The sequence below is a fragment of the [Mycobacterium] manitobense genome, from assembly GCF_025821665.1.
Classification (GTDB): domain Bacteria; phylum Actinomycetota; class Actinomycetes; order Mycobacteriales; family Mycobacteriaceae; genus Mycobacterium; species Mycobacterium arseniciresistens.
Window position 1 is genome coordinate 1 of sequence record NZ_JACKSJ010000145.1, and the last position, 57671, is coordinate 57671.

General features: G+C 70.1%; 52 protein-coding genes and 1 pseudogene (1 of these 53 running past the window's edge). 33 read left to right on the forward strand and 20 right to left on the reverse strand.

Annotation, left to right across the window (positions count from 1 at the left end; all coding sequences use genetic code 11):
• Window positions 1-662: RibD family protein (locus H7I41_RS17100; protein WP_264013796.1), on the forward strand; the 662-nt coding region annotated here is incomplete at its 5' end.
• On the opposite strand, the gene H7I41_RS17105 is transcribed toward H7I41_RS17100, so the two are convergent.
• A complete protein-coding gene (locus tag H7I41_RS17105; protein ID WP_264013797.1) occupies window positions 659-1087 on the reverse strand; it encodes an ester cyclase in 429 nt (142 codons plus the stop codon). The two genes, H7I41_RS17100 and H7I41_RS17105, sit on opposite strands and share 4 nt — an antisense overlap.
• 188 nt (window positions 1088-1275) lie before the next feature.
• Here H7I41_RS17105 and H7I41_RS17110 point away from each other — a divergent pair, with 188 nt between their 5' ends.
• Window positions 1276-1428: a hypothetical protein gene (locus H7I41_RS17110; RefSeq protein ID WP_264013798.1), complete on the forward strand. Its 153-nt coding sequence runs from the start codon at window positions 1276-1278 to the stop codon at window positions 1426-1428.
• A 2-nt stretch (window positions 1429-1430) separates the two neighbouring features.
• Here the strand turns inward: H7I41_RS17110 and H7I41_RS17115 are convergent, their stop codons facing one another.
• Window positions 1431-3107 carry an MFS transporter gene (locus tag H7I41_RS17115; protein ID WP_276009011.1) on the reverse strand — a complete coding sequence of 559 codons (1677 nt, stop codon included), beginning with the start codon at window positions 3105-3107 and terminating at the stop codon, window positions 1431-1433.
• Window positions 3107-3820: an LppX_LprAFG lipoprotein gene (locus tag H7I41_RS17120; RefSeq protein WP_264013799.1), complete on the reverse strand. Its 714-nt coding sequence runs from the start codon at window positions 3818-3820 to the stop codon at window positions 3107-3109. The genes H7I41_RS17115 and H7I41_RS17120 overlap by 1 nt, the downstream gene beginning before the upstream one ends.
• 87 nt (window positions 3821-3907) lie before the next feature.
• Here H7I41_RS17120 and H7I41_RS17125 point away from each other — a divergent pair, with 87 nt between their 5' ends.
• The 4 genes from H7I41_RS17125 to H7I41_RS17140 all read left to right on the forward strand — a co-directional run bounded on the left by H7I41_RS17125 (window position 3908) and on the right by H7I41_RS17140 (window position 6879).
• Window positions 3908-4507: a riboflavin synthase gene (locus tag H7I41_RS17125; RefSeq protein WP_264013800.1), complete on the forward strand. Its 600-nt coding sequence runs from the start codon at window positions 3908-3910 to the stop codon at window positions 4505-4507.
• A 100-nt stretch (window positions 4508-4607) separates the two neighbouring features.
• Complete coding sequence (locus H7I41_RS17130) at window positions 4608-5939, forward strand: bifunctional 3,4-dihydroxy-2-butanone-4-phosphate synthase/GTP cyclohydrolase II (protein WP_264013801.1); 1332 nt, start codon at window positions 4608-4610, stop codon at window positions 5937-5939.
• On the forward strand, window positions 5936-6415 hold the full coding sequence (gene ribH, locus H7I41_RS17135; protein WP_264013802.1) for a 6,7-dimethyl-8-ribityllumazine synthase: 480 nt from the start codon (window positions 5936-5938) through the stop codon (window positions 6413-6415). The genes H7I41_RS17130 and ribH overlap by 4 nt, the downstream gene beginning before the upstream one ends.
• Window positions 6412-6879, forward strand: coding sequence for a PH domain-containing protein (locus H7I41_RS17140; RefSeq protein ID WP_264013803.1), 468 nt, complete (start codon window positions 6412-6414; stop codon window positions 6877-6879). The genes ribH and H7I41_RS17140 overlap by 4 nt, the downstream gene beginning before the upstream one ends.
• Here the strand turns inward: H7I41_RS17140 and H7I41_RS17145 are convergent.
• Both H7I41_RS17145 and ggt read right to left on the reverse strand, forming a co-directional pair.
• Window positions 6866-7336 carry a GNAT family N-acetyltransferase gene (locus tag H7I41_RS17145; protein ID WP_264013804.1) on the reverse strand — a complete coding sequence of 157 codons (471 nt, stop codon included), beginning with the start codon at window positions 7334-7336 and terminating at the stop codon, window positions 6866-6868. The two genes, H7I41_RS17140 and H7I41_RS17145, sit on opposite strands and share 14 nt — an antisense overlap.
• Window positions 7337-7397: 61 nt before the next feature.
• Window positions 7398-9362 carry a gamma-glutamyltransferase gene (ggt, locus tag H7I41_RS17150; protein WP_372503761.1) on the reverse strand — a complete coding sequence of 655 codons (1965 nt, stop codon included), beginning with the start codon at window positions 9360-9362 and terminating at the stop codon, window positions 7398-7400.
• Between the two features lie 50 nt (window positions 9363-9412).
• Here ggt and uvrC point away from each other — a divergent pair, with 50 nt between their 5' ends.
• The 10 genes from uvrC (at window position 9413) to ppc (ending at window position 21524) form a co-directional block, all read left to right on the forward strand.
• On the forward strand, window positions 9413-11446 hold the full coding sequence (gene uvrC / locus H7I41_RS17155; protein WP_264013805.1) for an excinuclease ABC subunit UvrC: 2034 nt from the start codon (window positions 9413-9415) through the stop codon (window positions 11444-11446).
• A gap of 11 nt (window positions 11447-11457) precedes the next feature.
• On the forward strand, window positions 11458-12372 hold the full coding sequence (gene rapZ, locus H7I41_RS17160) for an RNase adapter RapZ (protein WP_264013806.1): 915 nt from the start codon (window positions 11458-11460) through the stop codon (window positions 12370-12372).
• Window positions 12369-13394, forward strand: coding sequence for a uridine diphosphate-N-acetylglucosamine-binding protein YvcK (gene yvcK / locus H7I41_RS17165; RefSeq protein ID WP_264013807.1), 1026 nt, complete (start codon window positions 12369-12371; stop codon window positions 13392-13394). The genes rapZ and yvcK overlap by 4 nt, the downstream gene beginning before the upstream one ends.
• Window positions 13391-14368 carry a DNA-binding protein WhiA gene (gene whiA, locus H7I41_RS17170; RefSeq protein WP_264013881.1) on the forward strand — a complete coding sequence of 326 codons (978 nt, stop codon included), beginning with the start codon at window positions 13391-13393 and terminating at the stop codon, window positions 14366-14368. The genes yvcK and whiA overlap by 4 nt, the downstream gene beginning before the upstream one ends.
• Before the next feature lie 152 nt (window positions 14369-14520).
• The gene (locus H7I41_RS17175; protein ID WP_264013808.1) at window positions 14521-15246 is read left to right on the forward strand and encodes an ABC transporter substrate-binding protein; all 726 of its coding nucleotides are present in this window, start codon (window positions 14521-14523) and stop codon (window positions 15244-15246) included.
• 79 nt (window positions 15247-15325) lie between these two features.
• Window positions 15326-16345 carry a type I glyceraldehyde-3-phosphate dehydrogenase gene (gene gap, locus H7I41_RS17180; protein ID WP_264013809.1) on the forward strand — a complete coding sequence of 340 codons (1020 nt, stop codon included), beginning with the start codon at window positions 15326-15328 and terminating at the stop codon, window positions 16343-16345.
• 5 nt (window positions 16346-16350) lie between these two features.
• Complete coding sequence (locus H7I41_RS17185; protein ID WP_264013810.1) at window positions 16351-17571, forward strand: phosphoglycerate kinase; 1221 nt, start codon at window positions 16351-16353, stop codon at window positions 17569-17571.
• Complete coding sequence (gene tpiA, locus H7I41_RS17190) at window positions 17568-18353, forward strand: triose-phosphate isomerase (protein WP_264013811.1); 786 nt, start codon at window positions 17568-17570, stop codon at window positions 18351-18353. Before H7I41_RS17185 ends, tpiA begins: the two co-directional genes overlap by 4 nt.
• 45 nt (window positions 18354-18398) lie before the next feature.
• Entirely contained in the window at window positions 18399-18632 is a 234-nt protein-coding gene (gene secG / locus H7I41_RS17195) for a preprotein translocase subunit SecG (protein ID WP_264013812.1), read from the forward strand.
• A 75-nt stretch (window positions 18633-18707) separates the two neighbouring features.
• Window positions 18708-21524, forward strand: a complete 2817-nt coding sequence (gene ppc, locus H7I41_RS17200) for a phosphoenolpyruvate carboxylase (protein WP_264013813.1) — start codon at window positions 18708-18710, stop codon at window positions 21522-21524.
• Between the two features lie 7 nt (window positions 21525-21531).
• Here ppc and H7I41_RS17205 read toward each other — a convergent pair whose 3' ends face one another.
• From H7I41_RS17205 to tkt, 6 genes are all read right to left on the reverse strand, one after another.
• The gene (locus H7I41_RS17205) at window positions 21532-21906 is read right to left on the reverse strand and encodes an ATPase (protein WP_264013815.1); all 375 of its coding nucleotides are present in this window, start codon (window positions 21904-21906) and stop codon (window positions 21532-21534) included.
• A 176-nt stretch (window positions 21907-22082) separates the two neighbouring features.
• Window positions 22083-22814 carry a 6-phosphogluconolactonase gene (pgl, locus tag H7I41_RS17210; RefSeq protein WP_264013816.1) on the reverse strand — a complete coding sequence of 244 codons (732 nt, stop codon included), beginning with the start codon at window positions 22812-22814 and terminating at the stop codon, window positions 22083-22085.
• Window positions 22811-23722 (reverse strand): glucose-6-phosphate dehydrogenase assembly protein OpcA, encoded by a 912-nt coding sequence (gene opcA, locus H7I41_RS17215; RefSeq protein WP_264013817.1) that lies wholly within the window; start codon window positions 23720-23722, stop codon window positions 22811-22813. Before opcA ends, pgl begins: the two co-directional genes overlap by 4 nt.
• Window positions 23723-23877: 155 nt before the next feature.
• On the reverse strand, window positions 23878-25425 hold the full coding sequence (gene zwf / locus H7I41_RS17220; RefSeq protein WP_264013818.1) for a glucose-6-phosphate dehydrogenase: 1548 nt from the start codon (window positions 25423-25425) through the stop codon (window positions 23878-23880).
• 7 nt (window positions 25426-25432) lie between these two features.
• Window positions 25433-26551 (reverse strand): transaldolase, encoded by a 1119-nt coding sequence (tal, locus tag H7I41_RS17225; protein WP_264013819.1) that lies wholly within the window; start codon window positions 26549-26551, stop codon window positions 25433-25435.
• A gap of 22 nt (window positions 26552-26573) precedes the next feature.
• Window positions 26574-28664, reverse strand: a complete 2091-nt coding sequence (tkt, locus tag H7I41_RS17230) for a transketolase (protein ID WP_264013820.1) — start codon at window positions 28662-28664, stop codon at window positions 26574-26576.
• Window positions 28665-28868: 204 nt separating this feature from the next.
• On the opposite strand from tkt, the gene H7I41_RS17235 reads away from it, so the two are divergent.
• Window positions 28869-29813 carry a heme o synthase gene (locus tag H7I41_RS17235; RefSeq protein ID WP_264013821.1) on the forward strand — a complete coding sequence of 315 codons (945 nt, stop codon included), beginning with the start codon at window positions 28869-28871 and terminating at the stop codon, window positions 29811-29813.
• Between the two features lie 2 nt (window positions 29814-29815).
• Here H7I41_RS17235 and H7I41_RS17240 read toward each other — a convergent pair whose 3' ends face one another.
• From H7I41_RS17240 to H7I41_RS17255, 4 genes are read right to left on the reverse strand one after another with little or no spacing between them, the layout of a single operon-like run.
• Entirely contained in the window at window positions 29816-30160 is a 345-nt protein-coding gene (locus tag H7I41_RS17240) for a hypothetical protein (protein WP_264013890.1), read from the reverse strand.
• Window positions 30161-30168: 8 nt separating this feature from the next.
• Window positions 30169-31092 (reverse strand): hypothetical protein, encoded by a 924-nt coding sequence (locus tag H7I41_RS17245; RefSeq protein WP_264013822.1) that lies wholly within the window; start codon window positions 31090-31092, stop codon window positions 30169-30171.
• A gap of 52 nt (window positions 31093-31144) precedes the next feature.
• On the reverse strand, window positions 31145-31576 hold the full coding sequence (gene arfB / locus H7I41_RS17250; RefSeq protein WP_264013823.1) for an alternative ribosome rescue aminoacyl-tRNA hydrolase ArfB: 432 nt from the start codon (window positions 31574-31576) through the stop codon (window positions 31145-31147).
• A gap of 1 nt (window position 31577) precedes the next feature.
• Complete coding sequence (locus H7I41_RS17255) at window positions 31578-32552, reverse strand: quinone oxidoreductase family protein (protein WP_264013824.1); 975 nt, start codon at window positions 32550-32552, stop codon at window positions 31578-31580.
• A gap of 64 nt (window positions 32553-32616) precedes the next feature.
• On the opposite strand from H7I41_RS17255, the pseudogene H7I41_RS30485 reads away from it, so the two are divergent.
• Window positions 32617-32859, forward strand: a pseudogene (locus H7I41_RS30485) (DcsG N-terminal domain-containing protein); the annotation flags it as partial.
• A gap of 570 nt (window positions 32860-33429) precedes the next feature.
• Here H7I41_RS30485 and H7I41_RS17260 read toward each other — a convergent pair.
• Both H7I41_RS17260 and H7I41_RS17265 read right to left on the reverse strand, forming a co-directional pair.
• Window positions 33430-34413 (reverse strand): COX15/CtaA family protein, encoded by a 984-nt coding sequence (locus H7I41_RS17260; RefSeq protein WP_264013882.1) that lies wholly within the window; start codon window positions 34411-34413, stop codon window positions 33430-33432.
• Window positions 34414-34496: 83 nt separating this feature from the next.
• Window positions 34497-35078, reverse strand: coding sequence for a TetR/AcrR family transcriptional regulator (locus tag H7I41_RS17265; protein WP_264013825.1), 582 nt, complete (start codon window positions 35076-35078; stop codon window positions 34497-34499).
• 85 nt (window positions 35079-35163) lie between these two features.
• Between H7I41_RS17265 and H7I41_RS17270 the strand changes: the two genes are divergently transcribed.
• Complete coding sequence (locus tag H7I41_RS17270) at window positions 35164-35814, forward strand: hypothetical protein (protein WP_264013826.1); 651 nt, start codon at window positions 35164-35166, stop codon at window positions 35812-35814.
• Here H7I41_RS17270 and H7I41_RS17275 read toward each other — a convergent pair.
• The 3 genes from H7I41_RS17275 to mptB are packed head-to-tail and all read right to left on the reverse strand — an operon-like array spanning window position 35782 to window position 39244.
• The gene (locus tag H7I41_RS17275) at window positions 35782-36555 is read right to left on the reverse strand and encodes an ABC transporter permease (RefSeq protein ID WP_264013827.1); all 774 of its coding nucleotides are present in this window, start codon (window positions 36553-36555) and stop codon (window positions 35782-35784) included. The two genes, H7I41_RS17270 and H7I41_RS17275, sit on opposite strands and share 33 nt — an antisense overlap.
• A gap of 17 nt (window positions 36556-36572) precedes the next feature.
• Entirely contained in the window at window positions 36573-37505 is a 933-nt protein-coding gene (locus H7I41_RS17280) for an ABC transporter ATP-binding protein (RefSeq protein ID WP_264013828.1), read from the reverse strand.
• On the reverse strand, window positions 37502-39244 hold the full coding sequence (gene mptB / locus H7I41_RS17285) for a polyprenol phosphomannose-dependent alpha 1,6 mannosyltransferase MptB (RefSeq protein ID WP_264013829.1): 1743 nt from the start codon (window positions 39242-39244) through the stop codon (window positions 37502-37504). The genes H7I41_RS17280 and mptB overlap by 4 nt, the downstream gene beginning before the upstream one ends.
• Window positions 39245-39268: 24 nt before the next feature.
• On the opposite strand from mptB, the gene H7I41_RS17290 reads away from it, so the two are divergent.
• The 14 genes from H7I41_RS17290 to H7I41_RS17355 form a co-directional block, all read left to right on the forward strand.
• Window positions 39269-40087, forward strand: coding sequence for a helix-turn-helix transcriptional regulator (locus tag H7I41_RS17290; RefSeq protein ID WP_372503762.1), 819 nt, complete (start codon window positions 39269-39271; stop codon window positions 40085-40087).
• Window positions 40084-41532 (forward strand): Fe-S cluster assembly protein SufB, encoded by a 1449-nt coding sequence (sufB, locus tag H7I41_RS17295; RefSeq protein ID WP_264013831.1) that lies wholly within the window; start codon window positions 40084-40086, stop codon window positions 41530-41532. Before H7I41_RS17290 ends, sufB begins: the two co-directional genes overlap by 4 nt.
• A 31-nt stretch (window positions 41533-41563) precedes the next feature.
• Window positions 41564-42769, forward strand: a complete 1206-nt coding sequence (sufD, locus tag H7I41_RS17300) for a Fe-S cluster assembly protein SufD (protein ID WP_308214630.1) — start codon at window positions 41564-41566, stop codon at window positions 42767-42769.
• Between the two features lies 1 nt (window position 42770).
• Complete coding sequence (gene sufC, locus H7I41_RS17305) at window positions 42771-43544, forward strand: Fe-S cluster assembly ATPase SufC (protein WP_264013832.1); 774 nt, start codon at window positions 42771-42773, stop codon at window positions 43542-43544.
• Window positions 43545-43552: 8 nt separating this feature from the next.
• A complete protein-coding gene (locus tag H7I41_RS17310) occupies window positions 43553-44821 on the forward strand; it encodes a cysteine desulfurase (protein WP_264013833.1) in 1269 nt (422 codons plus the stop codon).
• Window positions 44822-44828: 7 nt separating this feature from the next.
• The gene (gene sufU / locus H7I41_RS17315) at window positions 44829-45287 is read left to right on the forward strand and encodes a Fe-S cluster assembly sulfur transfer protein SufU (RefSeq protein WP_302916445.1); all 459 of its coding nucleotides are present in this window, start codon (window positions 44829-44831) and stop codon (window positions 45285-45287) included.
• On the forward strand, window positions 45284-45619 hold the full coding sequence (locus tag H7I41_RS17320) for a metal-sulfur cluster assembly factor (RefSeq protein WP_264013834.1): 336 nt from the start codon (window positions 45284-45286) through the stop codon (window positions 45617-45619). The genes sufU and H7I41_RS17320 overlap by 4 nt, the downstream gene beginning before the upstream one ends.
• Before the next feature lie 48 nt (window positions 45620-45667).
• Window positions 45668-46198: a hypothetical protein gene (locus H7I41_RS17325; protein WP_264013835.1), complete on the forward strand. Its 531-nt coding sequence runs from the start codon at window positions 45668-45670 to the stop codon at window positions 46196-46198.
• Window positions 46199-46236: 38 nt separating this feature from the next.
• Window positions 46237-46866: a hypothetical protein gene (locus tag H7I41_RS17330; protein WP_264013836.1), complete on the forward strand. Its 630-nt coding sequence runs from the start codon at window positions 46237-46239 to the stop codon at window positions 46864-46866.
• A 71-nt stretch (window positions 46867-46937) separates the two neighbouring features.
• Complete coding sequence (gene trxA, locus H7I41_RS17335) at window positions 46938-47303, forward strand: thioredoxin (protein ID WP_264013837.1); 366 nt, start codon at window positions 46938-46940, stop codon at window positions 47301-47303.
• A gap of 42 nt (window positions 47304-47345) precedes the next feature.
• Window positions 47346-48170, forward strand: coding sequence for an enoyl-CoA hydratase (locus H7I41_RS17340; protein ID WP_264013838.1), 825 nt, complete (start codon window positions 47346-47348; stop codon window positions 48168-48170).
• 417 nt (window positions 48171-48587) lie between these two features.
• Complete coding sequence (gene pks2 / locus H7I41_RS17345; RefSeq protein ID WP_276009027.1) at window positions 48588-54863, forward strand: sulfolipid-1 biosynthesis phthioceranic/hydroxyphthioceranic acid synthase; 6276 nt, start codon at window positions 48588-48590, stop codon at window positions 54861-54863.
• Between the two features lie 13 nt (window positions 54864-54876).
• A complete protein-coding gene (locus H7I41_RS17350) occupies window positions 54877-56358 on the forward strand; it encodes a condensation domain-containing protein (protein ID WP_264013839.1) in 1482 nt (493 codons plus the stop codon).
• Between the two features lie 2 nt (window positions 56359-56360).
• Window positions 56361-57671, forward strand: the 5' portion of a protein-coding gene (locus tag H7I41_RS17355) for a hypothetical protein (protein WP_264013840.1). The gene runs 90 nt beyond the window's last position; only the first 1311 of its 1401 coding nucleotides appear in the window; its start codon is at window positions 56361-56363; its stop codon lies off the right edge, out of view.

Below are 57671 nucleotides of genomic sequence, written 5' to 3' on the forward strand. Positions count from 1 at the left end.
GGCTAGCCGCGGCGGGCGTCGACGTCGCGACCGGGGTGCTCGCCGACGTCGTCTCCGGTGGACCGCTGCGGGAGTGGCTGCACAAGCAGCGCACCGGCCGCCCGCACGTGACGTGGAAGTTCGCCGCCAGCGTCGACGGCCGCAGCGCCGCGGCCGACGGCACCAGCCAGTGGATCACCGGCGAGGCCGCCCGCGCCGACGTGCACCGCAGGCGGGCCCGGGCGGATGCCATCGTGGTGGGCACCGGCACCGTGTTCGCCGACGATCCCACGCTGACCGCCCGCAGGCCCGACGGCAGTCTCGCCGACCGGCAACCGCTGCGCGTCGTCGTGGGGCAGCGCGAGATCTCCTCGGAGGCGAGGGTGCTCAACGACGACTCGAGGACCATGGTGATCCGCACCCACGACCCGCACGAGGTGATACGGGCGCTGACCGACCGCACCGACGTGCTCGTCGAAGGCGGACCGACGCTGGCAGGCGCGTTCGTGCGGGCAGGCGTGGTCGACCGGATCCTGGCGTACATGGCGCCGATCCTGCTCGGCGGGCCGATCACCGCGGTCGACGACGTCGGTGTGCCGACCATCGCCGCAGCCCGACGCTGGCGGTTCGACGGCATGGACGCCATCGGATCGGACCTGCTGGTGAGCCTGATCCCGGCCTAGTCGACCGCCAAGCGGGCGGGCGGAGTCAGCGCACCGACCTGATACAGCACGTCGAGTTCGTCGCGGATGCCCCAGTGCTCGCACAACCGACCGCCCCGCGATCGGAAGAAGTGCGCCGTCTTCATGGCGAACGGCCTGCCGGTGGCCATCACGCCCTCCGGCGACACCGCGTTGACACCGTGCGCGGTGGCCCGGATCGCGACGGTGTCGCCGGATTCCACGACGTCGTGGACCTCGTAGCGGACGCCGAGCACCTCCGTGACGAATGTGAGGATCGCGATGTACCCGTCGGGGCCCGGCGGCAGCGGCACCGGAGAGCCGTGGTCGATGAAGTCGTCGGTGACCAGGTCGTGGAGGCGGTCCAGCTGCCGGGTGTTGAGGGCGTCCATCACATCAGCGGCCAGGGCCGCGGTCGAGTTCGTCACGTCTTGTCGACGGGTGGGCGCTCGAAAAGGTTCACCAGCAGGCGGCCCGCTTCCACACCGACTGTGGGCTATCTCGCCCTCGACGCGCAGCCACGGCAAACAAATGAGGTGCCACTCTCGGTACACTCGTACCAGAGCGCTGTCACCGACGACCCACGCGCTGGTGACCCCGAGCAAAGGACTTGAGCGTGACTGCACTGCAGGACTGGCTCAGTATTCCCACCGTGACCCCGCAATCTGTGAAGACCTTCGTCTTCGCGCCCCTCCGCAGCGTCCTTCCTGGCAAAAAGGAGGACCGCAGCGAGCCGACGCTGTTGCGCCCCGGCCTCGAGCGCTGCTGACGTCAGTCGGCCCGGTGTCGGCCCAGCTGCCGCTCCGCGCCGGCGGCGGCCCGGTCGCTGAGCACGGGCTCGTCGGCGGGTGGCGCTGACACCGGCTGATCGGCGGGTGGCGCGGACTCCGGTTCGGCCAGTTCGTCGGCGTGTTCGTGGCGGCCCGCGATCAGCAGACCCAGCAGCGCGCCGACGATGCAGACCACGGCCGTCGCGAGGAAGATGTCCTGGAACTGCATCACGTACGCCTCGAGCGTCGCCTGGGTGTAACGGGTGGCCTGGGCGAGCGCCTGCTCTCTTGGCGAGCTCACGACGGGCTGCGGCAGCTCCTCCAGGCGCTGAGCCAGGGCCTTATTGAACCGGTACAGGCCCCACGCCGACAGCGCGGCGATGCCGACGAGCATGCCGATCATGCGCGCCACCACCACCGCGGCCGACGCGATGCCGTGCTGGGCTGCCGGCACCACCCGCAGCGTCGCCGAGGTCAGCGGGCCGATCACCAGGCCCAGTCCGATGCCGGCGATCGCGAGATCGGTGTCGAGCACCGGCAGCGACACGAATCCGAGGTCGTGGCGCGCCGCGAACAGGTCCACCGGCCACTTCGAGATCAGGAAGAACCCGCCGGCGGCGATCACCAGGCCGGCGAACGCGACCATCCGGTCACCGACCCGGCTGGCGATCCACCCGCCCAGCAGTGCGCCGACCGGGAGCGCGATGAGGAATCGAAGCAGCAGGAACGCGGCCTCGTTCTGGGACTGGCCGAGGACGCCCTGCCCGAACAGTTCGACGTTGACCAGCGTCACCATCAGCGCTGCGCCCGCCGTGAGGGACGCCCCGAGCGCGGCGAGGAACGGCCGGAACCGCACCCCCGCGGGTTCGATCAGGCGGGTGCGGGCGAACCGCTCCCAGACGAAGAAGCCGACGGTGACCACCGCGGCGGCGATCAGCAGCGGCGCACCGTAGTCGGGGAGGATCTTCTTGCCGTCCGGCGCGGGGTTGTACAGCCCGATGACCACCAGGCCGAGCGCGACGGCGAGCAGCACGCCGCCGACCACGTCGACCCTCTGCGGCTCGTCGGTCTGTCGGCGCCCGGGCAGGCTGAAGTGGATCATCACCATCGCGATGACCGCCAGCGGCACGTTGACCCAGAACACCGCCTGCCAGTGGTGGAACGCCCAGACCATGGCGATGCCGTACACCGGGCCCAACACAGCGCCGAGTTCCTGGGCGGCGCCCACCCCGCCGAGCACGGCAGCGCGTTGGCGGCTTGCCCACAGATCGGCGGCCAGGGCGAGGGTGACCGGCAGCAGTGCGCCGCTGGCGGCGCCCTGGATGGTTCGGCCGACGACCATCAGCACGAGGTCGGTCGACATCGCGGTGATCACCGAGCCGATCGCGAACCCGGCGAGGCTGACCTGCAGCATCATTTTGCGGCCGAATCGGTCCGACGCGCGCCCGAGCAGCGGCATCGCGGCGATGTAACCCAGCAGGTACCAGGTGATGATCGGCGTGACCCGCTGGATCTGATTGATCGCGATCCCGACGTCCATCATGATGTCGCGAATGATGGTGATCACGACGTAGGTGTCGAGCGCGCCAAGCAGCACCGCGAGGCTGCCCGCGCTCAGCGCGATGCCGCGGCTGCGCACCGTTGTCTTCGGCGTGGCTTCCACTGAGGGAGAAGTCATCACACCGCGGGCTTGGTGACGGTGACCGGCTTACCCCAGTCGGTGAACGTCATGGTGATGCTCACGCCGTCCTTGGGTTGCAGCTGTGCCTGCACCAGTTCTTTCTTGTCGTTCTCGGCGATCCACGCCGTGGCGGGCACGGGGCCGGTGGCGCCGAGCTGCGGGGCGATCGAGTTGACGGCCTCCGCGCTGACCGTGCCGGTCACCCGCACGGTGTCGGCGCCCGCGATGTTCTCGCGACCATCGGCCTTGGCGTCGGTGAAGTTGGCCAGCAGGTTGGCCAGTCCGCGGTTCGGGTCGAGGATCGCCGAGACGTCGAAGATGTCGGCGGCCGGACCGAAGTCCTGCAGACCGCTGCCCGGCGTGAGCGCGGCGTACAGGGTGCCGTCGACGACGGAGAACTGCACACCTTCGAGCCGCTGACCCATGAGAGCGAGGTTGGTGGTGCCCTGCGCGGCGACCGCGGGCGTGTTGGTCAGGTCGCCTTCCAGGGTCTCGATCGGCAGCTCCGGGATCTCACCTGTCGTCGAGAGCTTCAGGTGCGCACTCTGCAGCTCCCGGGTGGTCTTCGCGGAGTCCTGCAGCAAGGTGGCCGCGTCGGGCAGCGGCTCGCTCGACTGCTCCGGCGACGACGAACAGCCGGTCACCACCAACGCGGTGGCGAAAAGGATTGCGATGAAGGCATGCAGGGAATGGCGTGGGCGCAGACGCATGACTTGCATCGTAGAGGTTCGCTTCGCGCCGACGAGTTCGCCGCCCGCACCGGCGATCCGCCGGCACGCCGGAATAGGCTGGTCGTCGTGTTCACAGGAATCGTCGAAGAGGTGGGCGAGGTCGTCGACAAACAGGACCTCGGTGACGCCGCCCGGCTGGTCATCCGCGGTCCGGTCGTCACGTCGGACGCCGGTCACGGCGACTCGATCGCCGTCAACGGCGTCTGCCTGACGGTGGTCGACGTGCTGGCCGACGGATCGTTCTCGACCGACGTGATGGGCGAGACCCTCAACCGGTCGAGCCTGCGCGACATCGCCGAAGGCAGCCGGGTCAACCTGGAGCGTGCTGCGGCGGTCAACAGCCGGCTCGGCGGGCACATCGTGCAGGGCCACGTCGACGGCACCGGCCATGTGATTGCGCGCACACCGTTCGAGCACTGGGAGGTGATGCGGATCGACCTGCCCGCGTCGCTGTCCCGCTACGTCGTCGAGAAGGGGTCCATCACCGTCAACGGTGTGTCGCTGACCGTGTCGGGCCTGGGAGACGACTGGTTCGAGGTCTCGTTGATCCCCACCACCCGGGAATTGACGACGCTGGGCTCCGCGGCCATCGGTGACCCGGTCAACCTCGAGGTCGACATCATCGCCAAGTACGTCGAGCGACTGATGGGTCCCACGGCGGGCTAGCTGGCAATAATCGCCGTCTGCGAGTGGTTCATACTGATGGTGTGGACCCGGTCACCGAATCGACCGACCGAGGTCTCGGATCCGGTGAAGGTGGCAGCAGATGACCAGGCTCGACTCTGTCGAACGGGCGATCGCCGACATAGCGGCGGGTAAGGCCGTGGTCGTCATCGACGACGAGGACCGCGAGAACGAAGGCGACCTGATCTTCGCCGCCGAGAAGGCCACCCCCGAACTCGTCGCGTTCATGGTCCGCTACACCTCGGGCTACCTGTGCGTGCCGCTGAGCGGCGAGGTGTGCGACCGGCTCGGCCTGCTGCCGATGTACGCGGTCAACCAGGACAAGCACGGCACCGCCTACACGGTCACCGTGGACGCGAAAGTTGGTGTCGGAACCGGTATCTCGGCCTCCGACCGGGCGACGACGATGCGCGCACTCGCAGACCCCGGTGCCGTGGCCGAGGACTTCACCAAGCCGGGCCACGTGGTGCCGCTGCGCGCCAAGGACGGTGGCGTGCTGCGCCGGCCCGGGCACACCGAGGCCGCGGTCGATCTGGCGAGGCTGGCGGGGCTGCAGCCCGCGGGGGCGATCTGCGAGATCGTCAGCCAGAAGGACGAGGGCGCGATGGCGCAGACCGACGAGCTGAGGGTCTTCGCCGACGAGCACGAACTCGCGCTGATCTCGATCGCCGACCTGATCGAGTGGCGGCGCAAGCACGAGAAGCACATCGTCCGCATCGCCGAGGCCCGCATCCCCACCCGGCACGGCGAGTTCCGCGCCGTCGGCTACACCAGCATCTACGAGGACGTCGAACACGTGGCGCTGGTGCGCGGCGACGTGGCCGGCCCGCATGGCGACGGCCACGACGTGCTGGTCCGTGTGCACTCGGAGTGCCTGACCGGTGACGTGTTCGGCTCCCGGCGCTGCGACTGCGGGCCGCAACTGGACGCCGCCATGGCGATGGTGGCCCGCGAGGGCCGCGGCATCGTGCTGTACATGCGGGGCCACGAGGGACGCGGCATCGGCCTGATGCACAAGCTGCAGGCCTATCAGCTGCAGGACGCCGGCGACGACACCGTCGACGCGAACCTCAAGCTGGGCCTGCCCGCCGACGCGAGGGACTACGGCATCGGGGCGCAGATCCTCGTCGATCTGGGTGTGCGGTCGATGCGGCTGCTGACCAACAATCCCGCCAAGCGCGTCGGCCTCGACGGGTACGGGCTGCACATCATCGAGCGGGTGCCGTTGCCGGTGCGGGCCAACTCCGAGAACATCCGTTACCTGATGACCAAACGCGACCGCATGGGCCACGACCTGATCGGCCTGGACGACTTCGAAGAGGCGCACACGATGGACGGCTACGACGAGGCGGTCTACCTGCTCGGCGACCGCCGCCCGGCCGGCGATCCGCGCGACTCCGGCGGCGCCCGGTGAGCCCGGCGGCCGGGGTCCCGGACCTGCCGGAGCTCGACGCGTCGGACATCAAGCTGGCGATCGTCGCCAGCACCTGGCACCAGCAGATCTGTGACGCCCTGCTCGACGGCGCCCGCAAGGTCGCGTCCGAAGCCGGCATCGACGACCCCACGGTGGTGCGTGTTCTCGGGGCCATCGAGATACCGGTGGTGGCACAGGCTTTGGCCGCAGGCCACGACGCGGTGGTGGCGCTCGGCGTGGTGATCCGCGGCCAGACACCGCATTTCGATTACGTCTGCGATGCGGTGACCCAGGGCCTGACCCGGGTGTCGCTCGACGCGTCCACCCCGGTCGCCAACGGGGTGCTGACCGTCAACACCGAGGACCAGGCCCTCGACCGCGCGGGCCTGCCGTCCTCGATCGAGGACAAGGGCGCCCAGGCCGCCGCGGCGGCGCTGTCGACCGCGCTGACCCTGCGTGAGCTGCGCGGGTCATGAGCGACGCCTCCGGCAACGACGTCGAGCTCGAGGTGCGGCCCCATCTCACGCCGTACTTCGCCTACGCGGCGGCCGTGATCATCGTCGCCGCGCACGTCACCGTGGGCCTGCTGCTCAAGGTCCGCTCGACCGGGGTGATCTTCCAGACCGCCGACCAGGTGGCGATCGCCCTGCTCGGCGTCGTGATCGGCGGCGTGGTGCTGCTCTTCGCCAGGCCCCGGCTCCGTGTCGGTGCGTCGGGCCTGGCGGTGCGGAATCTGTTGACGTACAAGCTCATTCCGTGGTCCGACGTGGTGGGTGTGTCGTTCCCGGTGGGCGCCCGGTGGGCCCGGATCGACCTGCCGGACGACGAGTACATCCCCGTCATGGCCATCCAGGCGATCGACAAGGGGCGCGCCGTCGACGCGATGGACCAGGTGCGTGCCGCGCTGGCGCGCCACCGGCCCGACATCACGTCACGCTGAGCGCCATCGCGAACTCGGGACGCGTCCCCTCCGCAGTCACCGACTTCACAGTGAATCCCAGGCTCTCGTAGACGCTGCGGGCCACCGAGTTGTCGGCGGCCACCCGCAGCGTCACCGTCCGGGCGCCCTGCCTGCTCGCCCAGTCCACGGCGGCCTCGACCAGCGGCCGGGCCAGACCGTGTCCGCGTGCCTCGGGATCGAGCCATAAGGAGTACAGGTACACGGTGTCGATGCTCTCCTTCTGCGCGCCGATCAGCCCGACCGGACGGTCGTCGACGAATGCGGCGAACTGTGCGTGGTCACGCAGCCGGCGCCGCCACTGCGCCGCGGTGAACGCGGACTCGTTGACGAACTGCGGGTCGTCGGAACCCAGTGAGTCGGTGAGCGCCCGCAACCGGATGACGGCGAACGTGCGCCAATCGGATTCGGCGAGGCGGGTGACCCTGGCGGTCGTCACCGGAGCACACCTCGAGTCGGCCCCCTACCCTCCGGGCGGGCGGTACCCCCGGCGCTCCTGCTCACCGCGCGTCGCCCATCACCAGCCCTTCGCGACGCGGATCGGCGCCGCCGGTCAGGCCGGACTGGTCCCGCACGATCGCGGACAACCCACTCGACTGGTCGGCCAGGTCGACGTCGTGGCCGAGTTTGCGCAGACCCTGCACGAGCGGGTCGTCGTCGCCGTCGTTGGCGGTGTTGATGTTTGGATGTTCGCCGCCCACATTGGTTTTCGGCGTGTTCGCGGCCCCGAAGTCGACCATTCCGACCGCCTGCTGCGGATCGAGCCCCCAGTCGGTCATGCCGACGACGGTCTTCACGACGAACTGGATGATCACCGAGCCGCCGGGGGAGCCGAGCACGGCGTACAACGGCCCCCGTGCCCCCGGCGCGCCACCGCCCTCGCCGAACACCAGTGTCGGCGCCATCGTGCTGCGCGGCCGCTTGCCGGGCTGGATCCGGTTGGCGACCGGCGCACCGTCCGGTCCGGCGGGCTCCGCCGAGAAGTCGGTGAGCTGGTTGTTGAGGATGAAGCCGTCGACCATGTGGAACGAGCCGAACGCCGACTCCACGGTGGTGGTCAGCGATGCGGCGTTGCCGAAGGAGTCGACCACGCTGATCTGGCTGGTGCCGTGTTCCGGTGTCGGCGGCACCGGCGAGGTCGGTGGGCCGAACGCGCCCGGCTTGGCGGTGCCCATCGTCCGCTGCTCGGAGATCAGCGCCGCACGCCCGGCGAGGTAGTCGCTGTTGAGCAGGGTGTCCGGGGTGCCGCCCGGCAGCGGGACGAATTCGGTGTCGGCGACGTACTTGTCGCGATCGGCGTAGGCCAGCCGTTCGGCCTCGGAGATGAGGTGGACACCCATCACCGACGGCCGGCCGCCGTTGAGGTCGAGGTCGGTGGGCTTGTGGTCGCCCATCGAGAAGCGCTCCAGCATGCCGAGGGTGGCCAGCACCGCGATGCCACCCGAGGACGGCGGCGGCATCCCGCACACCTCCCGGCCGCGGTACGACTTGCACAGCGGCTCACGCATCTTCACCGTGTAGCCGGCCAGGTCCTGCACCGTCATCAGGCTGGGGGTGCGGCCGCCCGCGGTGTCCGCGGCGGATTCCACGATCGCCTGGGCGATCGGCCCGGTGTAGAACGCCTGCGCCCCGTTGGTCGCCAGCGCGCCGAGGGTCTTGGCGTATGCCGGGTTCGTCAGCCGGGTGCCCGCGGTCTTGGGGCTGCCGTCGGCGTTGAGGAAGTAGGCGGCGGCCTCGGGGTCGACCCGCAACTCCTTGGCGACGTCCGCGATGGCCGCGGCCAGCCGGGGACTGATGTCGAAACCGCGGTCGGCCAGCCCCACCGCGGGCTGGAACAGGTCGCGCCAGGTGGACTTGCCGTGCTCCCGGTGGGCGTCCTCGAGCATCCGCACGATGCCGGGCACACCGATGGAACGACCCGACGCCCTCGCGTCCGGCTTCGGCTCGGTGCGGTCGGTGTCGGAGATCCAGCGCAGGTAGTTCTCGGTCGCGGCGGCCGGGGCCACCTCACGTCCGTCGTAGGCCTGCACCTTGCCCGACGCGGCGTCGAAGTACAGCAGGAAGCCGCCGCCGCCGATGCCGGATGCCTGAGGTTCGACCAGGCCCAGCACCGCCTGCGCGGTGACCAGCGCGTCGGCGGCGGTGCCACCGTCGCGCAGCACCCGGCATGCCTCTTGGGTGGCCAGCGGATTCGCCGTTGCGACCGCATAGCGCGCCGTGTTCACGGCCGTCATGTCCTTGCGGTAGCCCGTCGCCACCTCGGGATTGGTGCCGAGATTCCGCGAGGTGGGAGCGTCGGGTGCGGCGGTCGGCGTCTTGGGCGCCGGTGTGCCGTTGGACACGATCTCGCACGGGCTCGCCGCGGGGGTGGGCGGGGACTCCTCGTCGCCGCCGCAGCCGGCGACCACCAGTCCGACAGCCGCCAACAGGGCCGCGAGCTTCTGCGGGCATACCGGGATGCGCACGCCTCGACGTTAGCGGAGTCACAGGTGCTTGCGGCAGTAACCTGGAAACCGTGCCCGATCCAGCGACGTACCGACCCGCGCCCGGGTCGATACCCGTCGAACCGGGTGTCTACCGCTTCCGCGACCCGCACGGCCGGGTGATCTATGTCGGCAAGGCCAAGAGCCTGCGCAGCAGGCTGAACTCCTACTTCGCCGACATCGCCGGCCTGGCGCCGCGCACCAGGCAGATGGTGACGACCGCGGCCAAGGTCGAGTGGACGGTGGTCACCACCGAGGTCGAGGCGCTGCAGCTGGAGTACCTCTGGATCAAGGAGTTCGATCCGCGGTTCAACATCCGCTACCGCGACGACAAGTCCTACCCGGTGCTGGCGGTCACGCTGAACGAGGAGTACCCGCGGCTTATGGTCTACCGGGGCCCGCGGCGCAAGGGGGTGCGGTACTTCGGTCCGTACTCGCACGCCTGGGCGATCCGGGAGACCCTCGACCTGCTCACCCGGGTGTTCCCGTCGCGCACCTGCTCGGCCGGAGTGTTCAAGCGGCACAAGCAGATCGACCGGCCCTGCCTGCTCGGCTACATCGACAAGTGCTCGGCGCCGTGCGTCGGCCGGGTCAGCGCCGACGAACACCGCCGGATCGTGCTGGACTTCTGCGACTTCCTGGCGGGCAAGACCGACCGGCTGGCCCGTGACATGGAACAGCAGATGGCCGAGGCCGCCGGGCAGTTGGACTTCGAACGCGCGGCGCGGTTACGGGACAACATCGGCGCGCTGAAGCGGGCGCTCGAGAAGCAGACCGTCGTGTTCGGTGACGGCACCGACGCCGACCTGGTGGCCTTCGCCGACGACGAGCTCGAGGCGGCGGTACAGGTCTTCCACGTCCGCGGCGGGCGGGTGCGCGGCCAGCGCGGCTGGATCGTCGAGAAGTCCGGCGACCCCGGCGAATCCGGCGAGGAGCGGTTGGTCGAACAGTTCCTCACCCAGTTCTACGGCGACCAGGCGGAGCTGGGCGTGGCCGGCGACGGCGGCAAGGACGAGGCGACCAACCCGGTGCCCCGTCAGGTGCTGGTGCCGTGCCTGCCGGACAACGCCGACGAACTGGCGGAATGGCTGTCGGGGCTGCGCGGGTCGCGGGTGTCGCTGCGGGTGCCCCAGCGTGGTGACAAGCGGGCGCTGGCCGAGACCGTGAGACGCAACGCGATGGACGCGCTGGCACAGCACAAGTTGAAACGAGCCGGCGACTTCACGGCGAGAAGCGCTGCGCTGCAGAGCATCCAGGACACCCTCGGGCTCGCCGACGCACCGCTGCGCATCGAGTGCGTCGACATCAGCCACGTCCAGGGCACCGACGTGGTGGCCTCGCTGGTGGTGTTCGAGGACGGGCTGCCGCGCAAGTCCGACTACCGCCACTACGCGATCCGGGAGGCCGCCGGGGAGGGCCGCTCCGACGACGTGGCCTCCATCGCCGAGGTCACCCGGCGGCGCTTCTACCGCCATCTGCACGACACCCGGCCCCCGACGGAGACCCCGGACGCGCCGGACGTGACGGAGGCGACCGACGCCGCGGGCACGGCCAGGCCGCGGCGCTTCGCCTACCCGCCGAACCTGTTCGTCGTCGACGGCGGCGCGCCTCAGGTCAACGCCGCACAGGCGGTGCTCGACGAACTCGGGGTCACCGACGTCGCCGTCGTCGGGCTGGCCAAGCGGCTGGAGGAGGTGTGGGTGCCCGCGGAACCCGACCCGGTGATCTTCCCGCGCAACAGCGAGGGGCTGTATCTGCTGCAGCGCGTCCGCGACGAGGCGCACCGGTTCGCCATCGCCTATCACCGCAGCAAGCGGTCCAAGCGGATGACGGCGTCGGCGCTCGACTCGGTGCGTGGGCTGGGCGAACACCGGCGCAAGGCGCTCGTGACCCACTTCGGTTCGGTGGCCAAGCTGAAGGAGGCCACCGTCGAGGAGATCACCGCGGTGCCGGGGATCGGCGCGGCGACGGCGAAGGCGGTGCTGGAGGCGCTCGGCGGCGCGGCGGCCGATTCCGCTGTGCCCACAGCCGTTGTCGAGGATGATCAGGCCAGGGCATCGGGATGACAGAGTCAGGAATGAGCGGACAACTGCAGGACGACGGGGTGGTTCACGAGTCGGGCGGGGAATCGGGCATCGACGTCGTGCTGGTGACCGGGCTGTCCGGGGCGGGTCGCGGAACGGCGGCCAAGGTGCTCGAGGACCTCGGCTGGTACGTCGCCGACAACCTGCCGCCGGAGCTGATCGCCCGGATGGTCGAGCTGGGGCTGGCCGCCGGTTCCCGCATCACGCAGCTGGCCGTGGTGATGGACGTCCGGTCGCGTGGTTTCACCGGCGACCTTGACTGGGTGCGCAGCGATCTGGCGACCCGCAACATCAGACCGCGGGTGCTGTTCCTCGAGGCGTCCGACGACATCCTGGTGCGGCGCTACGAACAGAACCGCCGCAGCCATCCGCTGCAGGGCAACCAGACGCTGGCCGAGGGCATCGCCGCCGAACGGGCGCTGCTGGCCGCGGTGCGCGCGACGGCCGACCTGGTGATCGACACCTCGAAGCTGTCGGTGCCCGCGCTGCGCGAGAGCATCGAGCGGGCGTTCGGTGGCGAGACCGTCGCCCACACGAGCGTCACGGTCGAGTCGTTCGGGTACAAATACGGCCTGCCGATGGATGCCGACACGGTGATGGACGTGCGGTTCCTGCCGAATCCGCACTGGGTCGACGACCTGCGTCCGCACACCGGCCAGCACGAGGCGGTGCGCGACTACGTGCTCGGGCAGCCGGGCGCCGCCGAGTTCCTCGACACCTACCATCGGTTGCTGGACGTCGTGATCGAGGGCTACCGCCGGGAGGGAAAGCGCTACATGACGGTCGCCATCGGATGTACGGGCGGCAAGCATCGCAGCGTCGCGATGGCCGAGGCGCTGGCCGGGCGGCTGCAAGGCGGTGACGGGCTGACGGTGCGGGTGCTGCACCGGGATCTGGGGCGCGAATGAGCCCGCGGATCGTCGCGCTCGGCGGTGGGCACGGCCTGTATGCGACGCTGTCCGCGGCACGCCGCCTCAGCCATCACGTCACCGCGGTGGTCACGGTCGCCGACGACGGCGGATCGTCGGGGCGGCTGCGCAGCGAACTGGACGTGGTTCCGCCAGGCGATCTGCGGATGGCGTTGGCGGCGTTGGCATCCGACACACCGCAGGGACGGCTGTGGGCGACGATCATCCAGCACCGGTTCGGCGGCAGTGGCGCGCTGGCCGGCCATCCGATCGGCAACCTGATGCTGGCCGGGCTGAGCGAGGTGCTCGCCGATCCGGTCGCCGCGCTCGACGAGCTGGGCCGGGTGCTCGGACTGAAGGGCCGGGTGCTGCCGATGTGCCCGATCGCACTGCAGATCGAGGCCGACGTCGCGGGCCTGGAGTCCGATCCGCGGATGAGCCGGGTGATCCGCGGTCAGGTGGCGATCGCGACGACGGTCGGCAAGGTGCGCCGGGTCCGGTTGCTGCCGGGTGACCCGCCGGCGACCCGGCAGGCGGTGGACGCGATCATGAGCGCCGATCTGGTGGTGCTGGGCCCGGGCTCGTGGTTCACCAGCGTCATCCCGCATGTGCTGGTGCCGGAACTGGCGGCTGCGCTGCGCGCCACCTCCGCCAGGCGGGCGCTGGTGCTCAACCTCGCGGCCGAGCCGGGGGAGACCGCCGGCTTCTCGGTGGAGCGGCACATCCACGTGCTCGCCCAGCACGCGCCGGACTTCACCGCGCACGACATCATCGTCGACGCCACCCGGGTGCCGAGCGACCGCGAGCGTGAGCAACTGAGCCGCACCGCCACCATCCTCGAGGCCCGCGTGGAGTTTGCTGACGTGTGTAGACCTGGTACACCTTTACATGACCCGGCGAAACTGGCCGCGGCACTGGAGGGTGTCCGCTTGCGAGGGGTGGCCCCGGCCCCCGATGTGCAGATGCCGACGGTGCCCACACCGACCGTGAACAGACCGAGAGGTGACGACCCGTGGCGATGACAGCCGAGGTCAAGGACGAGCTGAGCCGGTTGGTGGTCAACTCGGTGAGCGCTCGCCGCGCCGAGGTGGCCGCCCTGCTGCGCTTCGCCGGTGGGCTGCACATCGTGTCGGGGCGGGTGGTCGTCGAGGCCGAGGTCGACCTGGGCATCATCGCCCGCCGTCTCCGCAAGGACATCCACGACCTGTACGGCTACAACGCGGTGGTGCACGTGCTGTCGGCCAGCGGGATCCGCAAGGGCACCCGGTACGTGGTGCGGGTGGCCAAGGACGGCGAGGCTCTGGCCAGACAGACAGGCCTGCTGGACCTCCGTGGCCGCCCGGTGCGCGGACTTCCGGCCCAGGTGGTCGGCGGCAGCGTCGGCGACGCCGAAGCCGCTTGGCGCGGTGCGTTTCTCGCGCACGGATCGCTGACCGAGCCGGGTCGCTCCTCGGCGCTCGAGGTGAGCTGCCCGGGTCCCGAGGCGGCGCTGGCGCTGGTCGGTGCGGCCCGCCGGCTGGGGGTGAGCGCGAAGGCGCGCGAGGTTCGGGGCAGCGACCGGGTGGTGGTGCGCGACGGCGAGGCCATCGGTGCGCTGCTGACCCGGATGGGCGCTCAGGACACCCGGTTGACGTGGGAGGAGCGCCGGATGCGGCGCGAGGTCCGCGCTACCGCGAACCGGCTGGCCAACTTCGACGACGCGAACCTGCGGCGCTCGGCACGCGCGGCGGTCGCGGCGGCCGCCCGGGTGGAGCGGGCGTTGCACATCTTGGGTGACACCGTGCCGGACCACCTGTCGGCGGCAGGCCGGTTGCGGGTGGAGCACCGGCAGGCCTCGCTCGAGGAACTCGGCCGGTTGGCCGACCCGCCCATGACGAAAGACGCTGTGGCAGGCCGGATCCGACGCTTGCTTTCGATGGCCGACCGGAAGGCCAAGCAGGACGGCATTCCCGACACCGAGTCCGCGGTGACGCCCGACCTGCTCGAGGACGCTTAGCCCACGCCCTTGCCGCCGAGCGCACGGATTCGGCGCGCGGGTCTTTGCTGGCTACCGCCGTCGCCGAGTGCACGGATGTTGCACGGGAACGCCGAGTGGCGACGCTAACAACCGTGCGCTCGCGGATGGTGCGACTTCGTTACCGTGGCGGCATGGGCAATCTACGGGTCGGCGTGGCCTTTCCCGATCCACCGTTCAACGGCATGGCCGGCGACGACGGCCGTCCCGCGGGCCTCGACATCGACCTCATGACCGCGGTCGCCGAGCACCTCGGCGACACCGTCGAGTTCGTCGGCTACGAGGGCGCCGACTTCGACGGCATCTTCGACGCGCTCGCCGCCGGGGAGTTCGACTGCGTCGCCGCGGGCACGACGGTCACACCCGAGCGTGAGGCCAGGGCGGCCTTCGCGCCGCCCTACCTGATCAGCGGGCAGGCCCTCGCGGTCGACACCGCACGGCTGCCGCGGGTGCGTTCCGTCGACGACCTCGACGGGCTGACCATCGGCGTGCAGCAGGGCAACACCAGCGAGCCGATCGCCCAGCGCCTCGTCGAGGAGGGCAGGGCCGCCGCGGTGAAGCGTTACGAATACGGCGACATCAAGACCGCACTGGCCGACCTGACCACCGGTGGCTGCGACGCCTTCATGAAGCTGGCTCCCGTGCTGACCGAACTGGTCAAGCACGTCCGCGGGGTCGAGGTCGTCCAGAAGGGACTGACCACGGACGAGATCGCGATCGCCGTGGCCGCCGGCGACCAGCGGCTGCTCGGCCGGATCACCGTCGCGCAGGCCGAACTCGAGGCCGATGGCACCCTGCAGGGAATCCGCCGCAAATGGCTCGGCAATCCGTACGCCGACCAGCGCCTGGCGCTGCACTGACCAGCCCGCGCGGCCCATCGGCCGCCCCATTAGGCTGGCCTTCGAGTACCACACCAGAGGCGATCAAGAGGAGAACCACGTGACCATCCGGGTAGGCGTCAACGGCTTCGGCCGCATCGGGCGAAACTTCTTCCGCGCGCTGGACGCCCAGAAGCACGAGGGCAAGAACACCGACATAGAGATCGTGGCCGTCAACGACCTCACCGACAACGAGACGCTCGCGCACTTGCTGAAGTTCGACTCGATCCTCGGTCGGCTGCCCTACGACGTCGAGGTCGACGGCGAAGAGATCATCGTCGGCGGACACAAGCTCAAGGGTCTGTCCATCAAGGAGGGCCCGTCGGCCCTGCCGTGGGGCGACCTGGGCGTCGACGTCGTCGTCGAGTCCACCGGCATCTTCACCAAGCGCGACAAGGCGCAGGGCCACCTCGACGCGGGCGCCAAGAAGGTCATCATCTCGGCGCCGGCCAGCGACGAGGACATCACCATCGTGCTCGGCGTCAACGACGACAAGTACGACGGCAGCCAGAACATCATCTCCAACGCGTCGTGCACCACGAACTGCCTCGGCCCGCTGGCCAAGGTGCTCAACGACGAGTTCGGCATCGTCAAGGGCCTGATGACGACGATCCACGCCTACACCCAGGACCAGAACCTGCAGGACGGCCCGCATAAGGACCTGCGCCGGGCCCGCGCCGCCGCCATCAACATCGTGCCCACCTCGACCGGCGCCGCCAAGGCCATCGGCCTGGTGCTGCCCGAACTGAAGGGCAAGCTCGACGGCTACGCGCTGCGGGTGCCGATCCCCACCGGCTCGGTCACCGACCTCACCGCGGAGCTGAACAAGCCGGGCACCGTCGACGAGATCAACGCCGCGTTCAAGGCCGCCGCCGACGGGCCGCTCAAGGGCATCCTCAAGTACTACGACGCCCCGATCGTGTCCAGCGACATCGTCACCGACCCGCACAGCTCGCTGTTCGACTCGGGCCTGACCAAGGTCATCGACAACCAGGCCAAGGTCGTCTCCTGGTACGACAACGAGTGGGGCTACTCCAACCGCCTGGTCGATCTGGTCGCGCTCGTCGGCAAGTCCCTCTAGTCGCGATGGCCGTCAGAACGCTCGACGATCTGCTGAACGACGGCGTCGAGGGTCGGGGCGTCCTGGTGCGCTCCGACCTCAACGTCCCGCTGGACGACGACGGCAACATCACCGACCCGGGCCGCATCACCGCGTCGGTGTCCACGCTCAAGGCGCTGTCCGACGCGGGAGCCAAGGTCGTCGTCACCGCCCACCTCGGCCGGCCCAAGGACGGCCCGGATCCGAAGTACTCGCTGGCGCCGGTGGCCAAGGCGCTCAGCGATCAGCTGGGCAGGCATGTCCAGCTGGCCGGCGACGTGGTCGGCTCGGACGCGCTCGCACGGTCCGAGGGACTCACCGACGGCGATGTGCTGCTGCTGGAGAACATCCGCTTCGACGCGCGGGAGACCAGCAAGAACGACGCTGAGCGGGCGAAGCTCGCCAAGGCGCTGGTCGAACTCGTCGGTGACGACGGCGCCTTCGTGTCCGACGGCTTCGGTGTGGTGCACCGCAAGCAGGCCTCGGTGTACGACGTCGCCACGCTGCTTCCGCACTATGCGGGCAACCTGGTGGCCACCGAGGTCAAGGTGCTCGAGCAGCTCACCAGTTCCACCGACCGGCCCTACGCCGTGGTGCTGGGCGGGTCGAAGGTGTCGGACAAGCTCGCGGTGATCGAGTCGCTGGCCACCAAGGCCGACAGCCTGGTGATCGGTGGCGGCATGTGCTTCACGTTCCTCGCCTCCCAGGGCGTCTCGGTGGGCGATTCGCTGCTCGAGGAGAGCATGATCGACACCTGCCGCAAGCTGCTCGACACCTACGGCGACGTCATCCACCTGCCGGTCGACATCGTGGTGGCGGAGAAGTTCGCCGCCGACTCGCCGGCGGAAACCGTTGCCGCCGACAAGATCCCGGACGGCAAGATGGGCCTGGACATCGGCCCCGAGTCGGTGAAGCGGTTCACCGCCCTGCTGTCGAACGCCAGGACCATCTTCTGGAACGGGCCGATGGGCGTCTTCGAGTTCCCGGCGTTCTCGGCGGGCACCAAGGGCGTCGCCGAGGCGATCATCGGGGCCACCGGCAAGGGCGCGTTCAGCGTCGTCGGCGGCGGCGACAGCGCGGCGGCCGTGCGCCAGCTCGGTCTCGCCGAGGACGGGTTCTCCCATATCTCCACCGGCGGCGGCGCGTCACTGGAGTATCTGGAGGGCAAGACGCTGCCGGGCATCGAGGTTCTGGAGGGTGATCAGTGAGCCGTAAGCCGCTCATCGCGGGCAACTGGAAGATGAACCTCAACCACTTCGAGGCCATCGCGCTGGTGCAGAAGATCGCATTCTCGTTGCCCGACAAGTACTTCGACAAGGTCGACGTCACCGTCATCCCGCCGTTCACCGACCTGCGCAGTGTGCAGACCCTGGTCGACGGCGACAAGCTGCGGCTCACCTACGGTGCGCAGGACGTCTCCCAGCACGACTCCGGGGCCTACACCGGTGAGATCAGCGGCGCCTTCCTGGCCAAGCTGGGCTGCAGCTTCGCGGTGGTGGGGCACTCCGAGCGGCGCACCTACCATAACGAGGACGACGCGCTGGTCGCGGCGAAGGCGTCGGCCGCGTTCCGGCACGGCATCACCCCGATCATCTGCATCGGCGAGCATCTGGACGTCCGCGAGGCGGGCAACCACGTCACGCACAACGTCGAACAGCTGCGCGGTTCGCTGGCCGGGCTGACGTCGGAGCAGATCGGCCAGGCGGTCATCGCCTACGAACCGGTGTGGGCGATCGGCACCGGCAGGGTCGCCAGCGCGGCCGACGCGCAGGAGGTCTGCAAGGCCATCCGTGACGAGCTGGGCAGTCTGGCGTCTCCGCAGGTGGCCGCGGGCGTCCGCGTGCTGTACGGCGGCTCGGTGAACGCCAAGAACGTCGGTGAGATCGTCGGACAGGCCGACGTGGACGGCGCCCTGGTCGGCGGGGCGTCGCTGGACGGCGAGCAGTTCGCCACGCTGTCGGCGATCGCCGCGGGCGGCCCGCTGCCCTGACGGGCAATTCGCGACTGACCGGCGGCGACCTGTAGTCTGGCCGCCATGGAAATGGCCCTGCAGATCATCCTGATCGTGACCAGCCTGCTGGTCGTGCTCCTGGTGCTGCTGCATCGCGCCAAGGGCGGCGGTCTGTCCACCCTGTTCGGTGGCGGCGTGCAGTCCAGCCTGTCCGGCTCCACCGTCGTCGAGAAGAACCTCGACCGCCTGACGCTGTTCGTCGTCGGCATCTGGCTCGTGTCGATCATCGGCGTCGGCCTGCAGATCAAGTACGCCTAGCCAGTCGAGGGTGACGCCGGTCGCGTGACCGGCTCTCACGATGCGGCGCCGGTGCCGGCGACCGATACTGGACCGATGAGTGAGTCCGACACCGCGCTCGCCCCGATCGGGTCCGTGCGGCGCACCCAGGGCGGCCGCGAGGCCACCGAACCGATGCGCGAGGACATCCGGCTGCTCGGCACGCTGCTGGGCGACACGGTGCGCGAGCAGAACGGCGAGGACGTCTTCGACCTCGTCGAGCGCGCCCGGGTCGGATCGTTCCGGGTCCGCCGCTCCGAGATCGACCGCGCGGAGCTGGCCGATCTGTTCGACGGCATCGACGTGCGCCGGGCGATCCCCGTCATCCGCGCCTTCACCCACTTCGCGCTGCTCGCCAACGTCGCCGAGGACATCCACCGCGAGCGCAGGCGGGCGGTCCACGTCGCGGCCGGTAAACCGCCACAGAACAGCAGCCTGGCCGCCACCTACCTCAAACTCGATGCGGCCGAACTGGACTCCGCCACCGTCGCCGACGCGCTGAGCGGAGCCCTCGTCGCCCCGGTGATCACCGCGCATCCGACGGAGACCCGGCGCCGGACAGTGTTCGACACCCAGCACCGGATCACGGAGCTGATGCGGCTGCGCCTGCACGGCCACAGCGTCACCGACACCGGCCGGGACATCGAACACGAACTGCGCCGCCACATCCTCACGCTGTGGCAGACCGCGCTCATCCGGCTGTCGCGGCTGAAGATCCAGGACGAGATCGAGACCGGGCTGCGGTATTACGCGTCGGCGTTCTTCGACGTCATCCCGCAGGTCAACGCCGAGGTGCGGAGCGCGCTGCAGGCGCGCTGGCCGGACGCGCAACTGCTCACCGAACCGATCCTGCGGCCGGGTTCGTGGATCGGCGGTGACCGCGACGGCAATCCGAACGTCACCGCCGAGGTGGTCCGCCTGGCGACGTCGAGCGCCGCCTACACAGCATTGGCGCACTACTTCACCGAACTCACCGCGCTCGAGCAGGAGCTGTCCATGTCCGCCCGGCTGGTCGGCATCAGCGACGAGCTCGCCGCGCTGGCCGACTCCTGTCACGAGGCGGCCCGCGCCGACGAACCGTACCGTCGTGCGCTGCGCGTCGTGCACGGCCGGCTGACCGCCACCGCGGCCGACATCCTGGACCGCCAGCCCGAACACGAACTCGACCTCGGCCTGCAGCGGTACGGCACGCCCGCCGAGCTGTCGGCCGACCTGGATGTCGTCGACGCCTCGCTGCGGTCCAACGGCTCGGCGGTGCTCGCCGACGACCGGCTGGCCCGGCTACGGGAAGCGGTGCGGGTCTTCGGTTTCCACCTGTCCGGCCTGGACATGCGGCAGAACTCCGACGTGCACGAGGAAGTGGTCGCCGAGCTGCTGGCATGGGCCGGGGTACACCAGGACTACGCACGGCTGTCCGAACCGGAGCGCGTCGAGCTGCTGGCGGCCGAGCTGGCCACCCGCAGGCCGCTGACCCGCGACGGGGCCGACCTCTCGGAGCTGGCGCGCAAGGAGCTCGACATCGTCGCGGCCGCCGCTCGCGCGGTGCACGTGTACGGCCCGCAGGCAGTGCCGAACTACATCATCTCGATGTGCCAGTCGGTGTCGGACATGCTGGAGGCCGCGCTGCTGCTCAAAGAGGTGGGCCTGCTCAGCGTGGTCGGCGGAGACGAGGGGGCGCAGGTGTACGCGCCCGTCGGCATCGTGCCGCTGTTCGAGACCATCGACGACCTGCAGCGGGGCGCCTCGATCCTGGAGGCGGCCCTGGAACTGCCGCTGTACCGCGCGGTGGTGACCGCGCGCGACGACCACCAGGAGGTCATGCTCGGCTATTCCGACTCCAACAAGGACGGCGGGTACCTGGCGGCGAACTGGGCGCTGTACCGCGCCGAGCTCGACCTGGTGGAGTCGGCGCGCAAGACCGGAATCCGGTTGCGGCTGTTCCACGGTCGCGGCGGCACCGTCGGCCGCGGCGGCGGCCCGAGCTACGACGCGATCCTGGCGCAGCCGCCGGGGGCGGTGAACGGGTCCCTGCGCATCACCGAACAGGGCGAGGTGATTGCGGCGAAGTACGCCGAACCCCGCATCGCGCACCGCAATCTGGAGACCCTGGTCGCCGCGACGCTCGAGTCGACGCTGCTCGACGTCGAGGGGCTCGGCGACGCCGCCGAACCCGCCTACGAGGTGCTCGATGACCTGGCCGCCCGCGCGCAACGGGCCTACTCCGAACTCGTGCACGAGACGCCGGGTTTCGTCGACTACTTCAAGGCGTCCACCCCGGTCAGCGAGATCGGGGCGCTCAACATCGGCAGCAGGCCCGCTTCCCGCAAGCCCACCACGTCGATCTCCGACTTGCGCGCGATCCCCTGGGTGCTGGCGTGGAGCCAGTCCCGCGTGATGCTGCCGGGCTGGTACGGCACCGGATCGGCCTTCGAGCAATTCATCACCGAGGACCCCGAGCACGAGGAGGACCGCCTCGGTGTGCTGCAGGACCTCTACCGGCGGTGGCCGTTCTTCGCCACAGTGCTGTCGAACATGGCGCAGGTGCTGGCCAAGGCCGATCTCGGTCTGGCAGCCCGTTATTCGGAGCTCGTCGAGGACTCCGAGCTACGGGCGCGGGTGTTCGACAAGATCGTCGCCGAGCACGACCGCACCATCCGGATGCTCGGGCTGATCACTGGACACGACGACCTGCTCGCGGACAACCCGGCGCTGGCCCGTTCGGTGTTCAACCGGTTCCCCTACCTGGAACCGCTGAACCACCTGCAGGTGGAACTGTTGCGGCGGTACCGGTCCGGAGACGACGACGAACTCGTGCAGCGCGGCATCCTGCTGACGATGAGCGGGCTGGCCACCGCGCTGCGCAACAGCGGTTGACGCAGGCTCAGAGCCCGATCGTCCGGCGCATCGCGTTCACTCCGCCGCGGACCGCGTTCTCCGTCGCGGCGAGCGGGCCGAGGACCGCCTCGCCGAGTCCCACGATGCGTTCGACCCGGTCGACGATGCCCTCCAACCGGTCGACGACCGCGATCAGGCGCGGCGCCAACTCGTTGATGCGGTTGATCGTCTCGTTGAAGCGTTCCAGGGTCTCGTCGAGATTGCCCGTGGACCTGTTCAGGTCGATCAGCGTGTCGCTGAGACCGTCCAGGATGGTGTCCACCTGGTCGACGGTGACGTCGGCGTTGAGGGCGGCCTGGGCGAGCTTGCGGATCCGCTCGGTGCCTTTGCGTGCCGGAACTTTACCGCTCTTGTCCACCATGACGGTCATTATGACCCCCGCGGGGAACCGGGGCGGCGAACCCGGCGTCTGACATGCATGCAACGCAGTCCGTGCGAGAACCTACCGAGATCGCCGAGAGGCCCCGACGGCGCCGGGCACAGTGCGGATTATCTGTCCGGTTATGCCGACGCGCAGGCCGACACCGGCCGCGACGACTAGAGCTTGCTCGCCGCGTCCTCGTCGAGCAGCCACACGGTGGCGTCACGCCCCACAGCGCCCGCAGCGGGGACGTCGTCCGGGTCTGCGCCGTTGACCGCGGCGGCGACGGCGTCCGCCTTGTCCGCGCCCGACACCACCAGCCACACCTCGCGCGACCGGGTGACCGCGGGAAGCGTCAGCGTGATGCGCGTGGGCGGAGGTTTGGGGGAGTCCGTCACCCCGACCACCAGGCGGCTGGTCTCCCGCACGGCCGCGGTGTGCGGGAAGAGCGAGTTGATGTGGCCCTCCGGGCCCATCCCGAGCAGGTGTACGTCGAAAGCCGGTGTGGGCTCGCCGGATTCGGCGTTGGCAGCCAGCACCTGTTCGTAGGCCAGCGCCGCGGCGTCGAGGTCGTCGCCGTACTCACCGTCCAGCGCGGCCATCGCGTGCACGTTGGCGGCCGGGATGTCGATGTGGTTGAGCAGCGCCTCGCGGGTCTGCTTGTCGTTGCGATCGTCGTCGTCGGAGGCGACGTATCGTTCGTCACCCCAGTAGAGATGTACCCTCGCCCAGTCGATGTCGTGCTCGCCGAGCCTCTTGAGCATCGCGATGCCGGTGCCGCCGCCGGTCAGCACGACCGACGCGACACCGCGCGCCGAGATCGCGGTGGTGATGGCCTCTGCAAGCCGGTCGCCGGCCGCGGCGACGAGCTCGTCCTTGTCCGAGTACCGCTCGACGATGGAACTCATACGTATTGCACCTTCTCGATACCCTGCAGCGCCTCGAAGTAGATCTCATCGGCATCGAGGCGACGCATGTCCTCGGCCAGACATTCACGGGTCTCCCTGCGCGCCAACGGAACCAGTGCCTCCGGCTTGGCGGTGCGGGTGATCTTCGCGGTGACACCCTCCTGCGGGCGGCTCAGCGTGATGGTCTCGCTGTCGCGGACCAGTTCCACCTTGAGCTCGCCGACGGCACGCTGCACCGGACCGTCGATGCGGCTGGCCAGCCAGCCGGCCAGGACGTCGAGCGCGGGCTCGGTCTCCAGGCCGGAAACCAGCGCCGAGTTGATCTTCTCGTGCGGCGCCTGGTCCACCGCCGAGGTGAGCAGCGCACGCCAGTAGGTGATTCGGCTCCAGGCCAGGTCGGTGTCGCCCGGGGTGTAGCCCTTCAACCGGCCCTTGATCGAGGCCAGCGGGTCGGTGCCGTTGGTGGCGTCGGTGATCCGGCGCAGCGCCAGCTTGCCCAGCGGATCCTTGGCGGGAACCTCCGGTGCGACGTCCGGCCACCAGGTGACCACCGGGGTGTCGGGTAGCAGGAATGGCATCACCACGCTGCTGGCGTGATTGGCCAGCGGACCGGAGAGCTTCAGCACCACGACCTCGTTGGCGCCCGCGTCCCGCCCGACGCGAAGTTGCGCGTCCAGCCGTGCGTTCTCGGCCAGCCGGTCACCCGGTGCGACGACGATCACCCGGCAGGGGTGTTCGCGACTGGCCGCGTTGGCCGCCTCGATCGACTCCTCGAGCAGGGCATCCGTCGCCGGGGCGATGACCAGGGTGAGCACCCGGCCCAGCGTGATCGCACCGCCCTCTTCGCGCAGCGCGACGATCTTCTTGTTGATGACATCGGTGGTGCTGTCCGGCAGGTCGACGATCATGGCTCGGCTCCTCCTCGCTCCGCTCCTCGCTCGTGCCTCGCTGCGATGCTCACTCGTTGTCGCCTTCGGACGATCATGGCTCGGCTCCTCCTCGCTCCGCTCCTCGCTCGTGCCTCGCTGCGATGCTCACTCGTTGTCGCCTTCGACGATCATGGTTAGGGCCTTCTCCATTCCCGGCCGGTGCGGCGCAGCATCTCGAACGCCGACTCGGGACCCCAGCCGCCGGATTCGTACGGATCGGGCTTGCCGTGCGAGGCCCAGTACTCCAACGCCGGGTCGAGGATCTTCCAGGCCAGTTCGACCTCGTGGTTGACCGGGAACAGTGACGGCTCGCCGAGCAGCACGTCGAGGATCAGCCGTTCGTAGGCCTCGGGTGACTCCTCGGCGAACGCCGACCCGTAGGAGAAGTCCATGCTCACGTCGCGGACTTCCATCTGATTGCCGGGCACCTTCGAGCCGAATCGCAGCGTGATTCCTTCGTCGGGCTGGACGCGGATCACCAGTGCGTTCTGGCCGAGTTCCTCGGTCATGGTGGCGTCGAACGGCAGGTGCGGGGCGCGCTTGAAGACCAGCGCGATCTCGGTGACCCTGCGGCCCAGCCGTTTTCCGGTGCGTAGGTAGAACGGCACGCCGGCCCAGCGCCGGGTGTCGACGTCCACCGTGATCGCGGCGAACGTCTCGGTGGTCGACGTCTCCGAGAAGCCCTCCTCGTCGAGCAGCCCGACCACCTTCTGCCCGCCCTGCCAGCCCGCGGTGTACTGCCCACGTGACGTCGTCTCGTCCAGCGGCTCGGCCAGCTGGGTCGCGGACAGCACCTTGATCTTCTCGGCCTGCAGCTCGGCCGGGTTGAAGCTCACCGGCTCCTCCATCGCCGTGAGCGCCAGCAGCTGCAGCAGGTGGTTCTGGATGACGTCACGCGCGGCACCGACCCCGTCGTAATAGCCGCCGCGGCCGCCCAACCCGATGTCCTCGGCCATGGTGATCTGCACGCTGTCCACATAGTGCGCATTCCAGACCGGCTCGAACAGCTCGTTGGCGAAGCGCAGCGCGAGGATGTTCTGGACGGTCTCCTTGCCCAGGTAGTGGTCGATCCGGAACACCGACGACTCCGGGAAGACGTTGTTGACGATTGCGTTGAGGTCCTCGGCGCTCTCGAGGTCGTGGCCGAAGGGCTTCTCGATGACCACCCGGCTCCAGGAGCCGTCCGTCTTCTTCGCCAGGCCAGTCCTCGACAACTGCTCGAGCACCTGCGGGAACGCCTTGGGTGGGATCGACAGGTAGAACGCATGATTCCCGCCCGTCCCGCGCTCGGCGTCGAGCTTGTTCAGGGTCTCCGCGAGCTGTTCGAACGCCTTCTCGTCGTCGAACGTGCCCTGCACGAATCGGATGCCCTCCGCGAGCCTGTCCCAGACCTCCTGCCGGAAGGGGGTGCGGGCGTGCTGCTTGACCGCCTCGTGCACGACATCGCTGAAATCCTCGTCGGCCCAGTCCCTTCGGGCGAAACCGACCAGCGAGAACGTCGGCGGCAGCAGCCCGCGGTTGGCCAGGTCGTAGATGGCGGGCATCAGCTTCTTGCGCGCCAGATCGCCGGTCACGCCGAAGATCACCACACTGCAGGGCCCGGCGATCCGGGGCATCCGCTTGTCGCGCTTGTCCCTGAGCGGATTACGCCACCCGGTGGCGGCGGTGTCGACTGCGCTCATCTGGAGGCTAGGACTTCTTCTCGTCCAGCTGACCCTGCGTCGCCTCGAGCAGTTCCTGCCAGGACTTCTCGAACTTCTCCACACCCTCGTTCTCGAGAACCAGGAACACGTCGGTCAGGTCGACGCCGACGGCCTCGAGCTTGTCGAACACCTCCTGGGCTTCGCCGGCCCTGCCGGTCACCGTGTCGCCGGTGATGACGCCGTGGTCGGCGACGGCGTCCATCGTCTTCTCCGGCATGGTGTTCACCGTGTTCGGGGCCACCAGTTCGGTGATGTAGAGCGTGTCGGCGTAGTCGGGGTTCTTCACGCCCGTCGACGCCCACAGCGGCCGCTGTACCCGCGCGCCGTCGGCCTTGAGCGCCTCGAAGCGCTCACCGCCGACGAACACCTCCTCATAGGCGGCGTACGCGAGCCGGGCGTTGGCGACACCGGCCTGGCCGCGTAGAGCCAACGCTTCCTCGGAGCCGATCTTCTCCAGCCGCTTGTCGATCTCGGAGTCCACCCGGGACACGAAGAACGAAGCGACGGAATGGATCTTGGCCAAGTCGTGGCCGGCCTCCTTCGCCTTCTCCAGGCCGGCGAGGTAGGCGTCCATCACCGCGCGGTGGCGCTCGACCGAGAAGATCAGCGTGACGTTCACCGAGATGCCCTCGGCCAGCACCGCGGTGATCGCTGGGATGCCCTCTTCCATCGCCGGGATCTTGATCAGCAGGTTGGGCCGGTCGACGATCTTCCACAACTCGACCGCCTGGGCGATGGTCTTGTCCGCATCGCGGGCCAGTCGCGGGTCGACCTCGATCGACACCCGCCCGTCGACACCGTCGGACAGCTCGTACTGCTTGGCCAGCACGTCGCAGGCGTCGCGGACGTCGTCGGTGGTGACGGTGCGGATCGTGGCGTCGACATCGGCGCCCCGTTCGGCCAGTTCGGCGATCTGCGAGTCGTAGGCCTCGCCCTTGGACAGGGCGGCCTGGAAGATCGACGGGTTCGTGGTCACCCCGACGACACTCTTGGTGTCGATCAGCTCCTGCAGGTTGCCGGTCTGCAGGCGCTCGCGGGACAGGTCGTCGAGCCAAACGGATACACCCGCGGCCGCCAGTGCCGCGAGGTTGGGATTCTGCGCCATGGGTGTTGCCTCTCTTGAAGTTCTAGTTGTCTATCGATCGTTCCGCGGCGGCCGCCACGGCCTCCGGCGTGAAGCCGAACTCGCGGAACAACGTCTTGTCGTCGGCGGACTCGCCGTAGTGCTCGATCGAGACGATCTCACCGGTGTCGCCGACGAGCTTGTACCAGCTCTGCGCGACGGCGGCCTCGACGGCGACCCGGGCGGACACCGTCGGTGGCAGCACCGAGTCGCGGTACTCCTTGGGCTGCGACTCGAACCACTCGACGCACGGCATCGACACCACCGCCGCGGTGATGTCCTTGTCCGCCAGCAGCTTCTTGGCCTCCACGGCCAGCTGCAGCTCCGAGCCGGTGCCGATCAGGATGACATCGGCGGCGGAGGCGTCGCCGCCACCGAGCACGTAACCGCCCTTGCTCACGCCCTCGGCGTCGGTGCCCTCCAGGACCGGGATGCCCTGCCTGGTCAGGATGAAACCGACCGGCCCGCTGCCGTTGCCCCGCGCCAGGATGCTGCGCCAGGCATACGCGGTCTCGTTCGGATCGCCCGGCCGGACCACCGACAGGTTGGGGATGGCACGCAGCGCCGCGAGGTGCTCGATCGGCTGGTGCGTCGGGCCGTCCTCGCCGAGACCGACGGAGTCGTGCGTCCAGATGTAGATGGTGTCGATGTCCATCAGTGACGCCAACCGCACGGCCGGGCGCATGTAGTCGGAGAACTGCAGGAAGGTGCCGCCGAACGCGCGGGTCGGACCGTGCAGCACGATGCCCGACAGGATCGATCCCATCGCGTGCTCACGGATGCCGAAGTGCAGCACCCGGCCGTACCAGTCGGCGGAGAAGTCGTCGGTGGAGATCGACGGCGGGCCGAAGGACTTGACGCCCTTGATCGTGGTGTTGTTGCTGCCGGCCAGGTCGGCCGAGCCGCCCCACAGCTCGGGCAGCTTGGGCGCGACGTCGTTGAGCACCTGGCCGAACGCCGCGCGGGTGGCCACCGCCTTGGAGCCCGGCTCCCAGTGGGTGATGTCGGCGTCCCAGCCGTCGGGCAGTTCCTGTGCGAGCAGCCGGTCGAGCAGCTTCTTGCGCTCGGGTTCGCGCTCGGCCCAGGCGTCGAACTCCGGCTGCCACTTCTCGTGCGCCTCGCGGCCGCGGTCGACCAGCTTGCGGGTGTGTTCGATGACCTCAGGGCGCACCTCGAACGTCTTGTCCGGGTCGAAGCCGAGCACCTTCTTGGTGGCGGCCACCTCGTCGTCGCCCAGCGCCGAGCCATGCACCCCGCCCGTGTTCATCTTGTTGGGGGCCGGATAGCCGATGATGGTGCGCACCGCGATGAACGACGGTTTGTCGGTGACGGCCTTGGCGGCCTCGATGGCCTGCTCGATGCCGACGACGTTCTCGCCGCCCTCGACCTCCTGGACGTGCCAGCCGTAGGCCCGGTAACGCGCCGGGACGTCCTCGGACAGCGCGATGTTGGTGTCGTGCTCGATGGAGATCTGGTTCTGGTCGTAGAAGACGATCAGGTTGCCCAGCTGCTGGGTGCCCGCCAGCGAGGACGCCTCACTGGTGACGCCCTCCTCGATGTCGCCGTCGGAGGCGATCACGAAGATGTGGTGGTCGAAGGGGCTGGTGCCCGGCGCCGCGTCGGGGTCGAACAACCCGCGCTCGTACCGCGACGCCATCGCCATGCCGACGGCCGAGGCCAGACCCTGACCCAGCGGTCCGGTGGTGATCTCCACGCCCTTGGTGTGGCGGAACTCCGGATGTCCGGGGGTCTTCGACTTCCAGGTGCGCAGCGACTCGATGTCCTCGAGCTCCAGGCCGAACCCGCCGAGATAGAGCTGGATGTAGAGGGTGAGGCTGGAATGCCCGCAGGACAGCACGAACCGGTCGCGACCCAGCCAGTGCACGTCACTGGGGTCGTGCCGCATCTGACGCTGGAACAGCGTGTAGGCCAGCGGCGCCAGGCTCATCGCGGTCCCGGGGTGGCCGTTGCCGACCTTCTGCACCGCATCCGCCGCCAGCACCCGGACGGTGTCGACAGCGGTGGTGTCGAGGTCGTTCCAGTCGTCGGGGTGGCTCGGGCGGGTGAGGGCAGAGATTTCCTCTGTAGTGGTCACGAACGCGCTCCTGGCTGTCATGCGGCTGGCAAGCTGATCTCTGTCCACCCTAGTGCGCGGTGGTCGGCCTCTGCAGGACCACAACGCATGATGGGGCGGACGTTCATCCGAACCGACCCTGCGGTGCAGGCGCGGGGCGGACGCCGTCTACCATCGTCTGTAGTAGAAGCTGCGCGCTGCCGCGATTTTTGAGGAGTCAACTGCGTGAGCATTCGCGAGCGCCACCTCGGTCGCGGGACGTCAAGCCGAATTCGCTCTTCGGTCATGGCCAGGATCCTGGCCTACGTCGCGCTGACCAAGCCGCGAGTCATCGAACTGTTGCTCGTGACCGCGATCCCGGCGATGCTCCTGGCGGAGCGTGGCACGGTCGATCCGCTGCTGATCCTCAACACCCTGATCGGCGGGATGCTGGCCGCCGCGGGCGCCAACACGCTGAACTGTGTCGCCGACGCCGACATCGACAAGGTGATGAAGCGGACCGCGCGCCGGCCACTCGCCCGTGACACGGTTCCGACGCGGCACGCGCTGGTGTTCGGGCTGGTGCTGTCGGTCGCTTCGTTCGGCTGGCTGTGGTGGACGTCGAACCTGCTCTCCGGCCTGCTCGCGGTCGCCACGATCGCGTTCTACGTGTTCGTCTACACGCTGCTGCTCAAGCGCCGCACATCGCAGAACGTGGTGTGGGGCGGTGCCGCAGGCTGCATGCCGGTGATGATCGGCTGGTCGGCCGTCACCGGAACCATCCAGTGGCCCGCGCTGGTGATGTTCGCGATCATCTTCTTCTGGACGCCGCCGCACACCTGGGCGCTGGCGATGCGCTACAAGGACGACTACCGGGCGGCCGGGGTCCCGATGCTGCCCGCGGTGGCCACCGAGCGCCACGTCACCAAGCAGATCCTGGTGTACACCTGGCTGACCGTGGTGACGACGCTGGCCTTGGCGCTGGCGACGGGCTGGCTGTACGCGGCGGTCGCGCTGCTGGCAGGCGCGTGGTTCCTGACGATGGCCCACCAGCTCTACAGCGGGGTCAAGCGGGGCGAACCGGTCAAGCCACTGCGGCTGTTCCTGCAGTCGAACAACTACCTCGCGGTGGTGTTCTGCGCGCTGGCGGTCGACTCCGCGCTCGCGCTGCCCACGCTCTTCACCGCCTGATCTCAGCCCGAGAACACCGCCACCAACAGCGCTGCCGTCAGCACGGCGAACGCCGCCACGGTCCGGCGCAGCACCCCGGCCCGGCGGACACGCGGGAACGCCAGCGGCAGCGTGAGCGCGCACAGCAGGCCCAGCGGCACGGCGAACAGGGTGCCGGCGATCAGGCCGAAGCCGTGCGGGTCGAAGGCGACGCTGTCCGGATCCATTGACGCCTGGATCGACGCGAATCGCGACGTAAGGGCCGTCACCACGCACCACAGCCACGCCGCGCCGGTCAGCGCGGCGAGCGCGCCGCCGGTCAGGCGCAGGGCGATGGAGGTGCGGTGGTGCGGCGGCGGCGTGGTCACGGGTGTCCTCAGCAGCTGCCGAATTCGTCGCGGATGCGCTGCTGCAGCGCCTGGGCGTCGGGGAGGAGTTCACCCATGTGACTGCCGTGGTCACACCCGCCGATCTCCGCGGAGCCGGCCCATCTGGGCCCTTTGGTGCCTGCGGGCCCCGCAGCCCAGCTGAGGTCGACCGGTTCTCCGCGTCGCGCATCGAGCGCGCGGACCGCATGGGCGATCTCTTGGTAGGCGGCTGCCGGACTCGTCACTCCCATGGTCAGGTGCACGACCCGCCCGTCGAGGACCGTGACGTATCCGGGTTGCGCCGGGGCGAGCGCGGCGAGTTGGCCGTCGATGCGCTGCTTGTCGGCGATCGACATCCTGCTGCGGACAGCCCAGAAGGGGGCGTCGGCCCCCTCGTCGGGCGCCACCTCGATGGTGTCGGGCGGGTCGGTGAACACCTGCAGCACGGCGTCAACCGCCTCGCTCGTGGCGGTTGCGCCGTCGACCCGCACCGACGACCCATCGGTGCCGGCGCCGTAGCGGATGGTGTCGGCCTGGACGTCCGCTCGTAACCGGCGCAGCTGGGCGGCGATCCGGGCGGCGTCGTCGGGTAGGCGCTCGCCACCGGCCAGCGTGGTCCACCGGGCGACGTTGATCTCGGCGCGCTGGTCGAAGTCGGCGAATTCGTCGCCGCGCTTGTGGTCGATCTCGTCGGCGACGGCGCCGATCTGCTCGTCGGTCGCGGTGTCCATGTCGACCCGCAGTTCGAATCGGGTGCCGGCCCAGATGTCGTTCTCGTAGACCAGGTCGGCATCGGTGACGCCGGGCATCGCGGCGACCCGATCGCGGATGTCTCGTGCCTCGTCCTCGCGGTCCGGGGCCCCGGTGCACCCCGCCAGGCCGATGGTCAGCACACCGGCGACCAGCGTGGTGGTGAACCGGCGGATGCGCACACCGTGAGCCTATTGCCGCCCGGGTGGCTTACGACGCACCGAAATCGAGTGGCTAGTTGCGGTCCCAGCCGCCGCGGCGGCCCTCCTTGATCGATCCCCGCCGCTTCTTCTCGGCGATCCGGCGTTCCTTGGAGCCCCGGGTGGGTCTGGTCGGCCGGCGGGCCGGCGGGGGAGCGGCGGCGGCGTCGCGCAGGAGGCGGGCCATCCGTTCGCGTGCCGCGGCGCGGTTCTGCAGTTGCGCGCGATGCTCACTGGCCGTCACCGTGAGGATCCCCGCGGAGAGCCGACCGCCCAGCCGGTACAGGATCCGGTGGCGCAGGTGCGGCGGCACCGACGGTGAGCGCGCCACGTCGAACGAGAGCTCGACCCTGCTGTCCGCGGTGTTGACCCCCTGCCCGCCGGGACCCGAGGACCTGGAGAAGCGTTCGCTCAGCTCGGACGCCGGTATCACGAAGGCCGGCGTGACGGCGAGGTCCTGCGTCACGTCACGGGACCAGCACCACCGAGCCGACCGTCTTGCGGCCCTGCAGGTCGCGATGGGCCTGCTCGGCATCGGCCAGCCGGTACCGCTCGCTGACTGTCACGGTGATCGTCCCAGAGGCGATCGCGTCGAGCACTTCGCCTGCCCGCCAACCGAATTCGTCGGCGGTACCGGTGTAGTGCGCCAGGCTCGGCCTGGTCAGGAACACCGACCCGGCGGCGTTGAGCCGCTGCGGGTCGAACGGCGGCACGGGGCCGCTGGCCGCACCGAACAGGGCCAGCGTGCCGCGCTTCGCCAGGCTGGCCAGGCTGGCCTCGAACGTCGCAGCCCCGACCCCGTCGTACACCGCGGCCACGCCCTTGCCGTCGGTGAGCTCGCGGATCCGGGCGCCGAATTCCTGCGGATCATCGGGGTAGTCGAGCACCGCGACGGCGCCGGCCTGCCTCGAGAGTTCGGCCTTGTCCGGGGTGGACACCGTGGTGATGACCCGGGTGGCGAGGCTGGTCGCCCACTGGGTCAAGATCAGCCCGACGCCGCCGGCGCCTGCGTGCAGCAGCACGGTGTCGCCCTGCTGGACCGGGTAGGTCGACTTGATCAGATAGTGCGCGGTGGTGCCCTTCAGCAGCGCCGAGGCGGCCACCTCCGACGGCACCGACTCCGGCACATAGACCACGAAATCAGCTGGTGCAAGCGAGTACTCGGCGTAGGCGCCGAATGCCTTATCGGTGACCACCCGGTCGCCGACACCGAGCGCGGCGACGTCGTCACCGACCGCCTCGATGGTGCCGCACACCTCGGTGCCCACCACGAAGGGCAGCTCCCGCGGGTACAGCCCGGACCGGAAGTACGTGTCGATGAAGTTGACCCCGATCGCCTCTGCCTTGATCAGCACCTGACCCGGGCCCGGGGTGGGTGGCGGCAGCTCGACGTGGCGCAGGACTTCGGGTCCGCCGGTCTCGGCGACTTCGATCGCGTACATGTGCTCCATCATTGCCGAAGAATCGGCGGCCACTCGGGCCGCCCTGTGCTGGCATCATTCGACCATGAAGCTGGCCCGTCCCGACATCCGTCACCCGCGCATCGTCCTCGCGGGCTGCCCGGCACTGCCGGAGGGCGACGGGGACGACGACGGCCTGGTCGACGCGCTGAGCCGGCACGGACTGCACGCCCGGTGGCGGTCGTGGGACGATCCGGCAACGCTGGACGCCGACCTGGTGATCCTGCGCGCCACCTGGGACTACGTGGAGCGGCTCGAGGAGTTCCTGGCCTGGACCCGACGAGTGCCGAATCTCCTCAACGGTGCCGACGTGGTCGCCTGGAACACCGACAAGCGCTACCTCGACGGCCTTGCGCGCCGCGGCGTCCCCACGGTGCCGAGCCAGTTCTTCTCACCGGGCGAACCGGTGCGGCTGCCCGCAGGGGAGGTGGTGGTGAAGCCCGCCGTCGGCGCCGGGGCGCGCGGCGCGCGACGGTGCGACGACCCGGCCGAGGCCCGCGCACACGCCGAGGCGTTGCACGGCGCCGGCTCCACCGTGCTGGTCCAGCCGTACGACGCCCGCATCGAACGCGGCGAGACGGCGCTGGTGTTCCTCGGCGGACGCGCGTCGCACGCCTTCACCAAGGCGCCGCTGCTGCCCGCCGCCCGGCCACCGGCGTTCGACGAGACGGGCACCTTCGCCGAGGAGTCCCAGGCGCCGGCCGACCCCGACCACGAGCTCTGGGACGTCGGATACGCCGCGCTGGCAGCCGCCGCGGCCGAACTGGACGTCGCGCCGGGGGACTTCCTCTACGCCCGCGCCGACGTCATCGGCGGGATCGACGACCCCCGGCTGCTGGAACTCGAACTGGTGGAGCCGTCACTTGGTTGGCGGCAGCTGGACCCCGACACCAGGGACCGCCGTCAGCGCGACTTCGTCGTCGGCGTCGAGGCCGCCCTCGACCGGTTCGGGCTGGGTCCGCTGTCGCATCGACGCCCATAGCGCGGCGGTGGCCGCCGTGCACGCCGCGGCGCCGGCGACGTGCACCGCCACCAGTGCGGCGGGGATGTCGAGCGCGTACTGCAACCGGCCGACCAGTGCCTGCGCGGCGACGAGGGCCAGCAGCACGGCTAGGCGCCGCATCACGCGGCGGGGCGCGGCGACCGCGCGCAGGCCGAAGACCAGCGCCACCAGCAGCGACAGGTAGGCCACCAGCAGCGTCGCGTGCGCCAGCACCAGGGTGACGATCTCGACCTCGAGGCGCGGCACCGGCGCGTCGATGCTCTTGTCCCCGGCGTGCGGACCCGCACCGGTCACCAGGGTGCCGGTCACGAGGACCGCGGCCAGTGCCACCCCGCTCAGCAACGTCAACTGCCGCAACGGCTTCGGCACCGTGCGCTCGACCACCCCGTCGTCGGGCTCGCCGATCTTCACGTAGAGCAGCACCGCCACCCACACCATCGTCATCGAGGCCAGCAGGTGAATGGCGACGGTCCACCACAGCAGGCCGGTCAGCACGGTGATGCCGCCGATCACCGCCTGCACGACGGTCGACGCCGGCATCAGCCAGGCGTAGACGAGGACCTCGCGGCGCCGCCGGGCCCGCACCACCGCGAGCACGGCCAGCGCGGCGGTGAGCACGACCAGGAAGGTGATCAACCGGTTGCCGAACTCGACGGCCTGGTGGATGCCCGGGACCTCGGCATGCGGGACGGGAGTGAAGCTGCCGGGGAAGCACTGCGGCCAGGTGGGGCAACCCAGGCCCGACGCGGTGACCCGCACGATCGCGCCGGTGACCGCGATGCCGCCCTGGGTCAGGATCACCGCGACGGCGATCGCCCGCTGCACGCCGAGGCTCGGCATCGGGAGCCGGTCGACCAGGCCGGTGAACACGCGTCGCACGCCCCGATCGTAGGCGATAGCCAACTACATTCCGTAGTAGGGCGTCACGATGCGACCGCTCGGGGTGCGACGAACGGCACCAGGACCTCGTCGACGAGCTGCACCACGAGGTCGTCGGTGATCGGGTCGCCGGTGATCAGCAGGCGGTGCCACAACACGCTCTGGCCGAGTTCGCGGGCGAGTTCGACCGGCACGTCGGGCCGCACGTCGCCGCGCTCGACGCCGCGCCGCAGCAGTGCGGCCATCTCCGCTTTGCGCCAGCCGATGACATCGCGCTGCAACGTGTCGGTGAGCACCGGGTCGTGCGTAGCCGCAGCGACGGCGGCACGCAGCACGGCGGCGTCGGGTCCGGTGAACAGGGCGGCCCAGCCGCCCAGCACGGCGAGCATGTCGGTGCGGTAGCTGCCGGTGTCGTGGTGCGGTATCGCCGTGGTCGCCAGGTTCACCAGCGTGTCGCGGATCAGTGCCGCTGCGTCCGGCCACCGGCGGTACAGCACCGGCTTGCTCGTCTTCGCCTCCGCGGCGACCGCCTCCATGGTGACGCCCGCCGGGCCGTGGTCGGCCAGCAGTCTCAACGCCGCCGATCGGATCGCCGCGTCCAGCTCTTCACCGTGCCGCCGTCGCATACCGCCTCCCCCGAGAAACGCTTGCGTATCTTAGCCTGCCCGCTTACGCTGGTCTAAGAAACGCTACCGTATCTTGGAGGTGGGAATGTCACGCGCCACAGCCATACCGAAGCCCCGTCCGGTGCTCTATCCGCTGCGGACCGTCGACACCGCGACGGTGCGGTACTCCGCACTGCCGAACCACCGGCGCCGGATCACCATCGACCACCGGCCGCTGGCGGGGATCACGCCCGCGATGCTGCTCGACTGGTTCCGCAATCTGGGCGGCACCATGTCCTACGGCGGCCGGGTCATCGACCGCTATCTCGCCTGGCACCCGATCGACCACGTCCGGTGGGAACTCGCTCGTCCGGCACCTACCGGGGGCGCAGGCGAAGGCGCGCGGTTCCACATGGTCGAGGCCTTCGGCGGCCGGCCCGAGTACCTGGTGGACGAGGTCGCCCGCGTCGAGAAGCTCGACGAGACCGGGATCCGCCTGGTCCTGCGGGTGGCAGGCGTCATCGTCTTCCAGCTCGAGCACACCTGGTCGGCCGGCGCCGACGGCGCGCACTACGTGACCGTCATGGACCTCGGCACCCGCAGACTCTCGCTGGTCAACCGCATCGTGTCCGGCCACTTTCCCGAAGACAAGACCCGAGCCTGGGTCGCACACAACATCGAAGAGGTCGGACAGCTGGAGTTCCTGCTGCCCGATCTCGCGCGCTCAGGTGAAGCGGAACCAGCGCAACGCGCATAGCCCGGCCACCGCGCCCCAGACGGCGAGCACGGCGAGGCCGAACCAGTCCACCGACAACGTCATCGCCTGAGTCAGCGACTCGGTCAACGCGCCGGAGGGTGTCAGCCGCGCTGCCCACGCCAAGGCGCCCGGCACCGTCTGACCCTCCAGCGTCAGCGCGCCGAAACCGGCGAAGACGAACCACAGCAGGTTGGCCACCGCCAGCACGATCTCGGCGCGAAGGGTCCCGCCGAGCAGCAGGCCGAGCGCCGCGAAAACGGCGGTGCCGAGCGCGATGACCACCGCGCCGAGCGCCAGCCCGGCCAGCGCGGGTCGCCAGCCCAGGGCGATGCCGATAGCGCCGAGCACGATCGACTGCAGGAACACCACCGCCACCACCGCCAGTGACTTGCCGACGATGATGCCCCAGACCGGAAGTGCGGTGGCGCCCAAGCGTTTCAGCGCTCCGTAGCGGCGGTCGAACGCCACCGCGATGGCCTGTCCGGTGAACGCCGTCGAGATCACCGCCAGCGACATCACAGCGGGCACGAAGGCGGCGGCGCGGTCATCGCCGAACGACCCGAGCGGCAGCAGGATCAATCCGACCAGCAGCGTGATGGGGATGAACATGGTGAGCAGCAACTGCTCGCCGTTGCGCAGCAGCAGCTTCAATTCCAGGTTGAACTGCGCGGCCAGCATGGTCGGCACGGTGGCCGGCCGCGGGTCGGGGGAGAAGGTGCCCGGCGCGAAACGGTTGGTCACGCCCCTGTTTTCGCGCGTCACGGCCGCAGCTCCCGTCCGGTCAGGTCGAGGAAGACGTCCTCGAGGCTGCGCTGCTCCACCCGCATGTCGGTCGCCAGCACGTCGAGCCGCGCGCACCACGCCGTCACGGTCGCCAGCACCTGCGGGTCGATGTGGCCTTCGACGAGGTACTCACCCGGTGCCGCCTCGATCGCCTGGTAGCCCTCCGGGAGGGCCGCGACGAGCAGCGCCAGGTCGAGCATCCGCGGGGCGCGGAACCTCAACTGGTTCTCGGCGCCGGTGCGCATCAGCTCCGCCGGCGTGCCGGTGGCGACCGCCACTCCGTGGTCGATGATGACCAGCCGGTCGGCCAGTTCCTCCGCCTCGGTCAACTGGTGGGTGGTCAACACGACGGTGACACCGTCGCGGCGCAGCCCGTCGATCAACTCCCACACCACGATTCGCGCATGCGCGTCCATCCCGGCGGTCGGCTCGTCGAGGAACACCAGCTCGGGACGTCCCACCACGGCACACGCCAGCGCCAGACGCTGCTGCTGGCCGCCGGACAGCCTGCGGTAGGTGGTGCGCGCGACCTCGGTGAGCCCGAGCGTGTCCATCAGCCACTGCGGGTCGAGCGGATCTGCGGCGTACGCGGCCACCAGCGCGAGCATCTCGCCGGCCCGGGCCGCCGGATAGCCGCCGCCGCCCTGCAGCATGACGCCGATCCGCTCGCGCAGCCGGGCGTTGTCCGAGACGGGATCGAGGCCGAGGACCTCGATGGAGCCGGCGTCCGGCCGCAGGAAGCCCTCGCACATCTCGATGGTCGTGGTCTTGCCCGCGCCGTTGGGCCCGAGCAGCGCCAGCACCTCGGCGCGCTGCACGTCGAGGTCGAGTTCCGACACCGCCGTCGTCGACCCGTACCGCTTGGTCACCCCGCGCAGCAGGACGGGAACAGCGGATCCGGACGTCACGGGGATTCAGCGTATGCGTCGCTGCTCGATGGTTGCGGCCGTGGTGGCGGTGACGGCTTCGCGACGGGCGGTTCGTCCGCCCTCGGTTCGGTGTCCGGGCCGTCGTCCGCGTCGGGGTCGGGGACCGGCCGCCACGGCAACCGGCGCCAGGTGAGCGCCATCAGCAGTGCGACGACGAGCGTGCTGGCCAGGGTGGCCATCACGATTTGGAACAGGGTGAACCGGTCCCCGTTGGCGGTCGGCCCGAAAATGCCGATGACCAGGGTGATCGCGATGGTCGATCCCCGGAAACCGGGGCGGGTGGCCCAGGCCGCCAGCGGGATGATCGCCCACAGCAGGTACCACGGCTGCACCACGGGGAACAGCAGCACCGTCGCGCCGAGGGCGACACCCAACCCACCCACGGGATGCAGCCGGCCCCGCAGCACCGCCAGCAGCAGCCAGGTGACCAGGATCGCGATGATGATCACACCGATGGCGCGGGTGAGTGCCAGCACCGCGGTGGTGTGGTCGCCGAGACCGAGCAGGATGCCGACCTGGCCGGTGCCCAACGCGATCAGCGTCGGCGGGGACATCCAGCTGCGCACCACATTCGCGGTGCCCAGAGTGAACAGCCAGCCGAAACCGAGCCCGCTGGCCCAGCCGATCACCGCCATCACCACCACCGAGAGCGCTGTCAGAGAACCGCCGGCGATCACGAACGCCTTGACGGTGCCACCCCACCGGCAGGCCAGCGCCATAGCCACGAACCCGAGCGCCAGCAACGACGGCAGTTTGACCTGCGACGACATCGCGATCAGCACCGCTCCGACGATCAGCATGGCCAGCGGATGCCAGCGTCGCCAGTCGGCGCGGGTGACCGGCCTGCGCAGCGGCCGTGGCAGCAGTGGCTGCGCGGCGTCGATGCCGCGCAGCGCGAACTCGGTGCCCGCCAGCATCAGGCCGAGCATCAGCGCCTCGTTGTGGATGCCTGCCACCAGGTGCATGAACAGCAGCGGGTTGCACGGCCCCAGCCACAGCGCGCTGACCTCGGCGACGCCGCATCGGCGGGCGAGCCTCGGGGTGGCCCAGACGATGAGGCCGACCCCCAGCAGGACGACGAGCCGGTGGAACAGCACCGCCCAGACGATGTTCTGGCCGGTCACGGTCGAGATGCCCTCGCCGATCCACAGGAACAGCGGTCCGTAGGGCGCCGGGGTCTCCCGCCACAGGTTGGGCACCGACAGCGTGAACACGTGGTCGAGCCCGAGCCCGGTGGCCGGGCCGACCTTGTACGGGTCGAGGCCGAGCCGCGATATCTCGCTCTGGGCCAGGTAGGAGTACACGTCGCGGCTGTACATCGGCGGCGCGAGCAGCAGCGGGAGGGCCCACAGCAGCAGCGTGCGGTCCACCTGGCCGCGCGACATGCGGCGGCTGCCGAGCGCGAACCGGCCGAGCATCAGCCAGGCCAGCGCCATCATCACCGCGCCGGTGGTGGTCATGGTCAGCGAGACGGTCTGGATCCGCGAGGGCAGGTTGAGCAGCCGGACACCGAAGGTGGGATCCTGGACCACGGGCCGCGCACCGGCGCCGAGCGCGCCGATCGCCATCAGCACCGTGCCGGTGGCCCCGAACAGCCGGGTCCGGCGCAGCGCCACCATCTCGGCGCCGTTGAGGGGGGAACCGGCGACCGGCTCGTCGCCGTGCCATCGGGCGATCGAGGAGCTGAACATCTGGAGGCGCCCGGCCAGTGGAGCCATCAGAGCAGACTAACGGTCGGGGGTGTGGTGGCTTTCACGCTCGCAGTAAGGGTCCCCTTGCTGGAAGCGGTCAGGGAATTCCGACACAATGGTGTTGTGGAATTCGACCGGGAGCGAGCTGCGGACATGACGCCTGCCGTCGTGCCGGCTTCGGACGGCCACACCCGCACCGCCATCATCCAGTTGCTGATGGAGGGGCCGATCACCGCCGGTCAGATCGGCGACCGGCTCGGCATCTCCGCGGCAGGCGTGCGCCGTCACCTCGACGCCCTCGTCGACGCCGGCGATGCGCAGGCCAGCGCCGCCGAGGCGTGGCAGCACTCGGGCCGCGGCCGGCCCGCCAAGCGCTACCGGCTGACCGCCGCAGGCCGGGCCAAGCTCGGCCACGCCTACGACGACCTCGCGGTCGCGGCGATCCGTCAGCTGCGAGAGATCGGCGGCGACGAAGCTGTGCGCACCTTCGCCCGCCGCCGGATCGACACCATCCTGTCGGGAGTAACCGAGGGCCCCGATGGCGTTGAAGCCACTGCGGACCGGGTGGCCGCGGCGCTGACCCGGGCCGGCTACGCCACCACCACGACCACCACGCCGGCGGCCGGACCCGTCCACGGCGTGCAGATCTGCCAGCACCACTGTCCGGTCTCGCACGTCGCCGAGGAATTCCCGGAGCTGTGCCAGACCGAGCGTGAGGCGTTCGCCGAGATCCTGGGCACCCACGTACAGCGGCTGGCCACGATCGTCAACGGCGACTGCGCCTGCACCACCCACGTACCACTCACCAAGGAACTTCGGCACACAGCCCGCGCCGAAGCCGCCACCACAACCCAAGGAGCGTCGGCATGACCGCTACCCCCGAGACCTCGGTCGCCAAGGCCGAGCCGCTGACCCAGGACGAGACCATCGCCTCGCTCGGCAAGTACGGGTACGGCTGGTCGGACTCCGACGTCGCCGGTGCCAGCGCGCAGCGCGGGCTGTCCGAGGCCGTGGTGCGCGACATCTCGGCGAAGAAGAGCGAGCCGGAGTGGATGCTCGAGACCCGGCTGCGCGCCCTGCGCACCTTCGACAAGAAGCCGATGCCCAACTGGGGTTCCGACCTCGACGGCATCCACTTCGACAACATCAAGTACTTCGTGCGGTCCAGTGAGAAGCAGGCGGCGACCTGGGACGATCTGCCCGCCGACATCAAGAACACCTACGACAAGCTGGGCATCCCGGAGGCCGAGAAGCAGCGGCTGGTGTCCGGTGTCGCCGCGCAGTACGAGTCCGAGGTGGTCTACCACTCCATCCGCGAGGACCTCGAGGCCCAGGGCGTCATCTTCCTGGACACCGACACCGCCCTCAAGGAGCATCCCGAGCTGTTCAAGCAGTATTTCGGCACGGTGATTCCGGCCGGCGACAACAAGTTCTCGGCGCTCAACACCGCGGTGTGGTCGGGCGGGTCGTTCATCTACGTGCCGAAGGGTGTGCACGTCGACATCCCGCTGCAGGCGTACTTCCGGATCAACACCGAGAACATGGGCCAGTTCGAGCGGACGTTGATCATCGTCGACGAGGACGCCTACGTGCACTACGTGGAGGGCTGTACCGCGCCGATCTACAAGAGCGACTCGCTGCACTCTGCGGTCGTGGAGATCATCGTCAAGCCCGGCGGCCGGTGCCGCTACACCACCATCCAGAACTGGTCGAACAACGTCTACAACCTGGTCACCAAGCGGGCGAGGGCCGAGGCAGGCGCCACCATGGAGTGGGTCGACGGCAACATCGGCTCCAAGGTGACGATGAAGTACCCGGCCGTGTGGATGACCGGTGAGCACGCCAAGGGTGAGGTGCTCTCGGTGGCGTTCGCCGGCGAGGGTCAGCACCAGGACACCGGCGCCAAGATGCTGCACCTGGCCCCGCACACGTCGTCCAACATCGTGTCCAAGTCGGTCGCCCGCGGCGGCGGCCGGGCGTCCTACCGCGGCCTGGTCCAGGTCAACAAGGGCGCCTACGGTTCCCGCGCGAGCGTCAAGTGCGATGCGCTGCTCGTCGACACGATCAGCCGTTCGGACACCTACCCCTACGTCGACATCCGCGAGGACGACGTCACGATGGGGCACGAGGCCACCGTGTCCAAGGTCAGCGAGGACCAGTTGTTCTACCTGATGAGCCGCGGCCTCACCGAGGACGAGGCGATGGCGATGGTGGTGCGCGGGTTCGTCGAGCCGATCGCCAAGGAACTGCCGATGGAGTACGCGCTGGAGCTCAACCGGCTGATCGAGCTGCAGATGGAAGGCGCGGTCGGCTGATGGGGGCGAGCGAAGCGACGGGGAACAGGCAGTGACCGAGACCAACCTGACCACCGCAGTCGAGGGAGGCGCGAAGCCGGGTTCGGCGCTCGCCGGCGCCAACAAGGGCGAGCAGTTCGCCTCGTTCGACGTCGCCGCCTTCGAGGTGCCCGGCGGCCGCGACGAGCTGTGGCGGTTCACCCCGCTGCGGCGGCTGCGCGGGCTGCACGACGGCTCGGCTCCCGCGACCGGACGCGCCACGATCGAGGTCACCGAGCGGCCCGGCGTGACGGTCGAGACGGTGCAGCGCGGCGACGACCGGCTCGGCCAGGCCGGCGTGCCCGCTGATCGCGTTGCGGCGCAAGCCTTCTCGTCGTTCGAGTCCGCGACGATCGTGACGGTCGCGCGCGACACCGAGGTGGCCGAGCCGATCGAGATCGTCGTCAACGGTCCCGGCGAGGGCGCGGTGGCGTACGGACACCTGCAGATCCGCGTCGAGGAACTGGCGAGGGCGATCGTCGTCGTCGACCTGCGCGGCAGCGGAACCTATGCCGACAACGTCGAGATCGTCGTCGGCGACTCGGCCGGTGTCGGGGTGATCTGGATCGCCGACTGGGCCGACGACATGGTCCACGTCAGCGCCCACCACGCCCGGCTGGGGAAGGACGCCGTGCTGGGGCACGTCAACGTCACCCTCGGCGGGGACGTCGTGCGCACCACGGCGACGGTGCGGTACGCCGGTCCCGGCGGCCAGGCCCAGATGCTCGGCACCTACTTCGCCGACGACGGCCAGCACTTCGAATCGCGGCTGCTCGTCGACCACTCGCAGCCCAACTGCAAGTCCGACGTGCTCTACAAGGGCGCGCTGCAGGGTGACCCGGACTCCGACCGCCCCGACGCCCACACCGTGTGGATCGGCGACGTGCTGATCCGCGCCGAGGCCACCGGCACCGACACCTTCGAGGTCAACCGCAACCTCGTGCTGACCGACGGGGCCCGCGCCGATTCGGTGCCGAACCTGGAGATCGAGACCGGCGAGATCGTCGGCGCCGGACACGCCAGTGCCACCGGCCGTTTCGACGACGAGCAGTTGTTCTACCTGAGGGCCCGCGGCATCCCCGAGGAGCAGGCCCGCCGGCTGGTGGTGCGCGGATTCTTCGGCGAGATCATCGCCAAGATCGCCGTGCCCGCCGTGCGCGAGCGCCTCACCGACGCCATCGAACGAGAACTAGCGATCACGGAATCGAGAAGTAACTGACATGACCACGCTTGAAGTCAAGGACCTGCACGTCTCCGTCGTCTCCGCCGAGGACGGCACCGACATCCCGATCCTCAAGGGCGTCAACCTCACCGTGAAGTCGGGGGAGACGCACGCGGTGATGGGGCCCAACGGGTCGGGCAAGTCGACGCTGTCCTACGCGATCGCCGGACACCCCAAGTACACCGTGACGTCCGGTTCGATCACGCTGGACGGCGAGGACGTCCTGGCGATGAGTATCGACGAGCGCGCCAGGGCCGGACTGTTCCTGGCCATGCAGTACCCGATCGAGGTGCCCGGGGTGTCGATGTCGAACTTCCTGCGCACCGCGGCCACCGCGGTGCGGGGCGAGGCGCCGAAGCTGCGGCACTGGGTCAAAGAGGTCAAAACCGCGATGAGCGATCTCGACATCGACCCGACGTTCTCCGAGCGCAGCGTCAACGAGGGCTTCTCCGGCGGCGAGAAGAAGCGTCACGAGATCCTGCAGCTCGGCCTGCTGAAGCCGAAGATCGCGATTCTCGACGAGACCGACTCGGGTCTCGATGTCGATGCGCTGCGCATCGTCAGCGAGGGTGTCAACCGCTACGCCGAGGCCGAGAACGGCGGCGTGCTGCTCATCACGCACTACACCCGGATCCTGCGCTACATCCAGCCGCAGTTCGTCCACGTCTTCGTCGGCGGCCGGATCATCGAGTCAGGCGGCCCCGAGCTCGCCGACGAGCTCGAGGAGAACGGCTACGAACGCTTCACCCACGCTCCGGCGGCGGGATCCTAGGCGGCGCGATGACGGCCTCCACGGAACGCCCGGCGCTGGCGGTGGACCTCGAGACGGTGCGGGCGGACTTCCCGATCCTGTCGCGGGTGATGCGCGGCGGGAACCAGCTGGCGTATCTCGATTCGGGTGCGACGTCGCAGAAGCCGCGGCAGGTGCTCGACGCCGAGCGTGACTTCCTCACCACGTCCAACGGCGCGGTGCACCGCGGCGCGCACCAGCTGATGGAGGAGTCCACCGACGCCTACGAGCAGGGCCGCGCCGACATCGCGGCGTTCGTCGGCGCCGACACCGACGAGCTGGTGTTCACCAAGAACGCCACCGAGTCGATCAACCTGGTGTCGTACGCCCTGGGGGACAACAGGTTCGGGGGCCGCGCCGTCGGGCCCGGCGACGTCATCGTCACCACCGAGCTCGAACACCACGCGAACCTGATCCCGTGGCAGGAGCTGGCCCGCCGCACCGGTGCCACGCTGTGCTGGTACGGCGTCACCGACGACGGGCGCATCGACCTCGACTCGCTGCAGCTCGACGAGCGCGTGAAGATCGTCGCGTTCAGCCACCACTCGAACGTCACCGGCGCGATCGCCCCGGTCGCCGAACTGGTGGCTCGGGCCAAGCGGGTGGGCGCGCTCACGCTGCTCGACGCCTGCCAGTCGGTGCCGCACCAGCCCGTCGACTTCCACGCGCTCGACGTCGACTACGCCGCATTCTCGGGGCACAAGATGCTGGGCCCCACCGGGATCGGCGTGCTCTACGGCCGCCGTGAGCTGCTCGACGCGATGCCGCCCTTCATCACCGGCGGGTCGATGATCGAGACGGTCACGATGGATGCCACCACCTACGCCCCGGCCCCGCAACGCTTCGAGGCGGGCACCCCGATGACGTCGCAGGTCGTCGGACTGGCCGCCGCCGCACGCTATCTCGACGCACTGGGCATGGACGCCGTCGAGGCGCACGAGGCCCGACTGGTCGAAGCCGCGCTCGACGGGCTGGCCGGTATCCCGGGTGTCCGGGTCGTCGGGCCCACCGACATGGCCGACCGCGGTTCGCCGGTGAGCTTCGTCGTCGAGGGCGTGCACGCCCACGACGTGGGGCAGGTGCTCGACGACGAGGGCGTCGCCGTGCGGGTCGGGCACCACTGCGCGTGGCCGCTGCACCGCCGGTTCGGCATCAGCGCCACCGCCAGGGCGTCGTTCGCGGTGTACAACACGACCGACGAGGTGGACCGGCTGGTCGCGGGGATCAAGCGGGCCGTCGAGTTCTTCGGGCGGGATTGAGCGCACCGTGCGGATGGAGCAGATGTACCAGGAGGTGATCCTGGACCACTACAAACACCCGCACCACCGAGGGCTGCGCGAACCCTTCGGCGCCGAGGTGCATCACGTGAACCCGACGTGCGGTGACGAGGTCACGCTGCGGGTGGCGCTGTCCGGCGATGGCAGGACCGTGGAGGACATCTCCTACGACGGGCAGGGCTGCTCCATCAGCCAGGCCGCGACGTCGGTGCTCACCGACCAGGTGATCGGTCAAAGTGTCGCGCAGGCACTGTCGACCGTCGCGGCGTTCACCGAGATGGTCTCGTCCCGCGGCGCCGTCGAGGGCGACGAGGATGTGATCGGCGACGGCGTGGCATTCGCGGGCGTGGCCAAGTACCCGGCGAGGGTGAAATGTGCGCTGCTGGGCTGGACGGCTTTCAAGGCCGCGCTGGCGCAGGCGTCGGAAGAATTCGAGGAGGCAGGATGACCGCACCCGATGAGCTGTTGGCCGATCTGGAGGAGGCGATGCGTGACGTCGTCGATCCCGAACTCGGCATCAACGTCGTCGATCTCGGCCTGGTGTACGGGCTGAACATCGAGGAGGGCGACGGCGGCAACGTCGCGCTGATCGACATGACGCTGACCTCGGCGGCGTGCCCGTTGACCGATGTGATCGAAGACCAGTCGCGCAACGCGCTCGTGGGTGCGGGACTGGTCGACGAGATCAAGATCAACTGGGTGTGGAATCCGCCGTGGGGCCCGGACAAGATCACCGAGGACGGCCGCGAACAACTGCGGGCGCTCGGCTTCACCGTCTGACGCGTCGATTTCACCGGTCAGCGGACCGCACCGGGGCACAATGACCTAATGGTCACCGTTCCTGCGGCGGTGTGGCGCGGCGGGCCGGTCGTCCGTGCACTGACCGTCGGCGCCGCAGTGGGCGTATTCCTCGGCGTGCTCGCCTGGCTCGACTCGGGTCTGCTGGTGGCCGGCGTGGTCGTCACCGTCGTGGTCGGTGGGGGCTACGGCATCTGGATGCAACGCCGCATGGCGCGGTTCTGGCCGGGCGCCGCGGCGCTCACCGCCGACGAGCGGGTGGCCGTGGCCCGCGCCGCCCGCCGTGGCGAACCCGTCGGGTCACCGGGCCTGGCCGAGGCGCTCGTCGAGTACGGATCGGGGATGCGCGCGGCTGCCGAGACGGCACGGCCGTACCGCTGGGTGATCCCGCTGGTGCTCGTCGTCGGCGTGGGCATGGCCGTGTGGGACGCGTTCTACGGCACCTGGGGCAACGCCGTGGTCTCGGCCATCTACCTGGTGCTGCTGCTGCTCGAGGTGTTCTGGTGGCCGCGGCAGCAGCGGCGACTGCTGGCCAACGCCGAGCGCGCCGCCGCCGCGTAATCGCACGGCCGGCCCGGATCCCTGGTAACCCATTCGGTATGAGCCCCGATTACGTCGCCACCCGCAGGCAGCTGCGCGGTGTCGCCGAGAGCCTGATCGCCGGACCGCAGCATCGCGCGGCGGGCACCATCCGCCTGGCGGTGCGGCCCGACGGCTTCACCGGTGTCGCGCTGCCGATCGCCGTGCACGGCACCGAGCTGGTGTGGCAGCACGGCAGCGCCGCGCTCGCCGGGCCGGTGGGCGCGCTGGCCACCGCCGCGGGCGTGACGGCGGGACCACCCGAAGGCGTCTACGACGTCGTCGACCCGCTGGCCGCCGATGCGGTGCTCGACATCGACCCGGCGGCGGCCGACCTGCTGTACCGCAGCCTCTACGCTGGCGGATTCGCCATCAAACACGTTCTGCCCGAACAACATCCGGTGCTCTGGCCGGAGCACTTCGACGTCGCGGTCACCGAGGACGAGGTGAACTACGGAGTCTCCGCCGGCGACGACCACCACCCGATGCCGTACGCCTACGTCGGCCCGTGGACCGCACGCCGGGGGGCGTTCTGGAACGCATCGTTCGGAGCGCTGCTGGCGCTCGACCCGGCCGACGACGTGGACGAACTGGCCCGCCGGGTCGCGGAGTTCTTCGCCGAGGGCCGGACCCGCGCATCAGACCGCTGACCCGCGGGCGGGCAGGCGTGAACCGGCCGGCCGCGGGGAACAAGCATGGTGAACCCAACGTTAGGACAGTCGTGGCAACGCAAGACATCACCGCAGAGCAGTTCAACGACACCATCAACGACAACGACATCGTGCTGGTGGACTTCTGGGCGTCGTGGTGCGGCCCGTGTCGCGCGTTCGCGCCCACCTTCTCGGCCTCGTCCGAGAAGCACCCCGACGTCGTGCACGCCAAGGTGGACACCGAGGCCGAGCAGGCGCTGGCGCAGGCCGCCGACATCCGCTCCATCCCGACGCTGATGGTCTTCAAGAAGGGCAAACTGGTGTTCAACCAGGCCGGCGCGTTGCCGCCGGCGGCTCTGGAGGACCTGGTGCAGAAGGTCAGGGAGTTCGACGTCGACGCGGCGATCGCCGCCCAGGACGACGGCGCGCAGGCCTAGCTGCTCGGGGGCCGGTGCACGGCCCCGCGATAGCGTGCTCGGGTGACCGAAGCACAGCAGTTCGTCCTCGTCGACCGGCCGCGCCCGCAGGTGGCTCTGGTGACCCTCAACCGGCCCGAGCGCATGAACTCGATGGCGTTCGACGTCATGGTGCCGCTGCGCGACGTACTCGCCGAGCTGAGCCACGACAATTCGGTACGCGCGGTGGTGCTGACCGGCGCGGGCCGCGGGTTCTCCTCCGGTGCGGACCACAAGTCGGCGGGGTCGGTGCCGCACATCGACGGGCTGACCCGGCCGACGTTCGCGTTGCGGTCCATGGAGGTCCTCGACGAGGTGATCCTGGCGCTGCGCAAGCTCCACCAGCCGGTGATCGCGGCGGTGAACGGCGCCGCGATCGGCGGCGGCCTCTGCCTGGCGCTGGCCGCCGACATCCGCGTCGCGGCGACCGGTGCCTATTTCCGTGCCGCGGGCATCAACAACGGCCTGACGGCCAGCGAGTTGGGTCTGTCCTACCTGCTGCCCCGCGCGATCGGCTCGTCGCGGGCGTTCGAGATCATGCTCACCGGTCGCGACGTCGACAGCGGGGAGGCCGAGCGGATCGGCCTGGTGTCCCGGACGGTGCCGGAGGACGAACTGCTCGAGGTGTGCTTCGACATGGCCGAACGCATCGCCGCGTTCTCCCGTCCCGGTGTCGAGCTGACCAAGCGCACGCTGTGGTCCGGGCTGGATGCCGGCAGCCTCGAGGGGCACATGCAGGCCGAGGGGCTGGGCCAGCTGTTCGTGCGACTGCTGACCGCCAACTTCGAGGAGGCGGTGGCGGCGCGCGCGCAACGACGCCCCGCGGTCTTCACCGACGACAAGTCCTAGCCTCCTCGCGCCGGTTCATGGCGCACTCGTCCGCGGTCGACCCGGCGGCGCCGAAAGGTAGCCCTAAACCCCGGTAGCGAAGGCGCTAATCTTCCCCTTTGCAAGTAACGCCGAGCGCCGCGACGGGCGGTTTCGCCCGCGAAGTCCAAGATCAGTTCCTTTGCTGGCCGCCGGTGCGCAACCGTTCGGGTTCGTTGCCATACTTGCGTTCCGATTGGGCGGTAACCGCTGTGGCGCCCGCCGAAATGCCCGCTGAGCAGCATCTTTTGACTGCCTGCCGTCGAACCGGCCCGGGACACGTACGGTTCGCACGCCCCTTTAGGTTGTGCTAACTTGCCGCAATTGACTTTGCCGTTGGCGTGACCTGCAGATGTCCTGGATGCCAGAAGAGGTAGGAGCTTCGTGATCGACAGGCCCATGACGCCCATCGCCGTCGTCGGGATGGCGTGCCGGCTGCCCGGCGGTATCGAGTCGCCCGCCGAACTGTGGGAGGCCCTGCTGCGCGGCAGTGACCTGGTCACCGAGGTGCCGGTCGACCGGTGGGACGCCGACGACTTCTACGATCCGGAGCCCGGTGTGCCCGGCCGGTCGGTGTCCAAGTGGGGCGGCTTCCTCGACGACGTCGCCGGATTCGACGCCGACTTCTTCGGCATCAGCGAGCGCGAAGCGACCGCCATCGACCCGCAGCACCGCCTGCTCCTCGAAACAGCTTGGGAGGCGGTCGAACACGCCGGTATCGCACCCGCATCGCTGGCCGGCAGCCAGACCGGCGTCTTCGTCGGCATGACGCACAACGACTACCAGTTGGTCACCGCCGAGGCCGACGCCATCGCCGGACCCTACGGATTCACCGGCAGCAATTACGGTCTGGCCTCCGGACGGATCGCCTACCACCTCGGCGTGCACGGCCCGGCCTTCACCGTCGACTCCGCATGCTCGTCGGCGCTGCTCGCGGTGCACATGGCGTGCCGGAGCCTGCACGACGGCGAGAGCAGCATGGCGCTGGCGGGCGGGGTCAACGTGCTGCTCGAGCCCCGCAAGATGGCCTCGGGCTCGGCGCAGGGCATGCTCTCCGCGACGGGTCGGTGCCGGGCGTTCGACGTCGACGCTGACGGCTTCGTCTCCGGTGAGGCAGCGGTGATGCTGCTGTTCAAGAGGCTGCCGGATGCGCTGGACGACGGGGACCGCGTGCTCGCGGTGATCCGTGGCACCGCGACGAACCAGGACGGCCGCACGGTCAACATCGCCACCCCGTCGCCGGCCGCCCAGGAGTCCGTCTACCGGGCCGCGCTCGCCGCAGGCGGCGTCGACCCGGTCACCGTCGGTTACGTCGAGGCGCACGGCACCGGAACCCCCGTCGGCGACCCCATCGAATACACCAGCCTCGCGAAGGTCTACGGCACGGCCGGACGGTGCGTCCTCGGGTCGGCCAAGACGAACCTCGGACACGCCCAGTCGGCGTCGGGTGCGCTCGGCCTGATGAAGGCGGTACTGGCGCTGCAACACGGGCAGGTGCCGCCGAACCTGCACTTCAACCGGCTCCCCGAACAGATGGCGGAGGTGCAGACCGGGCTGTTCGTGCCGCAGACGGCGACGCCCTGGCCCATCGAGGACGACCACCCGCGCCGAGCCGCCGTGTCGTCCTATGGCCTGTCCGGAACGAATGTGCACCTGGTCGTCGAACAGGCCCCGAGCGTGGCCGCACCCCGGATCGTCGAGGGGAACGACTCGACCGCACGCGACCTGAGCGCACCGTGGTTGTTCCCGCTGTCGGCCACCTCGCCGGAGTCGTTGCGGCAGACGGCGGCACGGCTCGCCGACTGGGTCGACGCCCGGCTCGGCGGCGATCCCGCGGATCTCCGGGACCTGGCCTACACGCTCGCCCGCCGCCGCGCGCACCGCACCGTGCGCACCGCGGTGTTGGCAGGCAGCGCAACCGAACTCGTCGATGCCCTGCGTCGGGTGGCGGCGGGCGACACCCCGCCGCAGACGCCGGCAGTCGACACCGGTCAGGGCGCCGTATGGGTGTTCTCCGGCCAGGGGTCGCAATGGGCCGCGATGGGTGCGGCGCTGCTGGCCGCCGAGCCGCGCTTCGCCGAGGCCGTCGCCGAGGTCGAGCCGCTGATCGCCCGGGAGTCGGGTTTCTCGGTGACCGAGGCGATGTCGGCGCCCGAGACGGTCACCGGCATCGACCGGGTACAGCCCACCGTGTTCGCCGTCCAGGTCGCCCTCGCGAGAACGCTTGCCGGACACGGGGTTCAGCCTGCAGCGGTGATCGGGCACTCGATGGGCGAGGCGGCGGCAGCCGTCGTCGCCGGCGCTCTCACGCTCGCCGACGGTGTGGCCGTGATCTGCAGGCGGTCCCGGCTGATGCAGGCCGTCGCCGACTCGGGCGCGGCACCGGGTGCGATGGCTTCGGTGGAGCTGCCCGCCCAGCAGGTGCTCTCCGAACTGGCCGCCGCCGGAGCCGCCGACGTGGTGCTGTCGGTGATCGCCTCGCCGCAGTCGGCGGTGGTCGGCGGTGCGAGGTCGACGATCCGCGCTCTGGTCGCGGCCTGGGAGGAGCGCGGGGTGATGGCCAGGGAGGTGGCGGTCGACGTCGCCTCGCACTCGCCGCAGGTCGATCCGATCCTCGACGAACTCACCGACGCCCTCGAGGACCTCGAGCCGTCGGAACCGTCGATCCCGTACTACTCGGCCACGCTCTACGACCCGCGGGAACCGGCCGACTACGACGGCTGGTACTGGGCGGACAACCTGCGGCACGCGGTGCGGTTCGCCGCCGCGGTGCAGGCGGCGCTCGAGGACGGGTTCCGCGTCTTCGCCGAGCTCTCGCCGCACCCGCTGCTGACCCACGCGGTCGACCAGAACGCCAAGGCCCTCGACGTCTCGATCGCGGCGCTGGCGACGATGCGCCGCGGGCAGGAGACGCCGCACGGACTGCGCGACGTCCTGGTCGACCTGTTCAGCGCCGGAGCCGAGATCGACTTCACCGCGCTCTACCCCGACGGCGTGCTGGTGGACGCGCCGCTGCCGGTGTGGACACATCCGCGTCTGATGCTCAGTGCCACGCCGCGGGGCGCCGTGGCGGGCGCGCAGACGGTGGCGGCTCATCCGCTGCTCGGCGCGCACGTGCGACTGCCCGAGGAACCGGAGCGCCATGTCTGGCAGTCCGACGTCGGCACGGCGACCCAGGCGTGGCTGGCTGACCACCGCGTGCACGACGTCGCCGCACTGCCCGCAGCGGCCTACTGCGAGATGGCACTGGCCGCAGCGCGCGCCGCGCTCGGCGACACCGCCGAAGTGTGCGACCTGACCTTCGACGAGATGCTGCTGCTCGACGACGCCACCCCGGTGTCGGCCGCCGCCACGATGACCCCGTCCGGGACACTCGACTTCACCGTCGACACCTACGCCGACGGGGACCGGGTCCGCCGCGCCACCGCCCGGCTGGCTCCGGCTCCGGAACCACGCCACACGCCCACTCACGACATCGAGCAGCTGCTCGCCGCGCACCCCGTGGCGGTCGACGGACCGGCACTGCGCGCGTGGTTCGACGCACACCACATCCAGTACGGACCGGCGTTCGCCGGCGTGACCGCGGCGCACACGTCCGATGGGGGCGACTCGGTGCTCGCCGAGGTGGCGCTGCCGGGAGCCGTGCGCTCGCAGCAGAGCGCGTACGGCATCCACCCCGCACTGCTGGACGCGTGCTTCCAGGCCGTCGGCGCCCACCCGCACCTGCACGCGGACCGGTCGGGGACCATCATGCTCCCACTCGGCGTGAGCCGCCTCCGGGTCAACGGCCCGGTGCGCGCCGCACGCTACTGCCTGGTCACCGTGACAGCCGCCACCGCGACAGCGGTCGAGGCGGATCTCGACGTCCTCGACGAGACCGGCGCGGTGCTGGCCGAGGTCACCGGCCTGCGGCTCGGTACGGGCCTCTCGGCGGATGCCCGCCGCCGACGGGTGCTCGACGACCGGCTCCTCACCGTCGACTGGCGCCCGATGGAGGTGCCGGCCGGCGGCGCCGCCGAAGCCGGCCGCTGGTTGCTCGTCAGCGCGTCCGCCGACGCGCGCACCGCAGCGCTCGCCGAGGCGTTGCTGGCCCGCGGCGCCGATGTCCGCACCACCGCGGCCCCGGCCGTCGCACCCCACGAAGCCGGCGGTTGGCTGCATGAAGGGCTAGTGGCGCAACCACATTCGGCAGTGGTCCTGGTGACGTCCGGTTCCGCTGCCGATCCGCAGTCGGACCGGTCCGCAGACTCGGTGTCGCAGGTGGTGCGCATCGCGCGCGAGATCGCCGACGTGCAGGGTGACGTGCCCCGGCTGTACGTGCTGACGGAGAACGCCCAGACGGTCGACGCCGGAGACGTCGCCACCCTCACCCACGCCGGGTTGCGCGGCCTGATGCGGGTGCTCGCGATCGAACAACCCGCGTTGCGCGCCACCCAGGTCGACGTGGACGCCACCACCGAGCTGTCCCTGGTGGCCGCCCAGCTGCTGTCGGATTCCGACGAGGACGAGACCGCGTGGCGGGCCGGCGCCTGGCACGTGGCACGCCTGAGCCCGGGCCCGCTGCGTCCCGAGGACCGGTACGCCCGGACGGTCAAGTACGACAGCGACGGCGTCCGGGTACAGATCCGCAAACCCGGCGACCTGCAGTCACTCGAGCTCGTCGCCTTCGACCGGCGCCCACCCGGCCCCGGCCAGATCGAGGTGGCGGTGACCGAGTCGAACCTCAACTTCGCCGACGTCCTGGTCGCATATGGGCGGTACCCCTCGTTCGAGGGCCGGCTGCCGCAACTCGGCGCCGACTTCGCCGGAGTGGTCACCCGGGTGGGACTCGGTGTCACCGACCACCGTCCGGGCGACCGCGTCGCCGGCGTCGCGGCCGGCGGGGCCTGGAGCACGTTCGTCACGTGCGACGCGAACCTGGCGGTCACCCTGCCCGCCGGTGTGCCGGAACGCCGCGCGGCCGCCGTGCCCAGCGCCCACGCCACGGCGTGGTACAGCCTGCACGACCTGGCGAGGATCTCGTCCGGCGACAAGGTGCTGATCCACTCGGCGACGGGCGGGGTGGGCCAGGCGGCCATCGCCATCGCCCGTGCCGCCGGCGCCGACATCTACGCCACCGCGGGCAGCCCCGCCAAGCGTGAACTGCTGCGCAGCATGGGGATACGGCACGTCTACGACTCGAGGACCGTCGAGTTCGCCGAACTGATCAGGCGCGACACCGACGGCTACGGCGTCGACATCGTGCTCAACTCGCTGCCCGGCGCCGCCGCCCGGGCGGGCCTGGAACTGCTGTCGTTCGGCGGCCGGTTCGTCGAGATCGGCAAGCGGGACATCTACGGCGACACCAAGTGGGGGCTGTACGCGTTCAGGCGCAACCTGGCCTTCTTCGCCGTTGACCTGGCGCTGCTGACGTTGACCAGTCCGGACACCGTGCGGCGGGTGCTCGAGACGGTGTTCGGCCAGATCGCCGACGGCGTGCTGCCGCCACCGGAGACCACCCACTACCCGCTGACCGACGCGGCGTCGGCGATCCGGGCGATGGGCTCGGCCGAGCACACCGGCAAGCTCGTGCTCGACATCCCGCAGGACGGCCACAGCCGGGCGGTGACGCCGCCCGAAGAGGTCGCCACCTTCCGCGCCGACGGCTCCTACGTGATCAGCGGCGGCATGGGCGGCCTCGGGCTGTTCCTCGCCGAACGGATGGCGGCGCACGGGTGCGGCCGGATCGTGCTCAACGGACGGTCCGCGCCCGGCGCCGCGGCGTCGGCTGTCATCGACCGAATCCGGCGCAGCGGCACCGAGATCGAGGTCTGCCTCGGAGACATCGGCAGCCCCGACACCGCGGAGCGGGCCGTCGCGGCCGCCACCGCGACGGGACTTCCGGTGCGCGGCGTGCTGCACGCCGCGGCGGTGCTGCAGGACGCCACGCTCGGCAACATCACCGACGACCTGATTGAGCGGGTGTGGGCGCCGAAGGTGCTTGGCGCCTGGCATCTGCACGAGGCGACGCTCGACCAGCCACTGGACTGGTTCTGTTCCTTCTCGTCGGCGGCCGCGCTGGTCGGCTCGCCCGGACAGGGCGCCTACGCCGCGGCCAACAGCTGGCTCGACGGCTTCACGCGCTGGCGCCGGGCACGCGGTCTGCCCGCGCACTCGATCGCGTGGGGTGCGTGGGCCGAGATCGGCCGCGGCCAGGTGCTGGCGGAAGACGCCGCGATGGCGATCGCGCCGGACGACGGCGCCCATGCGCTGGAGACGCTGTTGCGGCACAACCGCGCCCACACCGGCTACGCCCCGGTCGCCGGTGCGGCGTGGCTGACCGGGTTCGCGCAGCGCAGCAAGTTCGCCGAGGCGTTCCGGAATGCCGGCGACGGCCGACAGGCGGGCAGTTCCTTCCTCAGCGAGCTACGCAACCTGCCCGCCGAGGAGTGGAGTGGGCGGCTGCGCCGGCTGATCGCCGACCAGATCGGTCTCATCCTGCGCCGCACCGTCGACCTCGACCGTCCGCTCGCGCAGTACGGCCTCGACTCCCTCGGCGTGCTCGAGGTCCGCACCAGGATCGAGGCGGAGACCGGGATCAGGGTCGCCACGAGCGACATCACCACCGCGCGCGCCCTCGCGGAGCATCTGGCGACGGTGCTGGCGGACGAGCATGTGCCGGCGGTTGTCTCGTGAGGAGGAGGAGCCGATGGTCGCGTTGAGATCCGTCCACGACTGGGCGGGGGAGCCGGGCGAGGTGGTGTCCTGGCACCCGTCGCCGGCCACGATGGCCAAGATCGGCAACGCGCCGATCAGTGCGGTCCCGCCGAGTTACCAGCAGGAGCAGCACATCCGGACCTTCCTGCGGCGGAAAGCCGCCGGTGCGGACATGGCGCGCCTGAACATCCCGGCGTGGGACATGCCGGGCCAGTGTGACCTGCGTGCGATGACGCACGTCCTCAACGCCTACGTCCGGCGGCACGACACCTATCACAGCCGGTTCGAGATGGCCGCCGACGGCGGCATCGTCCGGCGAACGCTGCAGAATCCCCGCGACCTCAAGTTCGTGCCGACCGCGCACGGTGAGATGGCGGCCGCGCAGTGGCGCGAGCACATCCTCGGCACGCCCGATCCGCTGCAGTTCGACTGCGTCAACTTCGGGATCATCCAGCGCAAGAACCACTTCACGTTCTACATCAGTGTCGACCACGTCCACACCGACGCGCTGTTCATGTGCCTGGTGCTCGTCGAGATCCACATGATGTACCAGACGCTGGTCACCGGTGGGGCGCCGTTCGCCCTGGAGGACGCGGGCAGCTACGACGACTACTGCCTGCGCCAGCGTGAGTACACCTCGGCACTGACCCTGGATTCACCCGAGGTCCGGGAGTGGGTCCGGTTCGCCGAGGACGGCGACGGCATCCTGCCGCGCTTCCCGCTGCCGCTGGGCGACCTCTCGGTCCCGTGCGGCGGCGACATGGTGGTCGTCCAGTTGCTCGATGCCGCGCAGACCCGGCGCTTCGACGCGGTGTGCACCAACCTCGGCGTTCGGTTCAGCGGGGGAGTCTTCGCCTGCGCCGCCCTGACCGACCACCAGTTCACCGGCGCGCCGACCTATCACGTCGTCACCCCGGTGACCACCCGGCGGACCACGGCGGAGTTCATGACCACCGGGTGGTTCGCCGGCCTGGTGCCGATCACCGTGCCGGTCGACGCGCAGTCCTTCGCCGACACCGCGCGCAGCGCGCAGTCGTCCTTCGACAGCGGGTCGCACCTCGCGCACGTACCCGTCGAACGGATCCTCGAACTCGCCGCAGGGCCGCTGGGCATGCGCGCGCCGGGTCCTGGCGCCGCGATGGTGTCCTACCTCGACGCCGCCCTTCCGCCGTTGTCCCCGGCCATCATCGCGGAGTGGGAGGCGATGAACGGAAAGTTGTTCTGCGACAGCCGATCCGCTGATCAGATCGGGATGTGGGTGAACCGCACCGACCGGGAGACCGTGGTGACCGTCGCGTTCCCCGACAATCCGGTCGCGCGGGACTCGCTGCAGCGGTACCTGCAGGCGATGAAGAGCGTGTTCGCGCGGGTCGCCGACGGCGACGGCGCGACGGCACCCGCGGCGCACCGCCATGGGATGACACGACACCACAGCACATCTCGTCCCGGACTGACGCCGGTCGCCGGGGGCTGACCATGGCGATCGACGCAGCGGCCGCGACGGTGGCCGCGCCCGCCCGCCGCCGCGCGGCACAGCGCGACGACCGGCTCGCCTACCTGGATCAGGCGATGTATCTCGGGCTGCGGGCCACGGGTCAGGCAGCGGTGATGCAGTGCGTGTGGATCTACGAGCACCCCGTCGATCTCGACGGCCTCGAGCGGTTCGGCCGCAATTTCGGTCATGGCCTGGCCGGTCGGCGGATCGAGCGTTCGGCACTGCCGTTCGGCAGGCACCGCTGGGTGGCGTCGCCGGGCGTGGCGCCGGGCATCGACGTCGCCGAGAGTCCCCGGCCGCGTGCTGAACTCGGTGACTGGATCGACGAGAGAGCGGTGCTGCCGGTCGATCCCGAGTGGGGACCGGGCTGGCACCTCGGCGTGCTCCCGATGACCGACGGGTCCACGGCGGTCAGCCTCGTCGGGTCCCACTGCCTCGGCGACGGCGGTGGCGCCCTGCTCACGGTGCTCAGCGCCGCCACGGGCAACGTGTACGACTTCGGGTATCCGCCACCGGGATCGCGCACCCGCCGCGAAGCGCTCGCGCAGGATGCCCGCCAGCTGATCCGGGATCTGCCCGAGGTGGGCCGGACCCTCGCCGCTGCCGGAAAATTGGCCCGTCGCAACAGAACCGCGGGCAAGGCGCCGAAGGACCGGCGTACCAAGCGTGCCGTTCACCTCGACAACACCCGGCACGTCGCGGTACCGGCCGTCACGGCCTTCCTCGACATCGCCGACTGGGACGCGCGGGCGAGCGCCCTCGGGGGCAACACCTATTCGCTGCTCGCAGGCTTCGCGGCGCGACTCGCCGAAGCCATGGGCCGCACCGGCGCCGAAGGAAAGGTGCCGCTGATCGTCCCGATCAACGACCGCGCCGACCTGGATGACACGCGCGCCAACGCGGTGAAGCTGGCCAACGTCCGCATCGACCCGTCGGATGTCACGCGCGACCTGTCCCGGGCGCGCGCAGAGCTCAAGCGTTCCCTCGCCGCGCTCGGTGACGAGCCGGACGGTGCCCTGCAACTGCTGCCCCTGGTGCCGTTCCTGCCGAGGCGGGCGGTGAAGGCCGCCGCAGAATCGGCGTTCGGCTTCGCCGACCATCCGGTGTCGTGTTCCAACCTAGGCGACCTGCCCGCCGAGATCGGCCGCGCCGACGGCACGGACGCCGAATACGTGTTCATGCGAGGAGTCGACCAGCACATCACGCTGCGGGTGCTCGAACAGCGGCACGGCCTGCTGACCGTCGTCGGCGCCAGGATCAACGGGCGCATCTCGATCGCCGTCGTCGGCTAC

Coding starts and splice junctions, on each gene's coding strand:
- H7I41_RS17115 (WP_276009011.1), bottom strand. CDS start 3,107: ATGACTTCTCCCTCAGTGGAAGCCACGCCGAAGACAACGGTGCGCAGC.
- H7I41_RS17120 (WP_264013799.1), bottom strand. CDS start 3,820: ATGCGTCTGCGCCCACGCCATTCCCTGCATGCCTTCATCGCAATCCTT.
- H7I41_RS17130 (WP_264013801.1), top strand. CDS start 4,608: ATGACCAGGCTCGACTCTGTCGAACGGGCGATCGCCGACATAGCGGCG.
- H7I41_RS17140 (WP_264013803.1), top strand. CDS start 6,412: ATGAGCGACGCCTCCGGCAACGACGTCGAGCTCGAGGTGCGGCCCCAT.
- rapZ (WP_264013806.1), top strand. CDS start 11,458: ATGAGCGGACAACTGCAGGACGACGGGGTGGTTCACGAGTCGGGCGGG.
- yvcK (WP_264013807.1), top strand. CDS start 12,369: ATGAGCCCGCGGATCGTCGCGCTCGGCGGTGGGCACGGCCTGTATGCG.
- whiA (WP_264013881.1), top strand. CDS start 13,391: ATGACAGCCGAGGTCAAGGACGAGCTGAGCCGGTTGGTGGTCAACTCG.
- H7I41_RS17175 (WP_264013808.1), top strand. CDS start 14,521: ATGGGCAATCTACGGGTCGGCGTGGCCTTTCCCGATCCACCGTTCAAC.
- H7I41_RS17185 (WP_264013810.1), top strand. CDS start 16,351: ATGGCCGTCAGAACGCTCGACGATCTGCTGAACGACGGCGTCGAGGGT.
- secG (WP_264013812.1), top strand. CDS start 18,399: ATGGAAATGGCCCTGCAGATCATCCTGATCGTGACCAGCCTGCTGGTC.
- ppc (WP_264013813.1), top strand. CDS start 18,708: ATGAGTGAGTCCGACACCGCGCTCGCCCCGATCGGGTCCGTGCGGCGC.
- H7I41_RS17205 (WP_264013815.1), bottom strand. CDS start 21,906: ATGGTGGACAAGAGCGGTAAAGTTCCGGCACGCAAAGGCACCGAGCGG.
- pgl (WP_264013816.1), bottom strand. CDS start 22,814: ATGAGTTCCATCGTCGAGCGGTACTCGGACAAGGACGAGCTCGTCGCC.
- opcA (WP_264013817.1), bottom strand. CDS start 23,722: ATGATCGTCGACCTGCCGGACAGCACCACCGATGTCATCAACAAGAAG.
- zwf (WP_264013818.1), bottom strand. CDS start 25,425: ATGAGCGCAGTCGACACCGCCGCCACCGGGTGGCGTAATCCGCTCAGG.
- tal (WP_264013819.1), bottom strand. CDS start 26,551: ATGGCGCAGAATCCCAACCTCGCGGCACTGGCGGCCGCGGGTGTATCC.
- H7I41_RS17255 (WP_264013824.1), bottom strand. CDS start 32,552: ATGTACGCGATCGAAGTCGCCGAGACCGGCGGACCCGAAGTCCTGCGC.
- H7I41_RS17260 (WP_264013882.1), bottom strand. CDS start 34,413: ATGCCGAGCCTCGGCGTGCAGCGGGCGATCGCCGTCGCGGTGATCCTG.
- H7I41_RS17265 (WP_264013825.1), bottom strand. CDS start 35,078: ATGCGACGGCGGCACGGTGAAGAGCTGGACGCGGCGATCCGATCGGCG.
- H7I41_RS17270 (WP_264013826.1), top strand. CDS start 35,164: ATGTCACGCGCCACAGCCATACCGAAGCCCCGTCCGGTGCTCTATCCG.
- mptB (WP_264013829.1), bottom strand. CDS start 39,244: ATGGCTCCACTGGCCGGGCGCCTCCAGATGTTCAGCTCCTCGATCGCC.
- sufB (WP_264013831.1), top strand. CDS start 40,084: ATGACCGCTACCCCCGAGACCTCGGTCGCCAAGGCCGAGCCGCTGACC.
- sufC (WP_264013832.1), top strand. CDS start 42,771: ATGACCACGCTTGAAGTCAAGGACCTGCACGTCTCCGTCGTCTCCGCC.
- H7I41_RS17310 (WP_264013833.1), top strand. CDS start 43,553: ATGACGGCCTCCACGGAACGCCCGGCGCTGGCGGTGGACCTCGAGACG.
- H7I41_RS17320 (WP_264013834.1), top strand. CDS start 45,284: ATGACCGCACCCGATGAGCTGTTGGCCGATCTGGAGGAGGCGATGCGT.
- H7I41_RS17325 (WP_264013835.1), top strand. CDS start 45,668: ATGGTCACCGTTCCTGCGGCGGTGTGGCGCGGCGGGCCGGTCGTCCGT.
- H7I41_RS17330 (WP_264013836.1), top strand. CDS start 46,237: ATGAGCCCCGATTACGTCGCCACCCGCAGGCAGCTGCGCGGTGTCGCC.
- pks2 (WP_276009027.1), top strand. CDS start 48,588: ATGACGCCCATCGCCGTCGTCGGGATGGCGTGCCGGCTGCCCGGCGGT.
- H7I41_RS17350 (WP_264013839.1), top strand. CDS start 54,877: ATGGTCGCGTTGAGATCCGTCCACGACTGGGCGGGGGAGCCGGGCGAG.